Genomic DNA, 56,701 nt, shown 5'->3' on the forward strand with positions numbered 1-56,701 from the left:
TGCCTGGAACAAAGGGGCCATAGTCTTCGCCTCGGCGTCCAACTACAACACGAGCGCCCCCTACTACCCGGCCGCCTGCACCAACGTCGTGTCGGTGTCGGCCACCGACGCCAACGACGCCAAGGCGAGCTTCTCCAACTACGGCTCCACCATCGACATCGCCGCTCCCGGGGTCTCCATCCTGACCACCACCAACGGCGGCGGCTACGGCAGCGTCAGCGGAACCTCCTTCTCCTCCCCCATCGCGGCAGGGCTCGGGGCGCTGATCCTCTCCGTCAACCCGACCCTGACCAATGCCCAGGTGGTCGACATCATCACCAGGAACGCCGACGACATCGGCACGCCGGGCTTCGACCAGTACTTCGGCTACGGCAGGATCAACGTCCTCAAGAGCCTCACGGCGGCAAAATATGCCGTGGCGCTGAGTGATACAACCGCACCGACAACCTCGATCACCTCACCCACGAGCGCCAGCACCGTGAAAGGCAAGGCGTCTGTGGCAGTCGCGGCTTCCGACAACGTCGGCGTAGCCAAGGTGGACCTCCGCATCAATGGCGCCCCCTTTGCCACAACGACCACCGCACCGTTCTCCTTCCTGTGGGACACCACCACCACACCGGACGGCACCTACACCCTCGAAGCAGTGGCATACGACGGCGCCGGGAACATGGGACAGTCAGGCAACGTGGCTGTAAAGGTCTCAAACGCTGCCGACACCATTGCCCCGACGATTGCCATCACCTCGCCGGTCACCGGAGCGAAGGTCGGGACCAGTGCAATCATCTCCATTGCTGCCAGCGACAATGTGGGAGTGAGCCGCATTGAGCTGTACATCGACGGCAAGCTGGTAACCAGCAAAACCGGCCTCACCAATCTGGCCTACTCCTGGAACACACGGAAAGTAACGACCGGAGCCCACACCATAACCGCCAAGGCCTTCGACGCAGCCGGCAATGCAGGAACCATCTCCATGACGGTTTACAAGTAAGCGACACTAGATTCTTCCATCAATCTGCACAAACGGGGCGGCCTCTAAGCCGCCCCGTTCCTTCTTTGAACTCACTCCTCGGCAGATCACCCACAAATAGAACGGACCATCGGTGCCCCTCCACAACACTAAAGGGGAGACAGCTTTCGCCGCCTCCCCTTCATAACCATCTCTTATTTATCTTTTGTCGCGTTACTTCATCCTTCTCCTGCCATAGAGGGCCAGACCGATCAGGCCAGTGCCGAGGAGCATAATCGTGCCTGGCTCCGGGACAACCTCCTGGGGGCCGCCGCCACCATTCTCAGGCTTCCAAGTTACGTCATGGGAGCCAGGGTTGTTTGCCCAGTTGGTTTCGATGCTGACGTTTTGTCCGCCACCTTGCTCCACCGTTTCAAGGGCCATGACATCAAAGTGCACCCAGTCATAGCCGGTAACTGCGATACCCGTAAAAGTCTTGATCTGGCCAGCAGCAGCGCCCGTCTCAAGATCGAAATCAGGGACGGCACCGGCAATCTTGGAGAAGTTACCTATGTCATAGAAGAGGAAATCGGCGATACCGGCCTGGACGGGAGCGTGATTATTCGGGAAGTAGCTGTCAGTTGCGGATGATGTGATAAATGTCGCGCCAGGAATCGCAAGCGTGCCGGTGTCGCCATCGGGTACGGAAGCAACCAGGATGGCGCCCTTCCCGTTGAAAACCGATGGGAGGCTGCCAAACGACGACCAGTCTTCGGTACCGGTGGTTTTTCCTCCGAGGCTCAGGACGTTGTTATTCTGGTAAACCCCCGCCACGTAGAGGGTACCACCCGACGTGATCGCCGTATCAGTTTCTGTCGGGATGGTCGTGCTGGCCTGATAATCCGCATAGGTGCCCTCGCCTGGACCGCCCGGTGCCCCCACCTGAAGGACGTTCACTGCTTGGGCAGATGCCGCCATTCCAAGAACAAGAATTGATGCCGCCACTAACTTTTTCATATAAACCTCCTTGTAAATACAGAAGTTAGTACCATGTTCGTCATCTTTATTAATCAATAGTTTAGCAACTTTCGTACCACTCGCAACATGCTGTAATTATTGACCCTCACTATGACGCTCGCAGCAGACCGTAAAGAATGTCGACAATCCATACAGGCACACATTGGATATCTTGAATAATTTCGGTGCATTAAACAATAACTGCCACTTGTATAACAAACCGACACATCGTCCAGTAACGGCAAGACATCCGACTCTTCCCCCCAACGAGCCAGCACCCGATTCCGTAGCCGCAAGGCGGCATTTTCCATCGACAGATGGTATCACAAGTACAGGGCCAACGCCTCCCGGGCGAGTCGAAGCGATATCTTCCGTTTGGTGGCGAGAGCAAAGCGGCTGATGGCGTCCAGCGCCTCGATGAGGGAGGGGACGTCGCGGCGAACGTGGAGGAGGAGGTAGTCGATGACGTCGGAGGGGAGGACGATCTGGCGGTCATCGGCGAGCTTTTTCATGATGAGACGGCGGGAGTCGTCGTCGGAGATGTCGACCCTTGCCACGAGCCCCCAGAGGAGGCGGGAAGTGAGATGGCCGTCCAGGTGCGGCAACTCCTTGGGGGGGAAGAGACCAGTGATGACGATTGGGCGGCCCGCCTGGTAGAAGTCGTTGAAGAGTTGCCAGAGCTCCACACGGACGCTCTGCTGGTCGGGGATCAGGTGGATGTCGTCGACCAGGAGCGCCGGGGCGTCGCGGAACCACTCGGCGAGCTTCGACAACGCTTCAGCCGGGTATTCTCCCCCGTACACCTCGTCCACATCCTTGAAGGAGATGCAGGGGACCGACGACAGACCGGCCCGCTCGCTGAACCGGGCGCCGATCGCCATGAGGAGATGGGTCTTCCCCGACCCCGACGGGCCATGGAGGTAGAGGAGGTTCTCCGCCCCCCCCTCATCCGTCAGTCGCCGGGCGAAGCGATAGGCGGTTTCGTTGCCGGAGCAAACGACGAAGTTGTCAAGGGAGTACTTTGGGTTTACGGGGAAGTCGAAGACGAGTTGCATGGGATGAACACTAGAACAGGGTCCCCTGGGCCGACGGCGGCGCAACGCGGCCGAAGTGCTCAAAGGCCGCCCTTGTCGCCACGCGCCCACGGGGGGTGCGGTTGATGAAGCCGTGCTGGATGAGGAACGGCTCGTAGACGTCCTCGATGGTATCCCGCTCCTCGCCGATGGCTGCAGCGATGGTGTCGAGTCCCACGGGGCCGCCGCCGAACTTGTCGATGATGGTGAGCATGATGGTCCGGTCCATCTGATCGAACCCCTTTTCGTCGATCTCCAGAAGGGCCAGGGCATCGTCCACTACCTGGGCGGTGATTACCCCGTCGGCACGCACCTGGGCGAAATCCCGGACCCGGCGCAGCAGGCGGTTGGCGATGCGGGGGGTGCCGCGGCTTCTGCGGGCCAGCTGCCGCGCCCCCTCCTGCTCGATGCCGATGTTCAGTATGCGGGCGGAGCGGGTGACGATGGTGGTAAGTTCGTCATCGGTATAGAATTCGAGCCGGGAGATGACCCCGAAGCGGTCCCGCAGGGGCGAGGAGAGGAGGCCGGCCCGGGTGGTGGCCCCCACGAGGGTGAATTTCGGCAGATCAAGCTTGATGGTCCGGGCGCTGGGCCCCTGGCCGATGATGATGTCGAGTTGGTAGTCCTCCATGGCCGGATAGAGGATCTCCTCCACCACGTGGGAGAGGCGGTGGATCTCGTCGATGAAGAGGACATCGTGGGGCTCGAGGTTGGTGAGGATTGCCGCCAGATCACCGGGGCGCTCGATGACCGGCCCGGAGGTGGACTTGATGTTCACCCCCATCTCGCAGGCGATTATGTTGGCCAGGGTTGTTTTCCCCAGACCCGGCGGACCGTAGAGGAGGACATGGTCCAGCGCCTCGCCCCGCTTTCGCGCTGCGTCAATGAAGACCCGCAGATTCCCCTTTGCCTTTTCCTGGCCGATGTAGTCGTCCAGGGCCCGGGGACGCAGAGACGACTCGATCAGATCATCTTCGATTATGTCGGGTGTAACGAGTCGGGTCATGGCTTATTTCATCAATATCTTCAGGGCCTGCCGGAGGACCGCCTCGGTGGAGGCGCCCGGCTCGATGGTCATTTCCGCCAGCACCTTCCGCACCACCGCTTCCTTGTAGCCCAGGTTCACGAGGGCGGAGGCCACGTCATCGGCCACCTCGGGAGGGGCCTCGCTGGGGGCCGTTTCCCTGGCCGGCGGCGCCACGTCCATCTTGCGAACCTTCTCCTTCAGTTCCAGCACGAGCCGCTCGGCGGTCTTCTTGCCGATGCCGGGGATGGCAGACAACCTGACCAGGTTCCCCTGGACGATGGCGGCGGCCAGCTCCTCGGGCTGGATATTGGAGAGGATGTCCCGGGCCATCTTGGGGCCGATGCCGGAAACGGAGATGAGGAGCTGGAAGAACTGCTTCTCGACCACGGTCCGGAACCCGAAGAGGCTGATGGCGTCTTCCTTCACGTGGGTGTAGATGGAGAGGGAAACGGTCTTCCCCTCCTCGGGAAGCTCGTAGTAGGTGGAGAAGGGGATCTGTACCCGGTAGCCGACCCCGTTCACGTCGAGGATGATGGCGTCGGGGGATTTGTGGGCGAGCCTTCCGGTGAGAAGCGCGATCATCTGATGCTCCGAAGGATAGTGTTCATGCCGGCCGAGTTGGCGTGGCAGACCGCCACGGCAAGGGCATCGGAGGCGTCGGCCTGGGCAATCTCGGGGAGATTCAGGAGTGACTTGACCATCTGCTGCACCTGCTCTTTACGGGCGTGGCCGTACCCCACCACTGCCTGCTTCACCTGCATGGCCGTGTACTCACTGACCGGCAGACCCGCATTCACCCCGGCAACGATGGCAGCCCCCCGGGCCTGGCCCAGCTTAAGGGCGCTCTGGGCGTTGTTGGCGAGAAACACCTGTTCGATGGCCATGGCGTCGGGATGGTACTCTTCGATGACTTGGCAGAGCCCCTCGTATATCCTGTGGAGACGGAGCGCAAACTCCTTGTGGCTGTCGGTAAAGATGGCGCCGTTGTCCACATGGACGAGGCGGTTGCCGATCTTTTCGATGATGCCGTAGCCGGTGATGCGCGAACCGGGGTCGATGCCGAGAACTCTCATGGGTGCCTTGACCAAAACTCGTAGGGGCGGGTCTCAGACCCGCCCCCCACATTATCACAATACCGCCAACCTTCCCAACCTTACATCAGCTTTTCCATCTCCTCCGTGGAGATATCGAAGTTTGCGTACACATTCTGCACGTCGTCGTTGTCCTCGAGCCGGTCCATGAGCTTGAGCATGTTCTCGGCGTTCTTGCCGTCGAGCTTCACCATGGTCTGGGGGATCATGGTGACCTCGGCCGACTCATGGGCAAACCCGGCCTTCTCCAGGGCTTCACGTACCTCGATGAACGTGGTCGGGTCCGTCAGCACCTCGTACTGCTCCTCCTCGTCGGCCACGTCCTCGGCCCCCGCCTCCAACGCGACTTCAAAGAGCTTCTCGAAATCGACATCCTTGCTGACGACGATGAGCCCCTTTTTGTCGAACATCCAGGAGACGCAGCCGGTTTCACCCATGTTGCCGTTGCACTTGGTGAAGGTGCTGCGGACATCGCTGACGGTGCGGTTGCGGTTGTCGGTCATGCACTCCACGAGAACCGCAACGCCGCCAGGGCCGTACCCCTCGTAGACGATCTCCTCGTAACTGACCCCCTCCAACTCGCCGGTACCCTTCTTGATGGCCCGCTCGATGTTGTCCTTGGGCATGTTCTCGGACTTTGCCTTGTCCACGGCGGCGCGCAGGCGCGGGTTTCCGGCGGGATCGCCTCCACCCAGCTTCGCGGCAACGGTGATCTCCTTGATGATCTTCGTGAAGACCTTCCCCCGCTTGGCGTCGGCGGCCCCCTTCTTATGCTTGATTGTGCTCCATTTATTATGTCCCGACATTGCGACTGCTCCTTCTGCGAAAACGGTATGGGGCGGCGCCCGAAATCGGCAGATACTAGCATGGGAAAATCTTGGTTGTAAAGGTCGAAAGTTCATGTAAAATGAGCGAACAGGGCGTTTTACGGCCCCCTTAAACCACGATCCGCGAGGTAACACCATGGCCCGTCCCACCACCATCCCCGGAGCCACTACCACACGCACTGGAAGGCTCATTCGCCTCATGGCGGCCTCTGCCATCCTCACCGCAGCCTGTGCTACCCTGACCCCCACCAGCGCCCCTGACCCGAACACGCTCCCCCCCATTCTCTCCCAGGACGAGATCTTCCGACCCTATACCAAGCTCGGCACCGTCGAGGTTAGTCGCGAACGGTTGGGGCACATTGACGACCTGACCAACGAGGCCGACGAATGGGCCTTCGACGCACTGGGAGCCGAAGCCGCCAAGCTTGGCGCCGATGCAATCATCCTCCCCGAGGTCCGGGCGGAAAAGGGGACATACCTCTTCATCCCGTCAACCGCCATCAAGGCGAAGGGAATAGCGATAAAATTCAACTGACCGCTTCCCCGCCCTTTTTTCACCCACATCCGGCCTGCCCCCTCTCCGCCCTCATCTGCGCACCCATCTCCTTGCAACCCGGTCAAACCTCATTACACTTGATATGAAATACCAAGCACCGCCAAATCTGCGCCTACAGGCTCAGGCACCGTAATAAACCATGTTTTGCAGTGCAACTAAACGTTGATTCAGCGTCTATATATGACATGATTTATCATCAATATACCGAATTGACGTATTTTTTTTGCAAACAGCATTTTTTTAGTAAAATTGAACTTGACGTCAGTAAAACGCCGTGCTAAAAAATAATTACAAATATAACATCGTTTATAAAACATACCTGCGCACCCAACACTGGCGGAAGGTAACGATGACCAGGGAAAAAAGTTCATACGCGGTGCAGACCGTCGAAAAGGCCCTGGATATTCTCGAGACACTCACCGAGGAGACCCGACACGCCACCCTTCCCTATCTTGCGGAAAGACTCGATCTTTCCCGCAACAAGGCGTTCCGCCTTCTGGCCACTCTCGAGAGCAAGGGGCTCGTGGAGCGGGACGACGCCAGCGGCATCTACCGCCTGGGAATTTCATCGGTGGAACTGGCCCAGAGGCTTCTCAACAGCACGAGCCTCATCCGGCACGCCCACCCGGTCATGGAGAAGCTGGCGCGCAAGCACGACGAGGCGGTCTATATCGCGGTTCTCAAGGGAGAGGAAGTTCTCTTCCTCGACATGGTCGACTGCGATCAGGCCATCAAGACCACCTCTCTGGTCGGAAAGCGCTTCCCCTTCTTCACCAACGCTGCTGGCAAGGCCATCAAGTCACTGGAGTCGGCGGATCTCCTGGAGAAATTCTTCAAGAAGCGGAAAAACGGCGGCACCCTCGACCCGGCACTTCTTCAGACAGAACTGAAGACGATTCGGGAGCGGGGTTTCGCCGTCGACTTCGACGGCCTCGGCGAAGGAATTGTCACTGTCGCCGTGGCGGTGAGGGATTACGCTGGCAAGGTTATCGGCGCCCTCACCATGCTCGGCCCGTCGTTCCGGTTGATGACCTCGCGACTGGAAGATGAGATCGTTCCTTCCCTCCGCGAGGGGGCCGAGATGCTTTCCCTGAAGTTCGGCTACGCCAAGTTATAGCACCAGAGGAGTAACGGGACCAACCCATTCGACGAAAGGAGGGGAGACACGACGGATACGGAAGTTGATACGGAATCGGAGCGGGACGCCGCTCCATGGATGTGTGATTATATTGGAGAAAGGAGTAACAAACCATGGCTGAAAGACAGTACGACTGGGCGGCAATCGCCAAGAACCCCAAGTTCGTCGAACTCCACCGCAAGAAAACTACGTTTCTCGTCGGATGGTGGGTATTCTCCACCGTCTTCTACTTCCTCCTTCCCATCGGCGCTGCCTATGCCCCCGGCCTCTTCAAGATCAAGATCCTCGGCCGGATAAACTTCGGCTATATGTTCGCCCTCTCCCAGTTTTTCGTTTCCTGGGGGATCGCCATGTACTACGCCCATGTGGCCAACAAAGACTTCGACCGGCTCACCCGCGAGCTGGTGGATGAGCTCAAATAAGGAAGGAGGTCTGCGATGAAAAAACTGATTGCTGGCATCACCCTGGCCCTCTCCCTGGGCTCGTTCGCGTTCGCTGAGGAGCCTGCCAAGGCCCCGGCGGCTCCCGGCACTCCGGCCGCCGCAACGGCTCCGGCCACCACCACCCCGGCACCGGCAGCCACTGCCCCCGCAGCAGCCACCGACGCTGCCAAGGTGGCCGTACCGGCCCCGGCCGCTCCTGCTGAGAAGAAGACCCAAATCAAGGCCAACCCGATGGTCACCATCCCGATCTTCCTGATCATCATCGGCGTCACCATGGCCGTCGTTGTCTGGTCGGCCAAGCGGACCAAGTCGGCCTCGGACTTCTACACCGCCGGCGGCGGCATTACCGGCACCCAGAACGGCTGGGCCATCGCCGGCGACTACATGTCGGCCGCCTCGTTCCTGGGGATTTCCGGCATGATCTCCCTCTACGGGTATGACGGGTTCATGTACTCGGTGGGCTGGCTCGTGGCCTACATCACGGTGCTCCTGATCGTGGCCGAGCCCTGCCGCAACGCCGGCAAATACACCCTGGGGGACATCCTCTCCTTCCGCACCGAGCCCAAGAAGGTCCGGGCCGTCTGCGCCATCTCCGTCGTGGCCGTCTCCACCTTCTACCTGACCGCCCAGATGGTCGGTGCCGGCAAGCTCATGCAGCTCCTCCTCGGCATCCCCTACAAGTTCGCCATCATCGGCGTCGGCATCCTCATGGTCGGCTACGTCGTCTTCGGCGGCATGACCGCCACCACCTGGGTCCAGATCATCAAGGCAGGCCTCCTCATGACCGGCGCAGCCATCCTCTCCGTCCTCGTGGGTCTCAAGGCCGGCATGAACCCGTTCACGTTCTTCAACGACATCGCCACCAGCCCCAACATCATGGAGCACGTGCAGAAGGTGGTCCTGAAGGACCCCATCGCGGTGGCCGGTTTCGACTACGGGCAGCGCTTCCTTGAGCCGGGGCTCTTCCTCAAGAACCCCCTCGACCAGATCTCCCTCGGCATGGCGCTCGTGCTCGGTACCGCCGGCATGCCCCACATCCTGATGCGCTTCTTCACCGTCCCCACCGCCCAGGCAGCCCGCAAGTCGGTTATCGTAGCCATGTTCATCATCGGCTCCTTCTACATCCTGACGACGCTGCTCGGCTTCGGTGCCGCCATCCATGTCACCCCCCAGGGTATCCAGGCGGTTGACAAAGGTGGCAACATGGCCGCCATGATGCTCGCCCAGAAGCTGGGTGGCGACATCTCTCCCTTCCTCGGCGACCTGCTCCTGGCCTTCCTCTGCGCCGTTGCCTTCGCCACCATCCTCGCCGTCGTGTCGGGTCTCGTTCTGGCTGCCTCCGCCGCCATCGCCCATGACATCTACGTGAACGTCATCAAGGACGGCCACGCCGACCAGCACGAGCAGGTCATGGCCGCCCGGATCACCTCCCTCTGCGTCGGCGCCATGGGCATCGTCATCGGCATCGCCGCCGAGAAGCAGAACGTCGCCCACCTGGTGGCCCTGGCCTTCGCCGTTGCCTCCTCGGGGAACCTGCCGGTCGTCGTCATGTCCCTCTTCTGGCGGAAGTTCAACACCGCCGGCGTCATCTCGGGCCTCGTGGTCGGCACCGTCGCTTCCATCGCCCTGGTTATGATCTCCCCCAACATGACCTACCCGAAAACCGTGGCAGCCGACGCCATGAAGGTGGTCAAAAAGCTGGAAGAGAAGCAGGCCGGCGGCGCGGTCCTTTCCGAGAAGGAGATGAAGGACCTCGACAAAGCCAAGGTCGACTACGAGAAGAACAAGGACGGCAAGTCGATGCTGGGCCTCGACAAGCCGATCCTCACCCTCAAGAACCCGGGTATCATCTCCATCCCCCTCGGCTTCATCGCCGCCATCGTCGGCTGCCTCGCCTTCCCGAGCCGCCGCTCCGAGGAGATGTTCGACGAGATCTACGTCCGCCAGAACACCGGCATCGGCATGGCCAAGGCCATCGACCACTAACAAACGCTACGCACAGATCAGAGTCTGGTATCGGGGGAAGGGAAACCTTCCCCCTCTTTTTTTACTCATATCCTACCGGTCCTTCCCTCCAGAGGAACCCCGCCACCAACAGACCTAGCTATACCTCCGTTTTGAATTGCCACCCATTTTTTTATAAAATAAATTGGACATCAGGCCATTCATGCAGGAACTGTCTATTCACTTCAAAACGTCCGTCACTCCGTTCCCACCCCTCAATTCACCGTGCTAGGTTCTGCAAAATAAACGGTACGTGCATTTATAAAACAGATTTTACCTATACATTAAAGATAGTTGCATGCATTTCACTACGCTTAAAAAAATGTCTTGCAAACAAATAGACACCCGTTATATTTTATCCGGCGCACACAAAGTAGAATATTGTTATGTGGACATGTTTACGCATGATTGTTGCTGCAAGACATAACCTCGTGAAACCCTGCTAATTGCACGCTTCCGTGTAACCCCCCAGAGGTCATGGTCGGTCGGCCGCGCCCCGCATAGCCAGACATTTCCAACTGAAACGGCGCTCACCAGACCGCTTAGTACCAGCCAACCCAATCCCCCATTGCAGTGGGACCATTTTGTTTTTTTCAGACCATGCACCCGTGAGGTGTGCTTTGCCATCTCACGCGGACGGCACACCGGCGCCTCTGCGTGGGTAGGGTAGCCGCCTCTTGATGCCCGGCGCACCATGCCGGACACAATACCGAACACACGACGAAAGGAGGGAAAACAGGGACCTTTTTCATTCAGGCTTTCGGGGAGGTGGGACGCCGCCTCACCATGAGCTTCACTGAGCAGTGCATTATCGAAAGGAGTAACGAGACATGGCAGAAAGACAGTATGACTGGAGCGCCATCGCGAAGAACCCCAAGTTCATCGAGCTCCACCACAAGAAGACCACCTTCCTGGTAGGATGGTGGGTATTCTCCACCGTTTTCTACTTCCTCCTCCCCATCGGCGCGGCGTACGCCCCCGGCCTCTTCAAGATCAAGATCCTCGGCCGGGTCAACATCGGCTACCTGTTCGCCCTCTCCCAGTTCTTCGTTTCCTGGGGGATCGCCATGTACTACGCCCATGTGGCCAACAAAGACTTCGACCGGCTCACCCGCGAGCTGGTGGATGAGCTGAAGTAAGGAGGAAGCCAGATAATGAAAAAACTGATTGCTGCATTCACGCTCGCCCTCTCCCTGGGCACGTTCGCCTATGCCGCCGAGCCGGTCAAGGCACCCGCCGCAACCGAAGCGCAGGCCGTTGCCGCTCCCATTCAGGCAGCAGCGCCCGCTCCGGCCGCCCCCGTGACCGAAAAAGCCGCCGTTCCGGCAGCTCCGGCTGACCAGAAGCAACAGCTCAAGGCCAACCCGATGGTCACCATCCCGATCTTCCTGATCATCATCGGCGCCACCATGGCCGTCGTTGTCTGGTCGGCAAAGCAGACCAAGTCGGCGGCCGACTTCTACACCGCCGGGGGCGGCATTACCGGCACCCAGAACGGCTGGGCCATCGCCGGCGACTACATGTCGGCCGCCTCGTTCCTGGGGATTTCCGGCATTATCTCCCTCTACGGGTATGACGGGTTCATGTACTCGGTGGGGTGGCTCGTGGCCTACATCACGGTGCTCCTCATCGTGGCCGAGCCCTGCCGCAACGCCGGCAAGTTCACTCTGGGAGACATCCTTTCCTTCCGCACCGAGCCCAAGTCGGTCCGGGCCATTGCGGCCATTTCCACCGTTGCCGTCTCCACCTTCTACCTGACCGCCCAGATGGTCGGTGCCGGCAAGCTCATGCAACTCCTCATCGGAATCCCCTACAAGACCGCCGTCATCGGCGTCGGCATCCTCATGGTCGGCTACGTGGTCTTCGGCGGCATGACCGCCACCACCTGGGTCCAGATCATCAAGGCCGGCCTCCTCATGACCGGCGCAGCGCTCCTCTCCGTCCTGGTCGGCCTCAAGTCCGGGATGAACCCGTTCCAGTTCTTCAACGACATCGCCACCAGCCCCAACGTCATCGAGCACGTCCAGAAGGTGGTCCTGAAAGATCCCGTTGCCGTGGCCGGCTTCGACTACGGGCAGCGGTTCCTGGAGCCGGGGCTCTTCCTCAAGAACCCCCTCGACCAGATCTCCCTCGGCATGGCTCTGGTGCTCGGCACCGCCGGCATGCCCCACATCCTGATGCGCTTCTTCACCGTGCCCACGGCGCAGGCAGCCCGCAAGTCCGTTATCGTGGCCATGTTCATCATCGGCCTCTTCTACATCCTGACCACGCTGCTGGGCTTCGGCGCCGCCATCCACGTGACCCCGCAGGCCATCATGGGTGTGGACAAGGGTGGCAACATGGCCGCCATGATGCTCGCCCAGAAGCTGGGTGGCGACATCCATCCGTTCGTTGGCGACCTGCTCCTGGCCTTCCTCTGCGCCGTTGCCTTCGCCACCATCCTCGCCGTCGTCTCCGGCCTCGTCCTGGCTGCTTCCGCCGCCATCGCCCACGACATCTACGTCAACGTCATCAAGGGTGGCCACGCCGACCAGCACGAGCAGGTGAAGGCTGCCCGGATCACCTCCTTCGTGGTCGGCGCCTGCGGCATCGTCATCGGTATCGCCGCCGAGAAGCAGAACGTCGCCCACCTGGTGGCCCTGGCCTTCGCCGTTGCCGCCTCGGGGAACCTGCCGGTCGTCGTCCTCTCCCTGTTCTGGAAGAAGTTCAACACCGCCGGCGTCGTGGCGGGCCTGGTGACCGGCACCATCGTCTCCATCGCCCTGGTCATGGTTTCCCCCAACATGACCTACCCGAAGAAGGTGGCTGCCGACGCCCAGAAGGTGGTCGTGGTCCTCGAGAAGAAGCAGGCTGAGGGATCTGTCCTCACCGCGAAGGAACTGAAGGATCTCGACAAGGCCAAGGTCGACTACGAGAAGAACAAGGACGGCAAGTCGATGCTCGGCCTCGACGCTCCGCTCTTCACCCTGAAGAACCCGGGCGTGGTATCCATTCCGCTCGGCTTCATCGTGGCAATCGTGGCAGCCCTGGCCTTCCCGAGCCGCCGCTCGGAAGAGATGTTCGACGAGCTGTACGTGCGCCAGAACACCGGCATCGGCATTGCCAAGGCGGTCGACCACTAAGAACGTGATGCTTAAATCGGTATAATTTGTGCTACAATCGGGGGAAAGCGCTGCTTTCCCCCTTTTTTCATTACACGAGGGCTTTTGCTGAGCGAGGAACCGCATGCATAACGACACTATCCAGACCGCCGTGGATGAAACCATGGCCCGAATCCATGACTTTGTCCGCGTTCTGGAACGGGACGACATCCCTCTGATCCTGTCAATGCTGAAGGACGAGATCGACCACGAGATCGCCCTCACGGGTCAGGTGGCCGGACGGCGTCGCGAGCTCATGGACCGGGTGAGAGGCGAAACCGACTATGGAGCACTACGGGCAATCCACGACGAACTGAACGGGCTGGAACTGGAACGGTTCCTCAAGATCCAGTCAGTGGCAGCCCTGCACTCCTCCTGCACGGAGTACCGCGACATCCTGGCGGAACGGGCCCTGGAACTGGTGGAGCAGGAGATGACATCCGGCGGGAAGGGCAATCCGCCGGTCCCCTATGCCCTCTGCAGCATGGGGAGCGACGGCCGGGAGGAGCAGACCCTCATCACCGACCAAGACTATCTGATCGTCTACGGCGACGACGGTGGCGAGGCTGCCGACCAGTGGTTCAAGGAATTCTCGGAGACACTGGTGGAGCGCATGGCGGAGATGGGGTTCAAGAAGTGCACCGGCGACATCATGCCGTCGAACCCCACCTGGCGAGGCTCCTACAGCCAATGGAAGAGAAAACTCCTGGCCATTGTCCGCTACGAGTATGAAGATTACGCCAAAAACCTCATGGATCTGATCGTCCTCTCCGACGCGCGCCACGTGGCAGGGGACCGGCAGCTTGCCGACGACCTGGTGAAACTGATTCGCGGCCTGGAGCAGGACTACTTCCAGGCGCTCTGGGGAATGGCCAAGGCGGCCACAGAAATGAAACTGGCCCTCGGTTTCCTCAAACGGCTCTGGACCGAAGGATCAGGGGAGCACAAGGGGGAATTCAACCTGAAGCTGCTGGCCTGGGCGCCCCTGGTCATGAACGTCCGCATCCTCGCCATCAACCAGGGGGTACCGGCCACGAACACCGTGCGGCGCATCGAACTCCTCCAGGGGGAGGGAAGCTTCTCGGCGGCCTTCGCCCAGGGACTCAAGGACGCCTACACCATCCTGACCCGGCACCGCATCCTCCTCCAGATCAAGGTGATCAAGGGGATCGTGAACAATTCCTACTATCTTAACCCCTACGCCCTCCCAGCTGACGAACGGGAAGAGATCCGCCAGGCGCTCCTCAAGATCGAGGATCTTCAGCGGACGATCCATACGAATTTCTCCATCATGTAGACGCCGCACCGGCTCGACCGGAATCCGCAGCGGATCGCTGTCCCTGTGCGGGAAAAGGCGGGAAGAACCATGGGGGCTATGCAAAGTTTGCATAGCCTTATTTTTTAGTGGCAGCTCATGACCAGTATCAGGTATCTTCGATGCACTCTGCGCGGTAACGCCTGCCCCCCGTGCCGTTTCAGGTTGACCGGCACAGAACTTGCTGAAAAAACATGAATACGACAGAGACTTACTTCCCCCGGCACAAGGGTATCATTGTGAGCTTTTCCACTCTACCTATCCACAGAGCTGATGAGACGACGGGTACCCCCCTGAAAAACCAGCACGGGTTCACCCTTGTGGAGATGCTGGTGGCCATCCTCCTGATGACGGTCGGAATATTTGCGCTCGTCGGGATGCAGACCGTTTCCATGAACGCGAATTCGATCTCCATGAAGCTGTCGGTTGCCACTTCCCTCGCCCAGGAAGTTCTGGAGGATATCGTGTCGTGGAGGCCCAACGACAGCCGTCTCACCACGGCGGGCCCGCAGACCTACGACCTCGACCCCAAACCGACAGCCACGTCCATAACGATTCAGGGAGCCGGCACGTATAGCGCAACGTACATTACGACCGCCGGGCCGACGGACGGAACCGTCAGAGTAACCGTCACGGTGACCGGAGGGGACAGATCGGTCACCATCACCGGTCTGAAAAGAACAGTATGATGGGGGGCTCGGCAAAGGACAAGAGCGGCTTCACCCTCGTGGAACTTCTCGTTGTCATGGGGATCTTCGGGGTTATCATGGGGGCAGTCTACTCGGTCTACCTGACCCACCTGAGAAATGCCTACTCCCAAGAGGAACTGGTCGATGTCCAACAGAACCTCAGAACCGCAATGGACGTGATTACGCGGGATCTGAGGATGGCGGGGACACTGGTCCCCTTCGGCATCAATCCCCTGGCCCAAGGGACGCTCAACAACTATTCAACGAGCGTGCAGATCAACACCGCATCAGCCACGGGGCGTTTTGCACGTATAACCAAGACCAGAGACATTAGCGGATTTAGCAATTTCAGTACAGCAGTGGACACTGTTGAATCCGCTGACGGACTAGAGGGAACCGGCGCCAATACCGTCAGGCTCATACGCCCAATCGGCATGGGAAATCCTGTGGCCGATGCAAGCCTCAAGTTAGCCAACAAAGACGACTCCTGCCTCACTGTGGTGAAATACAAACCTCTCACCTTCAAACGGCCTGAAGGCAGCAGCTTCGCCACCGGCACCACCATTACTGCGGGGGACATGATCGCAGCGGTCGGACCACCCACCCCTTCAACCCCTGATCCCCGATATGACACGATCATCTATTCGCTTGGCCCCTGTGATTCGTCCTCCGCTCTGAGATGCCTTCAGAGAAGAGTCAACCTGGGGACAGCGGAGACGATCGCCGGCCCCTTCTCGTCCCTGTGCTTCAGCTACCTGAACAGTGACGGGACCACCGAGAACAATACGCCGGACGATACGAGTAATTTTCCCGAAGGCGTGGCCGCCATCCGGGGGGTGCGGATCACCCTCACCGGCGCCACCACCACAACCGTCCCCCTTTCGGGGGGGGCGAAAACCCGGCAGATCACCTCCGTGGTCACCATCAGGAACAGGCGCTAGCTCTCCCATGACACCGACCGCCCCCACACAGAGCGCCGACCCCCGGACCCCGCTCCGCAACGAGCGGGGAGCAGCGCTGCTCATCGTCCTCGTGATGCTGCTCCTGCTGACCATCCTTGGGGCGACCCTCTTCACCTCGTCCACCACGGAGATCAAGATTGCCGGCAACTTCCGCAACACCCTCGAAACGTTTTTTGCAGCCGACGCGGCCGTGGAGTACGCCATGACCGATGCCGCCATCTACACTTCGATCATTCCGGACTCCTCGACAACATCAAGAACGATAGAGGATTACACCATTCCGGGAACTACCAACAAGGCGGACATCCAGGTGAATCTCATCTCGGCCCGCAACAATCCCCCGCCGGGACATGGCTACCAGGAAGACGCGGGGGTGGGCGCCGGGGCGGAACCGAGCTTCAGGGTCAATGTTTTTGCCATTTCCGTTGAGGCCGAAGGACCGAACGAGGCGAAGGCGGACATCGAGGCGGGGATGGCCAGGGTGGTGCCCCACTGAGGAGCAATCCGGCGCACCCCTCCCATTGGGACAAAGGAGAAAAACCATGACCATCAGCCGAACCATCATCGCGGCGGGGATGTTAGCCCTCGTTTTAGCAGGGATTTACACCCCGGCCGGCGCCGCCGGCGCCCGGGAACCCTACGTCCCCGCCACCATCTACCCGGGACCGTACGAACCGGAGCAGCTTTTCTACAGAAGCCCCAACGGAGTGATCTGGCTACGGTGGTCTGCAAAGGATTTCACCAAGTCGGTCACCTGCCGCGGGACACTGAAGAGCCTGAAGCTGACCGGCGTCTGGCAGGGGCACCTGAAGCCCAACGGGGCCTGCGGCTCCACCGCGGAGCCATCGGACTGGGCACTGGGGAACTGGATCAACTATGACCTGATCAGCAATCCGAGCGGCGAGGAATGAATGGGACACGCACCGCGCCGAATCGTGGGAATAAGCCTTAAATGCCTGCCGATCATGGGGAGGATGTCATGAAAAGAGCGTCCACAGCCGTTCTTGCCTTCGTTGTTGCCGCGCTCGTTCCGGCAATGGCCCCGGCCGCGCCAGACCAGTACCTGGGAGATGCCTCCATCTACAACTCCACGGGGGTACAGCCCAATGTCCTCCTCATTATCGACAACTCGGGAAGCATGGAGGACAAGGTTCCCGGGGAGCCCTACGATCCGACCAGAATCTATGACGAGACCCAGTCATGCGAATCAAACCGCGTAAAGTGCAAGCCCACAGCCGTCTACACAACCACCAGCAAGAAAACAACGAACAAATTATACATCAACGACGTGACCACCGTTACCAACTCGTGCGGGGGGCGCAAGCCCCAGGATCTGTTGAACAGAATGGGACTGTATCGCGGCAAGAGCCTTTACGCCGACGGCACTTGCAGCGGCAAAGGGATCAACACCTACTATACCGGCAATTACCTCAACTACCTGAAAACCAAAAGCAGCGCCATGAGGCGCAAGATCGACATCGCCAAGGATGTGGTGAAGGATATTATTGCCAGCACAAGCGGCATCAAGTTCGGCCTCATGGTGTACAACTACCCGGTAAACACCGGACAGGGGGGGAGGTTCCTCGAAGCCTCGGTCCCCGAAACGACCCCAATGTATGTCAGCACTGTCAAGGACATGGATGCCATCTTCACCGGCTCCATCACCAACCGGGACGGCCTCATCGCCGCCGTGAATACCCTTACCCCCGATGGAAACACCCCCATGGGAGAGGCCCTCTTCGAGGCGATGCGATACTTCGGCGGCGGGTCCAGCGCCTTCGGCAACACCATCGGCACCACGGGAGACAAGTACACCTCCCCCGTTGATTATTCCTGCCAGAAAAACATCATCATCTTCGTTTCCGACGGCATGTCCAACGCCGACGGCGAGGCTGTCCTGAAGACCCTAAGCGTTCCCGATAAGGATACGGGCAAGGATCTTTGCCAGAAAAAGGATGGGGACTGCGATGGCGACGGAGTTGAGCCCGGCAACCTGAACCACATCCTGGACGATGTGGCCTTGGCCCTTTGGATGAGCCCCCAGAAGGTGACATCCTACTTCATCGGCTTCGACGTCGCCGGCTCCAACCCCGCCGCCGTGGCCCTCCTCGATGAGGCCGCCCGCGACGGACAGGGGAAAAAACCGGATGATCCGGATTATGATACGGTAGTGAGCATCAAAGCAGGCTCCCAGGCGGAATTGAGCGCGGCTTTCAACGATATCCTGAGCAATCTTACTTCCGATGACACCTCAATCGCGGCCCCCGTGGTGCCGGTGAGCCCCGAAAACAGGACCTACGGCAGCGGCAGGGTCTTCATGGGATTTTTCAAGCCCGCCAACGACGCGTTCTGGAGGGGAAACCTGAAGAAATACGGTGTCTCATCGGGGAACAACCCCGCCATCATCGACGTAATGGGCGACAACGCCACCTACGTGGACGAAGACAGCAACGGAACGGACGACAACACCGGATTGGACCTTCCCAAGGAGGCCTTCAACGGCTCCTTGCGGGATGATGCGAGGTCCTACTGGAGCACGACCGACGACGGAAGCCTCACGGACAAAGGAGGAGCCGGCCAGCTGCTGCTGGGAAAGACGGCCTCTTCCCGGCCCATCCACACCGTGACACCCACCGGCACAACCCTGGTGGACTTCGCCAGCACGAACATCACACCCGCCATGCTCGGCGTTACCGACAACGCCACCCGGGACGAACTGGTCGCCTTTGTTCGTGGCCAGGATATCTATGATGAGGATAATGACGGCAACACCAGCGAGAACAGAGCATGGACCATGGGGGATGTGCTTCACTCGAAGCCCCTGGTCGTGAACTACAAGTCCTTCGCCCTATCGAACGAGGGCAAATGCGAGGAGAACAAGTCGATCATCTTCGTCGGCGCCAACGACGGCATGCTCCACGCGTTCAGGGACTGCAACGGCGAAGAGTTGTGGGGTTTCATCCCGCCGACACTGTTGCCGAATCTCCAGTATCTGGCGGACCAGGTCCATGCCTATTTCGTGGATTCGACGCCGGCGGCCTATGTCCATGACGTGAACAAGGACGGTACCATCGACCCCATAAAGGACAAGGTCATTCTCCTCTTCGGCACCCGGCGGGGAGGTGGCGCCGCATCCACCACAGCCACCGGCTCCTATTTCGCCCTCGATGTCTCAACCCCCGATGCACCAAAGTTTCTGTGGCGCATCTCGAACACCTTCCCCACATCGGGTTCCCCCGCGACACCGGATTTCGCTGAACTGGCCGAGAGTTGGAGCGAACCGAAAATCGTCAGGATGAAGATCACCACCAGCGGCGTCACCAGCGACAAGATCGTCGCCGTCATAGGTGCCGGCTACGACAACGTGAACGAGGACGGCCGGTTCGGCGCCACGCAGAAGTTCACCGGCACCGCGACGGTATTGCTGGGCGAGTCGGGCGATGGGAACGCCACCAGCAGCGGGACATCGGGGCAGCGCAACCCCAAGGGAAGGGGTGTCTATCTCGTGGATCTGGAGACCGGGAGCAAGATTCACGGCTTCACTTACGACAGCGGCAAGGCTCCCTACTCCTCCATGAACTTCTCCTTCCCCTCGGAGATCGCCGCCATCGACGTGAACAACAACGGGTACACGTCCAGACTCTACGCCGCGGACACCGGCGGGAACATCTGGCGTTTCGACGTGGGGAACTCGGACAAGACGAACTGGACCGCCCAGTGGCTTTTCGCCTCCAACCCCCCATTAACGGCGGATGTGGGAAGGAAGATCTTCTCCAAGCCGACGGTGGTGTCGGAGATTGACCACAAGATGATCTTCTTCGGCACCGGCGACCGGGAACACCCCCTGAACACCGCCGTGGTCGACCGGATCTACGCCGTCAAGGACAAGGGACAGGTAGGACAGCCCGACGAGCCCCTGACGGAGAAGAATCTGATGGACGTGACGGCCGACCTGCTCCAGGAGGACACCACCGACTCCAACTCCATCAGCACCACCCTGAACAGTCTCAACGCCTCCTCGAACTACGGCTGGTACATCAGGCTCGAAGAGAACGACGGCAAAAAGGTTGGCGAAAAGGTCCTCGGCTCCCCCCTTGTGTTCAACAAGGTGGCCTATTTCACCACCCACACGCCGGACTCGCCGACCACCTCCACCGACCCTTGCGCTTCGCCGGACAATCTCGGCACCGCCCGAATCTACGCCCTGAACTACAAAACCGGCGAGGCGGTCCTGAACTACGACAAGAAAAACGACATCTCAATCGCCACCAACAAGCGGGCCAAGACCCCCCACGGCATCCTTCGGCGCAGCGACCGGGTTAAGAAGATCGGTTCCGGCCTCCCTTCCGGCGTCGGGATCATGCTGACCCCCGGCGGGGGGAGCAAGCTCCTGACCGGTGTCAACGGCGCCATAGGGACCGGAAATCCCCCGCCGGGCGGAGGGATCATTCCGCTGTACTGGAGACAGAAGTAACAGGGTTGCAGTCACAGGGAGTACAATGACGTGGCCATGAGGCGAGCGGGAAAACAGTGGGGTGGAGGTGAGGCGAGGGGCTTCACGATCATCGAGGTGATGATCGCGGTTGCCATCATGGCGATACTTGTTGCCGTGGCGCTGCCGCCGTTTGTGGACTGGCGCAATACCCTCGGCTACCGGCAGACGGCCCGGGGAATGACGGCGATGCTGCGGGAGGCACGCTCCCTTACCATCACCAGAAACCAGCAGCACATGGTGGTCTTCAAGCCCAACAGCAGCAGCTACACCCTGCTGCGGGGCAATCAGGCCTACAACACCCAGGAAACCGGATGGACGCAGGTGCAGACCCAGAAAAGCCCTGCGAACACCGCCATCCGCAGCGGGAGCGGCGGCACATCGATGGCCAATGTCTCCGTGCAGTTCAATCCCAACGGAACCGTGAGGCTTCTCGACCGCAAGGGGGCACCGAGCGACGGCACCGCCACCATTAACGAAGGTACGGCGATGCAGTACCAGATAACCGTGACACCATCAGGAATGATCACAACCAAGAAAAAGTAAGGGTGGTGCTGCTCCGCCTTTTTTGGCGCGTGAAACGTACGGAAACAAGGGCGCGGCAAGCAGAGCCCCTACATACGTGGACTATAGAGAGGCACTTGCTTCGCCCTTCTACCGCTTCTCCGGCGGAAACGCCCCACACTTCTTCTCCGCCCCCATAATGAAATCCATCATCTCCTGGGCCGAACCGGGGGACGACGCACGCACCATCACCCGCTCCATGCATTCCTCGTAACTAGGGTACCGTTCCGCGACAACAGGGGCCACCGCACGGTCGGTCACTCGGGATTCAATGGCCGGCTGTACCCGCTCACTCTGTTTTACCCCGTGCTGCACACCCGCCCTTCTGGCCCGGCGGGTGACCGTCTTTCCCGCCCCCCTTGCCTGTTCGGCGGGTTCGCCCCCCTTGCGGAGCGGGTTATCGGTGAAAAAGACGCTCCCATCGGCGGATTTCACCCGGTAGACCACCGTCGGCGGGGGCTCCTCCACCGGCTTCTGCTCCTCCTCAGCCTCCTCCCCGCTCTCCTTCCCATCGGCAGCGGGTGATTTGGCGGGAACTTTCGCCGGCCCCTTGACGGCCGTTTTGTCCGGCGTGCCTTCAGCGGTCGCCTCCCCCTTGGGAGCCTGATCGCTGGCCGGTTTCCCGCTCCCCTCCTTGCCCGGAATCACGAGCCGGTTTTTGTAAAACTCTATACCGAAATCGTTCAACTCCGGAATGCTCTTGGTATGGCACTCACTGCACTCCATCTTGTAAATGCGGGAATAGGCCGACATGGCACCCGCCGGGGAGCCGGCACCCAGAAATGCCACCATCGCCGCACCGATCAACCAAAGGGTCAGATACCTGTTCATTCATGCCTCACACGGGATCGGAAAGTCTCGCGCACAAGCCCCACGCGCGCAAGAACCTCCGATGCAATTATTCGTCCCTTTATAGCCCAATAACCCCATTATTTCCACCTCTTCCCGCCTTTACGCCCAAAAGAGCCGCTCCCCCCCACACCTCTTCACCAATCCCCATCTTGCCCATGACCAAGTCCTGTGCTAAAACGTTGCAAACACTCTACTTTCAGCGAGGTATCACCATGCCCATCGCCACCAAGATCGCCGGCCACATCTCCAAGTCGTCCTGGATCAGAAAGATGTTCGAGGAGGGGGAGCGCCTGCGCCAGATCCACGGGGCCGAAAACGTTTTTGACTTCACCCTCGGCAACCCCGACACGGAGCCCCCCCGGGAGTTCCAGGAGGAGTTCGCGCGGCTCGCCACCCACCCGATCCCCGGCATGCACCGGTACATGAACAACGCCGGCTACCCGGAGACCCGCGCCGCCGTGGCCGAGGTGCTCAGCGAGGCTTCCGGCCTTGCCGTGGGGGCCGGGCACGTGGTCATGACCTGCGGGGCGGGAGGGGCCCTGAACGTGGTCCTGAAGACGATCCTCAACCCGGGGGAGGAGGTGATCATCCTCACCCCCTATTTCGTGGAGTACAAGTTCTACATCGACAACCACGGCGGGGTGCCGAAAGAGGTCTGGACCAACCGGGAGACCTTCCAGCTGAACATCCCGGCCATCGAGGCGGCCATCACCAACAAGACCCGGGCTGTCATCATCTGCTCCCCCAACAACCCCACTGGCGTCATCTACCCGGAGGAGAGCCTGCGGGCCCTGGGGGAGATGATGGCGCGGGTGGAGCGGCGCTACGACCGGCAGATCTATGTCATCTCCGATGAGCCCTACGCCCGGATAAGCTTTGACGGCAAGCACGTACCGAACATCTTCCGGTACGTGGAGAGTTCGGTTATCGTCACCTCCCACAGCAAGGATCTGGCGCTTCCCGGCGAGCGGATCGGCTTCCTGGCCGCCAACCCCCGTTCCCGGTACGTGGAGCAGTTCATGGAGGGGGCCGTGTTCAGCAACCGGGTCCTGGGCTTCGTTAACGCGCCGGCCCTCATGCAGCGGCTCGTGGCAAAGCTCCAGCGGGCCTCCGTAGATATCGCGGAGTACCAGACCAAGCGCGACATTCTCTACGACAACCTCACCGCCATGGGATTCGAAATGGTGCGGCCCGACGGCGCCTTCTACCTCTTCCCCAAGTCACCCCTGGCTGACGACGTGGAATTCGTGAAGCTGGCCCAGAAGCACCTGATCCTCCTGGTGCCCGGGGCCGGGTTCGGCGCCCCCGGCTTCTTCCGGATCGCCTACTGCGTGGACCAAGGGATGATCGAGCGGAGCCTTCCGGCCTGGCAACAACTGGCCAGGGAGGCGGGGCTTCGGGGGTAGGATCATCGGATGTGGATCCCATGAAAAAGGGCGGTGCCGCTTCAGGCGCCGCCCTTTTTTGCTTTCTCGACAGCCGGCATCACGCCGGGGGGAGCGTGAAGGAGAAGGTGGCACCCCGGTTCGGTGCGGCATCGGCCCAGACCTCGCCGCCGTGGCGGTGGACGATCCGCCGCACCGTGGCGAGGCCGATGCCGGTCCCCTCGAACTCGTCGCTGCCGTGGAGCCGCCGGAAGGCGCTGAAGAGATTGTCGGCGTACGTCATGTCGAAACCCGCCCCATTGTCCCTCACAAAATAGACGCCGCGCCCGTCGCGCTCCCCCCTGCCGAACTCGATACCCCCCTGCTCGACCTTGCTCGTGAATTTCCAGGCATTGCCGAGAAGGTTCTCCAGCACGACCCGCAAGAGGCGTACGTCTCCCATGGCCCTGAGCCCCTGCTGGATGGTAACGTCCACGTTCCGCTCCGGATCGGATTTCGAAAATTCCGCCACGATCTCCCGGGCCATGTCGCTCAGGTCCACCGGCTCGAACGTCATATAGTCCCGGGTGTACCGCGAAAGTTTGAGGAGGGCGTCAACCAGTTCCTCCATCCGCCCCGCGGCACGGACGACCCGCTCAAGATACCCCCTCGCCGTCTCGTTGAGCTCCTCGGCATAATCTTCCATAAGGATGCTGGTGAACCCCTCTATGTGGCGCAGGGGGGCGCGCAGATCGTGGGAGACCGAATAGCTGAAGGATTCGAGCTCGCGGTTGGCCGCTTCGAGCTGGGCGGTCCGCTCCGCGACCCGTTGCTCAAGCTCGGCATGGAGCCGGCGGTTTTCCTCCTCTACCCGTTTGAGGGCCGTGATGTCGCGATTGCTGGCGCGGCGCCCCCGAAGCCTCCCCCCGCTGTCGAAGACAGCCTGACAGACATGGGATATCCAGCGGGTTTCGCCCGCTTTGGTGATAATGCGCAGCTCCATTGAGTGCTTATTGGTGGAATACGGCGCCTCCGCGTTGTGCCGCTCCATCAGTTCGCGATCGTCGGGGTGAACGATTGCCCCGTTCAGACCGGGATTGACGTAGAACTCCTCGGGGGTGTACCCGCTAATATCCCGGCATGCGGGCGATACGTAGGCCATGGTGCCGTCTGGCGCGAGCCAGAAGTCCCAGTCGGTGGAGTAGTCGGCCACGATCCGGTACCGCTCCTCGCTCTCCCGCAGGGCCTCCTCGGCCCGTTTGCGCGCGGTGATGTCGGTGGCGATATGGATGATCTTGTCCAGATTCCCCCCCTCGTCAAAGACAGGGGTGCACGACACGAGGTAAACGCCGCCAAAGGCCTCCATCTCCATCTCGACCGTCTCCACACCCTCCGAGAGGAGCAACTTCTCCATGGGACACCCACGGGGCGGCTCGGTGCTCCCGGGGTTGTGGAAGACCTCGTAGCACTTCCTGCCGGCAAGCTCCCCTTCGCTCATCCCCGAGGCCTTCACCACGGCCCTGTTGGCGGCGATGATCACGTGCCGGGGATCGAGGATCACCGTCGGATGGGCGAGCCCCTGAAAGATGCTCTCCCATGCGCGGCGGGTCTGGAGCAGTTCCTGATGCACTAAACCGCACTCAGCCTCCCGCACCTCAAAATCACGGATGCGCGCACGCAACGCTTCTATCTCCCGTTGCGGTTCAACGCCCACGCCCGACTTTTCGCCCATGGCTCCTCCATTCCAGAATCCGGTGCCGCTGCCGAAGCACACATGAGCCGATGCCCCAATCCAAGCAAAACACAGAAAACGTTTATCTCAAGGGAGGATACACAAAAACCTGGCAAAAAAGAAGGGGCATGCCCCAACGGACATGACCCTTCTCAAGAAAACATCCCGGCAGCGGCCCTACTCCGCGCCCAGGGCCTCCAGCATCGCCACTCCCATCTTCGTGGGGCTCGGAGCGACAACGACGCCGCACTCGGTCAGGGTGCGGATCTTGTCTTCCGCCTTCCCCTTGCCGCCGGTGATGATGGCGCCGGCATGGCCCATCCGCTTCCCCGGGGGGGCGGTGACGCCGGCGATGAAGGCGGCCACCGGCTTCTTCATGTTCTCCCGGATCCACTCGGCGGCGTCCTCCTCAGCGCTCCCGCCGATCTCGCCGATCATGAAGACCGCCTCGGTGTCCGGGTCTTCGTTGAAGAGCCTCAGGACGTCGATGAACTGCATGCCGATGATGGGGTCGCCACCGATGCCGACGCAGGTGGACTGGCCGAGCCCCGCCTCGGTGATCTGCTTCACCGCCTCGTAGGTGAGGGTGCCGCTGCGGGAGACGACGCCGATCTTACCGGGCTTGTGGATGTAGCCGGGCATGATCCCCACCTTGCACTCGCCGGGGGTGATGACGCCGGGGCAGTTGGGCCCCACGAGGCGGGTCTTGGTCTGCTGCACCACCCGCTTCACCGGCACCATGTCGCGCACCGGGATCCCCTCGGTGATGCAGACCGCCAGGTCGATCCCCGCGTCGGCCGCCTCCAGGATGGCGTCGGCGGCCCCCGGCGGCGGGACGAAGATCATGGAGACGTTTGCGCCGGTGTACTTCACTGCCTCCTCCACGGTGTTGAAGACCGGAATCCCCTCGATGTGGATCCCCCCCTTGCCGGGGGTGACGCCGGCCACGATCTTCGAGCCGTAGTCACGGCACTGCTGGGTATGGAAGAGGCCGCTGCGGCCCGTAATCCCCTGAACGACTATCTTTGAATCCTTGTTGATGAGAATGGACATTGATGATCTCCGTCAATTGATGTGTAGGGGCGCTGCTTGCCGCGCCCAGATCATTCCGCATATCCGGGCGCAGCAAGCGGCGCCCCTACGGAACCATTTACCCCAGCATCTTCACGATCCGCTCCGCCCCCTCGCCGAGGGAGTCGGCGGACTGGACGTTGAGCCCCGAGTCGACCAGAAGCTGCTTCCCCTCCTGAACCTTGCTGCCGTCCATCCGGACGACGATGGGGAGGGTGCAGTGGACCTCGGAGGCCGCCTCGATGATCCCCTGGGCGATGACGTCGCAGCGCATGATCCCGCCGAAGATGTTGACAAAGACCCCCTTCACGTCGCTGTCCTCCAGAATGATCCTGAAGGCCTCGGCCACCTTCTCGCGGGTGGCCCCCCCCCCAACGTCGAGGAAGTTGGCCGGTTCACCCCCGAACTCCTTGAGGACGTCCAGGGTGGCCATGGCAAGGCCGGCGCCGTTCACCATGCAGCCGATGTTGCCGGAGAGCTTGATATAGGAGAGGTCGTACTTGCCGGCGTTGATCTCCAGGGTGTCGAGCTGGGAGTAGTCCATCATATCGGGGTATTCCCGGTGTCGGAAGATGGCGTTGTCGTCGAAATTGATCTTGGCGTCCATGGCCATGAGCCAGCCGGCCCGGGTCACCACCAGGGGGTTGATCTCCACCAGGGAGCAGTCCTTGTCGAGAAGGACCTTGTAAAGGTTCTGCATCAGTTCAACGCAGTCCTCGCAGAGGGTTCCTGTGAGCCCAAGGGCCAGGGCGATCTTGCGGGCCTGGTAGGGGCGCAGCCCCGTATAAGGATCAATGGTGAGGACATGGATCTTCTCGGGGGATTTCTGGGCCACCTCCTCGATGTCCACTCCCCCTTCAGCCGAGGCGATGAGGCAGTAGCGGGAGGTTGCCCGGTCCAGGGTGATGGAGAGGTAGAACTCCCGGGCAATCTCCACCGCCTCCTCCACGAGGATGCGGCGCACCTTCAGCCCCTCGGGACCGGTCTGGGGGGTCACGAGCCGCTTGCCGAAGAGCTCCTTGCCGTAATCCTGCGCCTGCTCAGGGTGGTGGACCAGCTTCACCCCCCCTGCCTTGCCGCGGCCGCCGGCGTAGATCTGGGCCTTGATGACACAGCGTCCCCCCATCTCCTTGGCCGCTCGCTCCACCTGGTCCGACGTAAGCGCCACCCGCCCCCGGGGAACCGGGATGCTGTAGGAACTCAGGATCTCCTTTGCCTGGTACTCGTGGATGTTCATGCCCCCTCCTTTTTAGTATGGGTAAAAGTTTTTTACGTATACCACAAAACAAACCAGCGGTTACGATTTAATTTTCAAACTGCCGTCTGTACACCACCCCTCAAACCCTTATAATACTACCAGATACTTTGTCAGGAGGAAGCCGTGCCCGGCACAAACGTAGAGCAACTCATCGCCAGGGGAATCCGGGCCGCCAACAGCGGCAAGACATCCCTTGCTCTCGAATGCTTCGAAGAGGCGGTGAAACTCCGGAACACCCCCGCAAACTGGTCCTATCTTGCCTTCTGCCTCGCCAAGGAGCGCCGCCAGTTCGAGCATGGGGTCCAGCTCTGCCAGGAGGCGATCCGCAAAGACCCCCACAACTCGGACCACTACCTGAACCTGGGGAGGATACACCTCCTGGCGGGACGCACGAACGAGGCCATCCACGTGTTCCGCCAGGGGCTCCTGTACGAGGGAAACGTCCACATCGAAGCGCAACTGCGCACGATCGGCCTGCGCAAACCGCCGGTGGTCAGCTTCCTCAGGCGGGATCACCCCATTAATAAGTATCTCGGCAAATTTCTGAAAAAGTTGAGGCTCAGGTAACACATTGTCACCCGGGGGAGGGATGGGGCCATGGTCAGATACCTGGAAATCAGGAGCAAAGCGAAAGCGGAATTCGTCGACATCACCCCCCTCGTGCGGGAACAGGTGCGGAGCTCCGGCGTCACGAGCGGCGTCTGCCATCTCTTCGTCCTCCACACCACCGCGGGCCTGACCATCAACGAAGGGGCCGACCCGGCCGTCCAGCGGGACATGCTGACCTTCCTCGACCGCCTGGTCCCCCACGACCCCTACTTCACCCACAAGGAGGGGAACTCCGACGCCCACATCAAGTCGACCCTCACCGGCACTTCCCTGACGGTCTTTTTCAACGAGGGAAAGCTCCTGCTCGGCACCTGGCAATCCATCTACCTCTGCGAGTTCGACGGGCCGCGCCAGCGCAAGGTTGCCCTCAAAATCGTCTCCTGCTGACACCGCCATGGGCGACAGACTCACCTTCGCCTACGGGGCCGGCGTCGACATCAGCTACCGCATCGTCGGCAACGGCCCGGTGCCGGTGGTATTCATCCACGGCTTCGCGGCGGCTCTCACCACCTGGGACGACATCCTCTCCCTCTTCCCGACGGAGCGTTTCACCCTCTATCTCTTTGATCTGAAGGGGTTCGGTTTTTCCTCCAAACCCCGCGCCGGCTCCTATTCGATAGAAGAGCAGGCCGCCGTGACAGCCGCCTTTCTGGAGGCCAAGGGGCTTTCGCGAGTGGTCCTGGCGGGGCACTCCCTGGGGGGCGCCATCGCCCTTCTCGTCACCCTCCAGGCCCTGGACCGGGGAGAAACCGGCCTCGTCTCCCGCCTCGTCCTCATCGCCCCCTCGGCCTACCCCCAGAAGCTCCCCAGGCTCATGGGCATGCTCCGGATTCCTCTCCTGGCCTGCATCGGCATGGCCCTCATCCCGGTGCGCACCATTGTCCGCTACACCCTCGCCAGGGTCTTCCACGACAAAGGCGCCATCACCCCCGAGCGGATCAGGCGCTACGAAAGCTGCTTCGGCCGGCGCGGCATGGCAGGGGTCCTGATCCGGAGCGCCCGGGCCATCGACCCGGAAAGCTATGGGGCGATCACTTCCCGTTACGGGGAGATCAGTGTGCCAACCCTGATTATCTGGGGGAGCGAGGACCGGATCGTGCGGATCGGACAGGGAAAGCGGCTCGTGGGGGAGATGCCGGATGCCCGGCTCGCGGTGATCGACGGATGCGGCCACAACCCCCACGAGGAGCGGCCCCGCGAAACGTTTGCAGTGATCGTCGATTTTCTCGGGGCGGGGGGATAAAGAGAGGAAAGAGTGCTTGAAGAAGCGAAGCTGCCGTTATTTGCCGTGAAGTTCGTCGATGAAGTGCCGGTAGGCCTTCTCGCCGGCGATGAACTTTGTGATCATGACCCCCATGCCGCTCTTCTTCACGAGATGGATCATCTGGGGGGGAACCTTCTTGGTCCAGCGGACCATCCCCTCCAGAAAGACCGAGTCTTCGCCGGGCAGGGTCAACTCCACCTGGATGCGGGTTCCCGGCGGGCAGAGGTTGGTGGTCTTGATGAAGAGGCCATGGGCCGAAACATCCTCGGTGAAGGCGAGCCGCGTGGGAGTGTCGGTCCCGAACCGGAGTGAAAGCCGCTTCCTGTGCCTCGTGATGTCCCGTTTTTCCGCCATTCCCCAGTTCCTTTCCGGTGGTCTTCATTAACGGGCAAATCCTAGCACACCTTTCGCATCCTGATCCAAAGAAAAAGAGCCGATTCGGGCGACACATGCGTAGCCCCACGTGACATTTTTGGAGGAGCCCCATGCCCCCCCTGTTCCACCCAAGCCCCGTGAACGGCCCCTTCGACGACCCCGGCGTCTACGTCGACTTCCTCTTCGAGCGCCGGGCCATCCTCTTCGACCTGGGAGACACCGCCCCCCTCCCACCGCGGAAGGTTCTCCGCATCTCGGATATTTTCATCTCCCACACCCATGTGGACCATTTTATCGGCTTTGATCGGGTGGTGCGCCTCTGCCTGGGGCGGGAGAAGCGGCTCCGTCTCTACGGCCCCCCCGGTTTCGCGGACCAGGTGGCCCACCGGCTGGCCGGCTACACCTGGAACCTGGTGGAAAGCTACCCCACCGACTTCACGGTGGAGGCCACGGAACTGGCGCCGGGCTGCGGGGTCAGGACGGTGGAATTCCACTGCCGGCGGGAGTTTGTGCCTGAGAACGAGCGGTGGGGAACAATCGCCGGGGGCATTCTCATGGACGAGGAGACATTTCGGGTGCGGACCGCTTTCCTGGACCACGGCACCCCCTGCCTCGCCTTCGCCCTGGAGGAGAAGCTGCACGTGAACATCCGCAAGAACCGCCTGGCTGAGATGGGGCTCCCCACGGGAGAGTGGTTAAGGGCGCTGAAGAAGGCGATCCTGCGGGGAGAAGGTGACGACATTCCCTTCAGGGCCTGGTGGCGGGATGGCAGCGTGGTGCGGGAGCGGATATACCCCCTGGGGGAGCTGCGGGAGCGTCTGGTGGGAATCGCGCCGGGGCAGCGGGTCGTCTACGTGACCGACGCGGGCTTCACCCCGGAGAACAGGGCGCGGATCGTGGACCTGGCGCGGGGGGCCGATTACCTCTTCATCGAGGCGACCTTCCTCCACGCTGAGGATGAGCGGGCGCGGCAGCGGGGTCACCTGACCGCCCGCCAGGCAGGGGAGCTGGCCCGGGAGGCAGGGGCGGCGCGGGTGATCCCCTTTCACTTCTCACCCAAGTACCGGGGGATGGAGGAGCTTCTCAGGAAGGAACTGGAGGATGCTTTTGGGAGGAATGCAGGCCGGGTGACGCTCACCCCGACCGGAGCCGAAACTGCGGGATGACAGCAGGGTCCAGCTCCCCCATTCCCTCGGGTCCGAGGGCTTCGAGGGCCTCCCGGAGCCGTCCGGTGTCCTGGCGGAGCGCCGCCACGTCGATCCCCTGGCAGACGGGCTCCACGCAGGTCAACAGCTCTTCGGCAGAGCCGAGGAGGACCATGGCACCCCGGAAGTTTCCCTCCCGCCAGTGGTGGAGCGCCACCGCCAGCTGAAGAATCCCCTGGTAAAGGTGGCGTGCGTCGCCCTGTTCCCCGGCCCAGAGTTCCTCCAGCGTTTCGTGACAGGCAAACCATTCACCGGCATTGAACTGGTCGATCCCCTGGAGGAGCTCGGCGGGCGGGAGGTCACTGCAGAACCGGGGCATGGTTTCCCCGCCTACTTACCGCAGCACTTCTTGTACTTCTGGCCGCTGCCGCAGGTGCAGGGGTCGTTGCGCCCCACCTTGACGCTGGTGGCCGGGGCGGGCTTTACGCCGACGCCGTCGGTGAAGTACCAGACGCCGTCGAGCTTTCTGAAATCGGCCAGTTCGTGGTGGGTCCGCCGCACGTCCCGGTCCCGGTACCGGGCGATGAACTCCACCTTTCCCTCCGTATCATCGGGGCCGCCGCCGGCGGTGTTGACGATCTCCAACCCCTCCCACTGGGAGCTCTCGGCCCACTCGCGGGTCCCCTTCTCGTCGAAGTCCCCCCGGTGGTCCGGGTGGGTGGTTTGGAGGATGTAGCCGGTCTCCACCCTGGTGTAAGCGGAGTAGCGGGAGCGCATGAGCTCCTCGGCGGTGAGGGGGGGGCGTTTCCCCGTAATGAACGGCTCGCAGCAGTCGGCGTAGGGGCGGCCGGTGCCGCAGGGACAGAAGTCTGACATGGGATGCTCCTTGAAACGATGTGATCGGTGGTCCGGTTCGGACGGGGTTATTGATACCGTCCCCCGCCGGCCGTGTCAACCGTTAAGCCTTAAAAAGCATCTGAAACACGGAGCAACCGAGCAACGGAGAAATCAAAGCAGTAATTCAAGACAGTAACTGATCCGCTGGATGCAGTTCTTATCTTTCGAAGGATTATTCTGGTTTTCCTCCGTGTGCTCCGTTGCTCCGTGTTATTCCAAATACCGTCCCGTTTTCTACCGAAACGCCACCAGAAACAGGGCATCGAGAAAGGGGCGCGCCCGTTCCCGCTCGTCTGGAGTGAGGGAGGCCACGGGGACGGGACTGACGAAACGGCGCAGGAACCGTTTTTCGGCAAAACCGAGGCAGGGATTGGGCCGGCCGAGCCGCGGCTGGATCACAACCGGCGCCAGGCGGAGGGGTGCTACCGCCTTACGGAGCGCCGGGTTGAGCATGAGGCGGGCATCGGAGGAAAGGCCGCATCCCCCCCGGGGTTGGCGCCCCAGGTAGAGGATGAAGTTTGGTGTTTCCTCCCCGTCGCGCTCAAGGGTCCGCAGTCGCGCCACCTCCTCTGGCAACGGGAGGAGGGCGCCGGCGTGGGTAAACATGAGGGAGGTGAGCCCCGTCTCCCCCACCAGCGCCATGAAATCGTCGATGCGGTAGGTGCGGGCCCGGGGGTGGAGGAAGGCGTCGGCGATGCCGGCATCGAAGGCGGCCTCATCCGAGGCATCCACGTACTGCCGGAAACGGGACCCCGCCGGCGCCCGCCCCATGAGCCGCTTCACTCCGGCCACGTCACCGATCCCCAGAAGCCGCAGGGCCTTGCGGATCGACTCGGCCCCTCTCCGCGCCCCCCGGCTGTAGACCATGAGCCGCAGGATCCCCCCCGGCGCCAGCCGCCTCTCCAGGGCGCGCAGACCTTCCAGAGGGTCCGCCAGGTGATGGATGACCCCGAAGGAGTCGATGAAGCCGTACTCCCCCGAAGCTGACGCCGGGTTCAGGATGTCCCCCCGCTCGAAGGTAATGCCGGCCCGGCCGTGGAGAAGGCAATGGAGCCGCGCCCGCCGCAGGTTCGCGGCTGAAAGGTCCAGGGCGGTGATAGGGACGCCGGGGTTGGCCACGGAGGTCGGATACGGGGAAAAACTCCCGCACCCCGCCAGGAGGATGCGTCGGGCATGGCTGCTGGGGAGCGCACCGTTGAAACAGGCATGGAGGGCGTCCAGATTAAGGGCATAGGTGTCGAAGGGGCGGACCGAGGCAAGGAACGGATAACGGGGATAGGGATAGCGCTCGTAGTGGCGGCGGAGATCGTCGTTCACGCCGTTCACGCCCGGCGCGCCCGGAACTTTTTCACCAGTTCCACCGGGTGGTACGACAGCTTCGCCGCCCGCAGCCCCGGCTCCCCCAGGTCCTGTTCCCGGTTTGTGTAGGTGCAGTCGGCGAAGAGGAGCCGGTTGAACTCCCGGTCCACCAGTTGGGAAACCCCCTCCATGAAGGGATCGGCCTTCTCGAAGTGGCAGACCGCCGTGTCGCGGTTCAACCGCTCGCCAAGGGCAAAGGCCGCCACCCTCCCCTCCACGAGCACCACCACCCCTTCAAGGCCGAGGCGGTCCGTCAGCAGAAGGGCCTCCGCCGCCGCCTTCGTCTCCAGCTCCAGGGACGGGCTGTCGATGCCGCCGCGAACCCGGCGCCACTCGCCGAGAAGCGCCAGACATCCCTCCCGGTGGGTCGCACCGTAAACCGCCACGCTGAAGGAATGTCGCACAATAAAATAGTTGATCCGGTTCTTCTTCTTGTGAAACCGGTTGCCGGGGAGTTCCGCCAGCTCCTTCCTGAGGTGGAGGTAGTCGAAGGCGTCCCGGTCTTCCTCGACAACCACCCCTTCGCCCGCCAGATACCGGGCAGCAAAGGGCTCGTCGGCCCCGTAGAGGGTCATCCCCCTTTCCAGGAGCAGCCGGAGGACGCCGGCCACGTCGCCGCCCAGGGGGGGAAGGAAATACTCCTCGCCGCCGTACCCCTGCCCGAGCACCACGGTGGAGTCCTCCACCAGGGTGAGCCGGTAGGCGTGGGCCTCCCGGAAGAGGTAGAGGTTGGCAAAGGTGAGCTCCGAGACCCGGGGCTGAAGCACGGCAAAGAGGGGGTCGAGCAGGGGCTTGTGGGCGAGGGCCAAGGGGCGCGTCGCGGGGTAGCGGGGGATGTCAGTCGTGGTGTCCATGGGGAGAAAGTATAGCAGATGCGGAGGAAGGAACGGCGGACAAATTCCCGCAGACAGGAACGCCCCTCCGGCGGATACCGGAGGGGCGTTGATCATGAGGAGCGCTTGCGTTATCGCTGTACGCTGCTCCATGCCGCCATGAAGGCGTCAAAAGCAGTCTTGTTGAAATTCATTCCTTCCTCTATTTGAGGAACGTTGGCATATTCCACATGCCCCTGCTGGATGCCGCCATTATGGACGAAGAAAATCAGCTCTTCGTTCATGTCCATGTCTATGTACTGCTGCTTGTATCCGGCCGGCACCGTGACGGTCAGAATGGTCTGGCCATACACAAGGTTCCTCTTCCAGCTTCCGGTAAGAGGCAAGAGCGTCGGACCATTCAGGTCCTGTGGGGGTGCGAACGGATTAAGATAGAATTTCACCTCCCCCGCGTCCTGGGCGGTTTGGGCACCGAACTGGAAGCCGAAGTTTTCCCCCATCACGATTCTGTAGTTTCCTTCCGCCGTGTAGGCAGCCATAAAGTCATTAAGGTTCGTGAAGCTTGGGAATTGGGCACTGTCCTCCATGAAACTGTAAACATCCTGCAGCGGCGTGAAGACCATTTTGTAGAGGATGGACCCTGCAGGATAGTTCGTGCCGGAATCGATCATTCCATCATTACCCGGGAGCATGATCGGTTTATCCTTCATATCCATGGCGCTGACAACGATCTTCTCTTTAAGCTGGCTCTCGGTGCGGGTCCAGATGGCACTGCCGTCGGCGGCGAACGTAACGGTTCCGGCTTCAGCGGAATCGCTTTCCGCAATCCAGTTGCCCGAAACCAGGACGTACTCAGTGTCGGAGGACTCACCCGGGCCCCAGACTCCCCCGTTCAGGCGGAAAAACTGCTCGGAAAGGGGGAAATCCGACCCGCTCGCGGTCCCAAGCTTGACGATGCCATATTCATAGGTCGGACCGTACATGTCATCGTACATTTCGTCGAACCAGTAGAAACCGTCGCCGGCAAGGGCGTCCTTGAAGGAACTGGAAACGGCAGGGGCCTTCTGCTCCTGTTCGGCGATGACCGCCTCGAGCACACCCGGGTCGATGATGACCTGACCGGCCAGGTTCTGCAAAATCCCATCAACGTCAACGGGAACCTGATTAACCTCGGCCGCCGCGATCGCCTCGGTCACCTGCCCCACGATGAGAGGGAGATTTTCGGTAACCTGCGCAAGCGCCACCTTGAGGGCAGTGTTGGCTTCAGCCGAGGTGCCGACCACCTCCAGGTTGTCTTTGACGACCGCCGCCACCACCTTGGCGATCTCATGGGCCTTGGCGTAGTTGTCTCTGTCGTCAGAACTGGCTGCCTCCACCTTTTGGGCCACGTAATCCTTGAAGAGGTCAACATTGTTGCCGGTCATGCCGAGCTGGGACTTGACCGCCTCCACGGCGGCGCTCACGCCGAGGGCAGGGTTCTCCTCAAGCTGGTTATGAACGAGGGTGGTCAGGGGGCTCACGAACTCCGGCTCTCCCGGCGGGGCCGACATGAGGTATTCCTTGCCGACCGGTGCACCCGTATCCGCGTCAACAGCGTCAGCGGGAACCCGGACCACGATCGGATAGGCCGCGATGTCGGCGGCACTGACCCCTGCGAGGGTATACGCACCGCCGGTGCCCGTGGTGGCCTTGGGCTCATCGGCACCCCAGACCTTGTCGCCGTCCTTGTCCAGAAAAACCTCAGCCCCCACCAGATAGCCGTCGGCAACGACCCCGCTTACGCTCGTGGGAGTCACGGAACTCCCGCCACCGCCACCGCCGCCGCACCCGGCAGCCACCAGCAGTACCCCCGCCGCACATCCCATCGCAAATCGACTCAAAACCTTTTTCCCCATAACTCCCTTTCCTCCTTTCACGGAACTTCCCCACAAAGCGTTGCGCATCGGGCCAAATCACGCCGTATACAAGGGAGTTATCGGCAAAAGAACCGAATACTTGAGAGAAAAATTGTTCTTCACATAATAAAGCCGCTCCCGCATCAGCGGAAACGGCTCTGGAGGTACCAAGTAAAGGGACGAGGATGTCAGAGCAAAATCACCAGCACCACTCCGCCGGCGATGACCGACAGATTGCAGACGGCGGAGATGCCGTGGAGCTTGGAGAACTCCCGGCGCATGGGATGATCCTTGGGGGTGGTCTCGAAGGAGGGGATCTGCTGTTTGATGAGAGCAGCTTTCGGCTCAACGTGAAAGGCCTGGAACGCGGTGACGGCGAGCATCACGACCAGGAGGGCCGCAGCCGGAACCCAGTTCTTTCCCCGCACGATCAGGAGCGCGACGAGGGCGACGGCACCGCAGGCCAGCCCCCAGCGGAAATAGCCGGGAAAGAGGTAGCCGACGATGCGGCCGGCCACATCGCGGGTTTCGGTCTTGAAGATGGTGGGGGTGAGCACGAAGGTGAAGAGGGCGGCGCCCCCCACCCAGAGGGCAATGGCCAGACGACAGAGTGCGGAAACAAATGACACGGCAATCCTCCTTGATATGAATGGAATTATGGGTTTTCCCGGTCTCCAATCGCGAAGCGATCAATAATCCACCGGGCAATGCTGCGCCGAGGCGGGATCGACGCCGGCATGGCGACGGCGCTAAACCAGCGGGCATCCTCCAGTTCGGTGGGATCGACGCGGATCTCGCCCCCGGCGTACTCGGCCACAAAGCCGGCCATGAGCTGGCTCGGGAAGGGCCAGCACTGGCTCCCCACGTAGCGGATGCCGCTGATCTCCAAACCGGTTTCTTCCCGCACCTCGCGGCGGACGCACTCCTCCAGGGATTCGCCGAAGTCGAGGAACCCCGCCACGAGCCCGTAGCGCCCCGGCGCCCATTCGGGCTTGCGGGCCAGGAGAAACTCGTCCCCCCGCTTCACGAGGACGATTGCGCAGGGATGAATGTGGGGAAAATGCTCGGCGCCGCACCCGGCGCAACGCTTACCCCAACTGGCGGACAGCCGCTCCTGGGGGCTCCCGCAGCGGGAACAGAAGCGGCTGTCGCGCTCCCAGTGGAGAACCTGCTGGGCAATGCCGCCAAGGGTGAGGGTGGCGTCGTCGAGACGCTCCCCCGTTGCATTGAAGGGCTCGGCCACGAAGGGGGTAGGAAGCGGATCCTGAGTCGATATCCGGGCGGTCCGGAGGGGACGTCCGTGCCAGCGGCCTATGGCAAGTGTCTCCCGATCGGCGGGGAGCCATGGCGGCCGCTCACCCTCGGGAAGGGCAAAGGTACCGTCATGCTCCTGAACCACGAGGGCGTTTCCCCGGAGAACTGCCCATACTGCAGGGCCTTCGTCATCCGCTGCATCGGGTGGAGCAGGAACAAAGCCATGGGCAACGACCGTGGCATTGAAGGGGAGATTGGTCGTCTCGGGATAGGGCATGGGAAGACCTCCGGTAACCTCGTTCAAGCATACCCACCGTACCGCGTCGATGCAACAGCCATTCTTTGCTCGCCAGGGCAAGGGAAAATACCTGTTGCTCGCCGCAGAGGCATGCCGGTATACTTTACGGCACCTTTCGTACGCTCCAGCGTATCATCGACACCCCCTGAAACAACCACACGGGACCCACCCATGACCGATAAGACCACCATCTCCTGGCCCGTTGTAGCGGTAACGACGGGAATGCTCGCCGGTCTCTGGGTGACAAGCCGCCTCAATTTTCTCCTCTTCCACGCCCTGGTGGAAATGTTCTCGGTACTGGTGTCGGGGGGGATCTTCGTCATCGCCTGGAACTCCCGCCGCTTCCCCACCAGCCCCTACCTTCTCTTCATCGGCATTGCCCATCTCTGCGTAGGAGGTATCGACCTCCTCCACACCCTGGCCTACAAGGGGATGGGGGTCTTTCCCGGCAACGACGCCAACCTCCCGACCCAGCTCTGGATCGCCGCCCGGTACCTCCAGAGCATCTCGCTCCTGGTGGCGCCGCTCTGCATAGGACGCCGGCTCTGGCCCCGGGCCACGCTGGCGGCTTACCTGGCCGTAACGGCCGCCCTCGTTGCGTCCATCTTCGGGGGGATCTTTCCCCCCTGCTTCGTGGAGGGGGTAGGCCTTACCCCCTGCAAAATAGTGAGCGAGTACCTCATTTCGCTGACCCTCGTTGCCGCGCTTCTCCTCCTGAGAAAAAAGCGCGCGGCCTTCGACGGGCGCATCGTGAACCTCCTCTCCACCGCCATCGCGCTCATGGTCGTGGCCGAGCTGGCATTCACCTTCTACGTGGATGTCTACGGCCTCAGCAACCTGGTGGGACACCTCTTCAAGGTGGCGGCGGTCTTCCTGATCTACAAGGGAACGGTCGAAACGAGCCTGACGCGCCCCTACGAGCTCCTTTTCCGGGAACTGACGGAGAGCGAGAAAGCCCTGAGGGAATCGCACCAGCGCATCTCCTCCATCATGGAGAGCATCACCGATGCCTTCTTCGCCCTTGACCATGGCTGGAACTTCACCTACGTGAACGAGGAGGCGGAACGGCTTCTCAACAGGCGCCGTGACGAACTGATCGGCAGGAACGTCTGGACCATGTTTCCCGAAGCGGTGGGCTCGACCTTTCATGAGCAGTACCACCGGGCGGTTTCGGAGAAGAAGTCGGTCTCCTTCGAAGAGTATTACCCCCCCCTGGGGCGCTGGTTCGACGTCCGCGCTTACCCGGCCGGCGACGGGTTGTCGGTTTTTTTCCGGGACATCACCGGGAGAATGAAGATCGAAAACACCCTTCGGCAGTCGGAGGAGAAGTTCGCCAAGGCGTTCCAGACCGCGCCGACCATCATGATCATCACCACCCTGTCGGACGGGCGGTACCTGGAGGTGAACGAGGCCTTCGAGAAAACCGTGGGGTGGCGGCGCGAAGAGGTGCTCGGCCGCACCTCCCGTGAAATGGGCATTTGGGTCGACCAGGACCAGCGGAACGAGGTCGTGCGGACCACCGAGGCAGGCGAGAAGGTAATCAACTGGGAAATCATCCTCCGGGGGAAAAGTGGCGAAACCATCGAAGGGCTCTATTCCGCGGTGGGGATCGAGCTGAACGACGAGAAGTGCCTCCTGAGTATCGTGCGGGACGTCACCGCACGGAGGCGGGCCGAGCGGGAGGTGGAAATCCTCAACGCCGAGCTCACGGAGCGCGCCCGGGAGCTGGAAGAAATCAACTGTGAACTCGAAGCGACGGTGGAACAGCTGGAGTCGGTGAACCGGGAACTGGAAGCCGCGAACCGGGAACTGGAGTCCTTCAGCTACACGGTCTCCCACGACCTGCGGGGTCCCCTCACGAACATCAACAGCCTTGCCCAGGTCGTCCTCGAACTCTACGGGCCTGGATTTGAGCCCAAATGCCGGGAATTCATGGACGACATCCACCACGAAACCCTGCGCATGGACGAGCTCATCGGCACCCTGCTCGATTTCGCCCGCATCGCACGCAGCGATCTACGCCCCGAGACCGTGGACCTGAGCGCCATGGCCCGCGCAGTGGCCGCGGCATGCCGGCTCAAGGAACCGGAGCGCCTGGTGACCTTCGTCGTCGCCGACGGCATAACGGCCCACGGCGACTCCCGCCTGCTGCGCGTGGCGCTCGACAACCTCCTCGGCAACGCCTGGAAATACACCGGCACTCGGGAGGAGGCCCGGATCGAGTTCGGCGTGACCAAGCACGAGGGAAGACCCGCATACTTTGTGCGTGACAACGGGGTCGGCTTCGACATGGCCGACGTCGACAGGCTCTTCGCCCCCTTCGCGCGCCTCGACTCCGGGGCCCCCTTCAGGGGAGAAGGGATCGGCCTCGCGACCGTGGCACGAATCATCCAGCGCCACAACGGACGGATCTGGGCCGAAGGGGAAAAGGGAAAAGGGGCCACCTTCTTCTTCAGCCTGTGACCCCCGCGGGATCCGTTCCCCCAATAATCAGCGCTAACCAAAATACAGTGTCGACAACCGGCGGACAAAATCATCCGTTGTATTTTCAGACCATTTTTTATAGGATTTATTGTTTTTATCCTTGATTGCCCGGAAGGGAACTGCATGATCACACGTCTCCCCGCCGAATGGGAGGAGCAGGACGGTGTCCTCCTCGCCTGGCCCCACGCCGAGAGCGACTGGCTCCCCTGGCTTCCCATGGTGGAACTGGTTTTCGCCCAGATCGTCAAAGAGATTACACGCTTTGAAACAGCGCTGGTGGTGGCTGCCGATGGAGAACGGACCGCCGCCATCCTCTCCGCCGTGGGAGCACGGATGGAGCGGGTGCGGATCGAGGAAATCCCCGCCAACGACACCTGGGCCCGGGATTTCGGCCCCCTGACCGTGGAGCGGGACGGCAGCCCTGTGCTCCTCGACTTCGGCTTCAACGGCTGGGGGCTCAAGTTTGCCGCCGACCAGGACAACCTTATCACCGGCCGACTCCACCGGGCCGGGGCATTCGGCTCAATTCCAATGGAGACCGTGGGCCTCATCATGGAGGGGGGGAGCATCGAGAGCGACGGGAAGGGAACGATCCTCACCACCGCCGAGTGCCTCCTGAACCCGAACCGCAACCCCCATCTGTCGCGGGAAGAGATCGAGGCGGCTCTTGGAGAAAAACTGGGTGCCAACCGGGTCCTCTGGCTGGAAAACGGATACCTGGCCGGCGACGACACCGATTCCCACATCGACACCCTGGCCCGGCTCGCCCCCGACGACACTATCCTTTATGTCCGGTGCGACGACGCCTCTGACGAGCACTACACGTCCCTCTTCCTGATGGAAAAGGAGCTGCACGCCCTCAGGACCCGGGAGGGGAATCCCTACCGCCTGATTCCCCTTCCCTGGCCCCGGGCCTGCCACGATGATGAAGGAGAGCGACTCCCGGCCACCTACGCCAACTATCTGGTCATCAATGGCGCCGTCCTCGTCCCCACCTACGACGACCCCGGCGACGAAGGGGCTCTGTCGGCCATCGGCCAGGCGTTCCCGGGCCGGGAGATCATCGACATCGACTGCCGTCCCCTCATCCTTCAGCACGGGTCGCTGCACTGCGTGACCATGCAGATTCCCAAAGGAGTGCTTTCATGAAGAGTTTGACCGTCGGCCTCGTGCAGCAGAGCTGCACCGCCGACAAGGACCTGAACTTGGCCAAGAGCATCGAGAACATCCGCAAGGCAAGCGCCCTCGGGGCGAAGCTCGTGGTGCTCCAGGAGCTCCACTGCGGCCCCTATTTCTGCCAGAATGAGGACACCGGTCACTTCGATCTGGCCGAGGATATCCCCGGCCCCACCACCGAACTCCTGGGCGGCGTGGCGAAGGAATTCGGGGTGGTGCTCGTCTCGTCCCTCTTCGAGAAGCGGGCGCCGGGGCTCTACCACAATACCGCCGTAGTTTTCGAAAAGGACGGGACCATCGCCGGCACATACCGCAAGATGCACATCCCCGACGACCCCGGCTACTACGAGAAGTTCTACTTCACCCCCGGCGACCTGGGGTTCGAGCCGATCAGGACCTCGGTGGGGAAACTGGGTGTACTCGTCTGCTGGGACCAGTGGTATCCCGAGGCGGCCCGCCTCATGGCCCTTGCCGGGGCTGAGATCCTCATCTACCCCACCGCCATCGGCTGGGACCCCCGGGACGAAGACGAGGAGAAGGTCCGCCAGAAGGAGGCGTGGATCACCATCCAGCGGGCCCACGCCGTGGCCAACGGCATCCCGGTGGTGAGCGTGAACCGGGTCGGCCATGAGCCCGACCCGTCAGGAGTCCTGCCGGGGAGCCAGTTCTGGGGTTCCAGTTTCGTGGCCGGCCCCCAGGGGGAGATCATCGCCCAGGCCGGCAACAGCCACGAGGAACTCCTCATTGCCGAGGTTGATCTGGCCCGCAGCGAGGCGGTGCGCCGCATCTGGCCCTTCCTTCGGGACAGGCGCATCGAGGCATACGGGGATCTGCTGAAACGGTACCGGGACTGACCGCCACCGGCTCTTCGACCGGGTGAACAGCTATTACAGAGAGGAGTGACCGCTTGCAATCGGTCCCTTACCCGGTAAACTGTCTGCAGCATTGTTCAACCGTCGAAAGGAGAGACCCATGAAAAGCATTATCGCAGCAGCTGCCCTCACCCTGTTTTGCGCCGCCGGCGCCCTGGCCCACGACAAAGTGGTTGTCCTGGAGGCGAAGAACGGAAACGTAACCTTCGAGCATGCCAAGCACAAGGGTGTCAAGGGCGACTGCAAGGCCTGTCACGAGTCTGAGGCCGGCGGCAAAATCGCCGGAATGGGCAAGGACTGGGCCCACAAGACCTGTATCGGCTGTCACAAGGAGATGGCGAAGGGTCCGCAGAAATGCGGCGAGTGCCACAAGAAGTAGGCTGAAGGAAAAAATTTGAAGAGAAACAGGGGGGGAGGCGTCATTGCCTCCCCCTTTTTCATTGCTGCCCGTACTGCCGGGCGAACACCCCCTCACCCAGGCGCTTGCGGAGGGCCCGGCCGTAGAGCTCCTCGTACTTGTCCGCCGCGTCCTCCCAGGTGAAGCGCTTGGCCATGGCATTGGCAATGAGCTTTTCCATGGCGTCCTTGCGGTTATACCAGGTGTGGACCGCCCAGCCGACGGTGTCGCTGAACGCCCCGGCGTCATGGCTCCAGAACTTGAAACCGGTGCCGGTGAGGGTCTTCTCGTCGAAGTTTTCCACGCTGTCGTCAAGCCCCCCCGTGGCCCGGACGATGGGGAGGGTGCCGTAGCGAAGCGAATACATCTGGTTGAGGCCGCACGGCTCGAAGGCGCTCGGCATGAGGAAGAAGTCGGACCCCGCCTCGATCTGGTGGGAGAGTGGGTTGTTGTACCCCACGGAGAGGTTGAACTTTTCGGGGTAGGCGTTCCTGATGTCGCCGAAGTAGAAGTGGGTCCAGGGCTCGCCGGCCCCGAGCATGACGAACTGGACATCGAGGGCCAGGATGCGGTGAATCGCCTCGGCCAGAATGTCGACCCCTTTCTGCTTCACGAGGCGCGATACTAGGCCGAAGAGAGGGACATCGTCCCGTTCCGGGAGGCCGAAGGTCCGCTGAAGATCCCGCTTGCAGAGCTTTTTCCCCGAGAGGTCGGCAGCCGAGTAGCGGGCCGCGATGTGGGTGTCGATCTCCGGGTTCCAGTCGTCGTAGTCGACCCCGTTCAGGATGCCGTAGAGGTCGGCGGCCCGCCCCCGCACCACCCCGTCGAGCCCCCAGCCGTAGGCGGGGGTCTGCATCTCCCGGGCATACCCCTCGCTCACCGTGTTGAGGACCGTGGCGTGGTAGAGCCCCCCCTTGAGAAGGTTCACTTCCCCGTCCTTCTCCAGCCCCAGGAAGGTGAAGTGCTCCCACCCGATGCCGAGCACGTCCATGAGCCCCTCGTAGAAGTTACCCTGGTGCTGCATGTTGTGGACGGTGAGGACCGTGGCCTTTCTCCCCACGTAGGGGTCGGTGGCGTAAGTGGTGTTCACGAGTACGGGGATGGCCGCCGTATGCCAGTCGTGGGCGTGAATGAGGTCGGGCTCGAAGCCGATCATCTTCGGCAGTTCCAGGGCCGCCTTGGAGAGGAAGACGAAGCGGTTGTCGTTGTCGAGGAACCCCTCGTTGTTCACCTCGTAGAGGCCGTCGCGGCCGTAGTATCCCTCGTGCTCCAGGAAATAGACCGGCACGTCGCTTCCCGGAATCCGACCTTCCCAGACACCGCAGTACTGGTTGCCGATAATCCCCATGGGGACCACGAGCACGCCGGGTAGCTCCTTCAGTCCGTAGCGCTCCCGATCCACCCTCTTGTAGCGGGGCATCACCACCCGCACGTCGTGCCCCATGCGGGCCAGGTGCTTCGGCAGCACCCCCACCACGTCGGCAAGCCCCCCTTCCTTGGCGAAGGGGACGCATTCGGATGCGGCCATGAGGATCTTCAGTTTTTTCATCAATGGGAACTCCCTCGTTTAGTGGTAATCGATAATAAACTTTTGAATTGTACTCCGAACCATTTCCGCCAGCCAAGGCAAAAACATGGTGCCCCGCATTCTGCCGTTGGTGAGGGACGAGTTCTGTGGTATCACTCGGAAAAGAACCGAACAAGGAGAACCAATCATGACCGACATCCCCAAGTCATCGGGAGAACGCATCATCGAACGCATCATGGAGGAACTGGACCCCTCGTCGGAGCGCTTCCAGGTGCTGGAAACCGCCAAACGCTTCAAATCTTCGTGGGTGGAACTGGGGGACCGGCTCCTGTCGGTAAGCTCCCGCAGCCTCTACCGGGAGTGGGGGTACGGGAGCTTCGAGGACTACTGCTCGAAGGAGATCAGGATCAAGAAGGAAACGGCCCAGAAGCTGACTCTTGCCTACCGCTTCATGGAAAAGAACGAGCCGGAGCTCATGGCCCGACGGGAAGAGCCCCGCCCCTTCCCCGACTACCGCTCCGTCGATCTCCTGCGCCAGGCCCGGGAGGAGAAGGGATTCTCCGACGAGGAGTACGCCGGCCTGCGAAAGAGCATCGTGGAGCAGGAACGGAGCCACCCCACAGTGCTGAAGCAGTTCCGGGAGGTGGCGAAAACCCGGGAAGAGCCCGTGAGCGACCCGTCAGTTCCCCTGAAGGCGGCCCTCGGCGCGGCCCGGCGCCTTGACACGGCGCTGCGGGGTGTCGAGGAGCTTCCCGGCGACTACCGGGAGATGGTGGAACGGCTCATTACCACCCTTGAGGAAGAACTGGAAGGGATGCAGGTGGTCGTGGAGCACCGGTAGAAACACGCAGTGGGAAGCGCAGAAAAGCAAAGAGGCGACGGGATATCCCGCCGCCTCTTTGCTTTATGAATTCTGGTCCCCGGTCCCGGGTCCCCGATTTCAGTGCTTCTGCTCCACCGCCTTCTTTGCCGGGCCGTTCATCCGGATTGCCGCGGAGAATTCCATCCAGAAGATCAGGTAGATGGAGATCATGAGAGAGAGGCCGATGTTCTGGTTCTCCACGCCAAGGGCCTTGGCCAGAATCGGGGAGGCGAAGCCCGCGCCGAGAGTCCCCGTGAACCGCTCCAGGAAGTAGAAGGCAACAAGGGTCAGGGCGGTGCCGACGAACATGATGCCGAGGCCGCGGCCGCGCTTGATCCAATACTTGGGGGAAAAGCCGAACATCCGCATGAAGATAACCACCCAGATAATCCAGACCGAGTAGTCGACCGCCGCGTCGGAGAGGGCAAGCTTGTTCTTGACCAGGAAGAGTTCAAGCACGGTCACGGCGCCCAGGAGGATGAACATCCAGGAGAACTTCTCGTTGGCCTGGGTCTGCCACTGGCGGCTGTCGGGGGCTGACGTTTCCTGGGCGGAATGGGCATGGGTTCCCAGGGCCGAGAAGAGGATGGCGAACCAGATGCCGGCATTGTGGAACAGAAGCGATGCATGATTCCCCGCCACGTTGGCGATACGCGCCATGGGGTCGGTGGCGAAGTCGGCGGTGATCCGCATCAGGAAGAGGTTCACGATAATCGAACAGGTGGTGATGACGGCAAGGGTGAATATCTTGCGCGGCAACAGATACGGGTCGACCCGGTCGGGAAAGCCGAGTATGAAGGCGAACCATATCAGGTACATGATAAGGGGAATGCCGTAGCAGATCCCGTAGACCGAGTTGCCGGCGAAATCGCCTGCCTGGGCATAGATTTCGTAATTGTTGGCGGGGTCTGCGTCGGTGTTTGCGGCCTTGACCACATCCTTGGCCACCGTCTTCACATGGGGAAGAAGCCCCATGGCGTACCACCCGTGGTCTCCCTGAGTGGTGTCGACGATCCAGTACTGGTCGCCCATCATTTCGTCGAGTCCCTGGAACATCCTCATGCTGAAGGCGGCGCAGAGTGCTACCACGACGAGGAGCAGGATTGCGTTCTTGATTGACATTGGCATGGCTGTCCCCTCTCTAGTCCTTGTGCGTCGTCCAGAACATGGAGACGGCATTGGCGGCAAACAATCCATAGAGCCACATGGTGTTCCAGGCCGGGCCGGTCCAGTGGCTGCCGTGGCCGCCGCCCACAACACCCGAGGCGACGATGATCCCGATCATGGCGGTGCCGGCCACCATGGCGACCGCACGGAGGATGGAGCTGTTGCGCCAGGTGTGACGCTCCAGTTGCTCGATTCTAGCCAGCAGTTCAAGCTCTCTTTCGCTCATCTCTCTTCTCCTTTACCAAAGAAATAACCGTTAAGGCAGCTACGATCGTCAGGGCATACAGGATATACGGGCCTTCAAGGTGCAGACTCAGGTTGTACAGCATGACAGCCTCCTTTTATTGCTCAACACTTTACCGGTGTAAGTACCTCATGGGGAAACCGCTCCGCCAGCTCCTGGTACTTCATGCATTCGCGGTACCGGCAGCTGCAGAACTTGATGATCATATTGACGTCGTAGGGAGATATGTAGCCGCACCCCACGTCGCAGGTATCATCGCTTTTGCCGTAGAAGGGGCAGACAATTCCGTCCTTCATGGAAACCTCTATTGCTAAACCGTGTTGGTTATTGTTGCCGTGCATGGGAGGGGGGCCGGCTCATCTGGTCGTCACCATCCCCGGCTCCGACCCATGCTTTCGAAGGAGTAACTGATTATGGTAAGAGCAACCTGTATACCAACTCGGTGAAAATATTTTCAGAAATAAATTAATCCAGTGATTACAGATAATTACGAGCGAATACTCTTCAAAACGGGGAGGGTGGGTCGGGGAGATTTCGAACGCTGTTTTTGCAGGTGTGCAAGGAGGTGGGTTGTCCCGTTCCCGAGAACCGTAGTCATGGGAACCGAACCCGACAACTCAAAACTCAAACATTCTGGATACTTATCAGATTCAGAACTGCATCCTCGCAGGGGTGCGAGAGGGATGTGAGGGCATTTTGCAGAAATGCGAGGGCGCGGAAGTATCCTAGGGAGACTCCTCCCGCCTCAGGTTATACTTTTTCATCTTCCGGTAGATGGTGGCCATGTTCATCCCCGCCTCCCGGGCGGCGGCCTCCACGTTGCCGCGGTTCTTGCGCAACAGCCCACGGATGTAGTCCATTTCGAAGCGGGAAAGGGCCCGGGCGTAATCTCCCTCCTCTCCCTCAACATCGGCGGCCTGCTCGTCCTGGATCTCGGGAAGCTCGATGAACTGGGAGAGAACCGGGAGGGTGATGTAGTCGCCGTTTTCCATGGCGGTGCAGGCCTCGATCACGTTCCTGAGCTGGCGGATGTTGCCGGGCCAGGCATAGCCCACGGCCGCCTCCAGGGCATCGTGGGCGAGCCCCTTGATGGCGGTGACGAACTTCTTGTTCTGCAGGGCGATGAAGTGGGCAGCCAGAAGCGGGATGTCCCCCTTGCGTTCCCGCAGCGGCGGGAGATGGAGGTTCACCACGTTGAGGCGATAGTAGAGGTCTTCGCGGAAGGAGCCGCTCTTGACCCCCTCCTTGAGATCGGCATTGGTGGCCGAAATGATCCGCACATCCACCTTGGTGGGGTTCGTGTCGCCGATGCGGTGGAACTCCTGTTCCTGGAGAAAACGCAGGAGCGTCTTCTGCACGTTCATGGGGAGGTTCCCCACCTCGTCGAGAAACAGGGTCCCCCCGTCGGCCGCCTCCAGAAGCCCCTGGCGGTTCTCCTTGGCGCCGGTGAAGGCCCCCTTCCGGTAGCCGAAGAGTTCGCTCTCCAAAAGCGTCTCCGGCAGGGCCCCGCAGTTTATGGCCACGAACTTCTTCTCCTTGCGGACCGAGTTGTAGTGGATCGCCTGGGCAATGAGCTCCTTGCCGGTCCCCGACTCGCCGGTGATCAGCACCGAGGTGTCGCGGATGGCGATCTTCTCCACCTTCTCCAGAACCCCCTTGAGCCCGTCCGAGGCGCCGATGATGTTGTCGAAGCGGAACTTCCCCACCAGCTCCTCGCGCAGCTCACGGTTCTCCTCCAGGAGTTCGGTGTGCTTGAGGGCGTTTTTCACCCGGTAGAGAAGTTCCTCGGGCTCGAAGGGCTTGGTCAGCATGTCGTAGGCCCCGCGGCGCAGGGCCTGAATCGACATCTCCACCGTGGCGTAGGCGGTGATCATGATAACCGGAATCGTCGGCTCCTTGGCCTTGATCCGCTGGAGCACCTCCAGCCCGTCCATGCCCGGCATCTTGATGTCGGAGACCACCAGGTCCCAGTCGCCGGGCTTGAACTCCTCCACCGCCTCGAAGGAGCGGGTGTACCCCTTCACGGCGTAGCCGCTGTCCAGAAGCACCGCCTCCATCATCCGGCAGAGCCCTTCCTCGTTGTCGATTACCATGATGCGTTTTTTGTCGGACACGGCGAAACCCCTAGGGTAAAAATTCGTGGGATAAATCCATTACAGCTCGTCCCGGTCCACCGGAAGCTTCACGATAACGTCGGTCCCCTTCCCCACCTCGCTCAGGATGCTGATCTTGCCGTGGTGCATCTCGATGATCTGCTTCGTGATGGCAAGGCCGAGCCCCGTCCCCCTGTCCTTGGTGGTGAAGAAGGGCTCGAAGATCTTCTCCATGTCCTCGCGGGGGATCCCCGAGCCGTTATCGCTGAAGACGATGGTCATGTGCCCCTCGGCGTCGAGGAAGCTCTTGACCGTCAGGGTACCTTCCCCGGCCATGGCTGCGCCGGCGTTCAGGATCAGGTTGATGGCCACCTGACGGATCTGGTCGCCGTCGGCCATGACGCGCGGCAGCTCGGGGGAGAGATCCTTCACGATGGTCACGTGGTGCATGTCGGTGTGGTTGGCGGCGAAATCCACGATCTGCTCCAGGAGGTCGTTCACGTCGGTCCACTCCAGAACCGGCTTGGGAGTGCGGGCGTAGGAGAGGAGATCCTGGACGATCTTTTTGCACCGCTTGCTCTCCCGCTTGATCTCGTGGATGAACTTGTAGTTGGGGTCATCCTCGCTGGTCTTACCCTCGATGTAGGAGGCATAGCCGAGGATGACACCCAGGGGGTTGTTGATCTCGTGGGCCACCCCCGAGGAGAGGACGCCGAGGGACGCCATCTTCCCCTGCTGGGCGAGACTCGCCTCCATCTCTTTGTTCTGGCGGATCATGGAAGTCATCCGGTTGAAGGCGGCGGCCATCTCGCCGAGCTCGTCCCCCGTTTCCACATCCATCTGTTCGTCGAGCCGCCCCTTCTTCACCCGGCGGATCACCTCGATCATGTGGTTGATGGGATCGGTGAGAACCTTGGCGGCCAGGAAGACCAGGCCCGTGGCCGCGATGCACGACGCGATGGTCAGCAGCGTCATGGTGGCCGCGATCCGGCCCCGTATCTTGTTGGCCTCCCGGTAGAACTCGTCCTCGTAGGAGCCAACAGCCACGATCCATCCCCACGGTTTGAAGTAGTCGTAGCGGACGATCTTCATCCGCGTATGGCTCTCCCCCGGGTTGCGCCAGGGGTAGCGAATCCATCCCCGCTTTTTCTCCGCCATCTCCTTGATGAATTTATGGCCGCTGGAGTCCACCGCGTCGAGGAGATTCTTCCCCTCCTCCGTGGGGTGGATGGTGAAGTCCCCCTTTTCATCCATGCAGAAGATGTAACCGGTTTGCCCCACCCTCTTGCTCTTGATCTTGTCCTTCAGTTCCTGGAAGGAGCGGCGCTCGAAGGCGACGTCTTCGTAGGTCTCCTCCAGGTAGCCGCCGGAGGCGATGATCCAGTCCCACTCCCGGAAATAGCGGTAGGCCACCACCTTGTTGCGGGGATACTTGTCGCCGAGCATCTCGTTGCGCCACGGGTAGACGATGTAGAGGACCTCCCCCGGCTTGGACTTCAGGGCGTTCTCGCACATGATCCGGATGAAGGGGCGGCCGTTCTCGTCCTTTTCATCGTAGACGTTCTCCCCCTCCTGGGCGATGTGTACCTCCAGGTCCCCCTTGGTGGTCATGGCGTAGATGTAGCCGGTGGCCCCCACGTTGACCCTTTTGAGGGCCTTGCGGGCCTCGTCCTTGGCGGTGTGGAGGTCGATCTTGCCGCTCTTGTACTGGCGGTGTTCGGCCTCCACCAGGTTGTAGGCCAGACTGGTGAGGGTGGCCAGCTCCAGGTTGGTGCTTCGCTGTTTGTCCTGCTTGTAGACCTGAAACTGCTGGTGGTGGGAGTTGAGGAGGTCGATGGTGAAGCTGGCCATGTGCGCAAGGTCGTCCTTGCTGGTCTGGGTGACCCCACGGTAGGCCTGCTTGGTGGAGATGTAGCCGATAACCCCGCCGACCACGACGATGGGCACCGTGACGAGGGGGAGCACGAGCACCAGCATCTTCCAGCGCAGCTTCAGGTTATGCATGAAGGCGAAGAGGTAGCCGTGCACGAGAATCCCCTATCCTGTAAAGTCAGCGAAGTCAGGGGACATAGTATGTATACACTATGAAAAAATCCAGCATTATTTGCAAATTTGCAAAAGCGCCGACGAGTAACCAGAAACAAGGAAAAGGGACAATGGGGGAGAGGCGTTAACAACGGGGATTTCTCAACGGGCCCTCAGATGCTCCTCAAGGCCCTCCGGCGGCAAGGGGCGCGCAAAGTAGAACCCCTGCACCTCGTCGCACCCCCGCTCCCGGAGCAGTTCCAGCTCATCTTCGTGCTCGACCCCCTCGGCCAGCACCCGCAGCCCCAGGGTATGGGCCATGGCGATGATCGCCTCGACAATGGCCCGGTCGTCCAGGTCCTTGACGATGTCCCGGACAAAGGAACGGTCGATCTTGAGGCGGTCGATGGGGAAGTGCTTGAGGTAGCTGAGGGAGGAATAGCCGGTGCCGAAGTCGTCGATGGCGAGATGCATCCCCCGGACTTTCAGGTCGATGAGGGTCATGATGGTTTCCTGCTCCCCCGCCATGAGGGAGCTCTCGGTCAGTTCCAGCTCCAGGAGCTCCGGGGCGAGCCCCGTCTCCTCCAGGACCCGGTCGACCATGTCGATGAAACCCGGCTGGTTGAACTGGTGCCCCGACACGTTGACCGCCACCCGGACAGGGGGGAGCCCCGGCCGCTGCCACTGCCGGCATTGCAGACAAGCGGTCGCCATGACCCACTCGCCGAGCCGGCGGATGAGCCCCATCTCTTCGGCCACCGGGATGAAGCGATCGGGGGGAATGAGTTCCCCTTCGGGATCACGCCAGCGCAGAAGCGCCTCGAAGCTGAAGACCCGGCCGCTGCGAAGATCGATCTGGGGCTGGTACTCCAGGAAAAACTCCCCGTTGGCAAAGGCCCGACGGAGGCTCCCCTCAAGCCTGCGGCGCTCATGGGCCTCGCGGTTCAATTCCTCCGAGAAGAAACTGAAGGCGTTTCGCCCCTGCTCCTTGGCCGCGTAGAGGGCCATGTCGGCGTGCTTGAGAAGGGTGTCGCCGTCCTCGCCATCCTCGGGAGAAAGGGCAATACCGACGCTCGTGGAGATGAACAGCTCCTTGCCGTCGATCTCGAAGGGAGAGGCGAACTGCTCCAGGACGGCGTGGGCCAGACTCGCCACGCTCCGTTTGTCCCGGAGATCGGTAACCAGGAAGACGAACTCGTCGCCGCCAAGCCGGGCCAGGAAGTCGGACGGACGGAGGCTCCCCCTGAGTCGGTCGGCAACGGCCGTCAGGAGCTGGTCGCCGCAGGCGTGCCCCATGATGTCGTTGATATCCTTGAAACGGTCCAGATCAAGAAAGAGAAGGGCGATTGTCCCCCCGTCGCGCCGGCTCCGGCTAATAACCTGTGAAAGCCTCTCCTGGAAGAGGCTGCGGTTGGGAAGCCGGGTGAGCGGATCATAGAAGGCCAGCTGACGGATCTCCTCCTCGGACCGCTTGCGCTCGCTGATGTCGTGGGCGATACAGACGACCCCCACCATATCTCCCGCGGGATTCCTCATGACCGCCCCGGACACGGCAACCGGAATGCGGGCGCCATTCTTCGCCCGGTAGACGAGTTCCCGGTCGGGGACCTGGCCCCGCTCGGCCATGTCACGCAGGAGCTCTCTCTCCTCGGCGCCGGCGGTGACGATCAGACCGAAGGGGCTCCCCACAAGCTCCTCCTCATCGTACCCCAGGAGAAGACAGAGGGCCGGGTTTGCGCTGACAATGGTCCAATCGGTGGAGAGGACGACGAGGGCATCGGCCATGGACTGGATCACGTTGTCGAGGAAGTTCTTCGCCGTGACGATCTCGTCCTTGGTGGATTGAAGCTCCCCTGCCATCCGGTTGAAGGCAACGGCAAGGGTACCGATCTCGTTGTTGGCCGCCACGTCGATCCGCGTATCGAGAAGTCCTCGCCTCACCTGCTCGACCCCGTCGTGGAGGAGCGCAATGGGGTGGGAGATGGAAGCGGCGATGAGGGTGCCGCCGCCAATGGCGAGGATGAGGGCGACCAGCGAGGCAGCGGTTATGGTAAACTGCGCCATCTGAATGGCGTGGCGCACCTCGGCCTTGGCCGCGGCCAGCTCCTCGTTTTCGTGGGCAAAGGCCTGATTGACCGCCGCGGAGAAGGCCCGTTCCTCTGTCTCGAACTGATTCCTTATCCTGTAGAGTTCCGCCTCCGAAGCTCCCACAAGGGCAAGCCGCAGTTGCACCCTGCTCGTCTCGAGAAGCTTCGTCCCGGAGCGCTCCACGTCGGCCATCAGGCGCCGCCCAACGGGATCGAGCCCGGCACTCTGAGCATGCAGCCGGGCCAGGGAATCCTCGAGCCCCTCGACCCCTGCCGAGACCATCACGATCTCGTCCCCCCGCCTCTCGGCCTCTCCCTTTTGTTTCATGAGGAGGGTATGCTCGGCGGATGATGAAGCGATCCGCAGCCCGGCAAACCGGAGATCCTCCAGGGTCTTGAGGACCGGGAAAACCTCCTCCGCCACCAGGTCGAACTCTCCGCTGATTTTGGCGATGGCACGGCCGCCGAAGTATCCCACCAGAGCGGTGAGCATGGCGAAAATAAAGCAACCCGCCGTCAACGTGGTCCGTATCCGCATTCCGTCCGACTGTCCTTTCCCGTTTTGGAGCCGCTCGTCCACGGAGGAGCAAAGAGCCCCACTCTCACGTCCTCTATAGTATATCGGCAAAACATCGAAACTTTTTACCCTGAAGATCGAAAAGATTGCCACACAAGAAAATATCTCAGTCCGCCACAACGGGTGATTCCCCACGACAAACGCCCCGGAAATCTTCGGAGCGGGTCCGAAAATCTTCGGGGCGTCAGCAAAAGCAGGAGGTTACCGTCAGCCGTTGATAAGTCGATCCAACTCGGTGATGAGGTCGTCTGCGTCCTCAAGCCCCACGGAGAGGCGCACGAGGGTGTCGCCGATGCCGCGGGCGGCCCGCTCCTCCGGGGGCATGGCGGCGTGGGACATCTTCGCCGGGTAGGAGATGATGCTCTCCACCCCGCCGAGGCTCACGGCGAAGGCGGCCAGCTTCATCCCCTCCAGGAGCCGGCGGGTAATTTCCGGGGATTCGAGGGTGAAGGAGAGGACCGCGCCGGGTCCCGAGCACTGGCGGGCATGGACGTCATGGCCGGGGTGGGTGGTGAGCCCCGGGTAGAAGACCTGGGTCACCCGCTTTTCCCCCGCCAGCCACGAGGCGATCCGCGCGGCGCTCTGCTGGCTCTCCTCCATCCGCACCTTCAGGGTCTTGAGGCCCCGCAGCACAAGCCACGAATCCTGGGGCCCGAGGATGGCGCCGAAGGCATTCTGGATGAAGCGGATCCGTGTGCCGAGCTCCGGGTCCTTCGTCACGGCTAAGCCGCAGATCACGTCACTGTGGCCGTTCAGGAACTTGGTGCCGCTGTGGAGGACGATGTCGCATCCCAGTTCAAGGGGGCGCTGGAGGTAGGGGGTCATGAAGGTGTTGTCCACCAGGGTGATGGCCCCCCGCTCCCGGGCGATGCGGGCCGCGCCGGCCAGATCGGTGATCTTCAGGAGGGGATTCGACGGAGTCTCCAGAAAGAGTCCCCTGGTCTCCGGCCGGAAGGCGGCGGCGATGGCGTCGAGATCGGTGGCATCCACGAAGGTTGAGGTAATGCCAAGCCGGCTGAAGAGCTGGGTCAGCACCCGAAAAGTGCCGCCGTACACATCATCGCAGACCACCAGGTGATCCCCCGGCGAGAAGAGGAGCAGCGCCGAGGAGATGGCCGCCATCCCCGAGGCGTAGGCGAACCCGCGGGTTCCCCCCTCCAGCTGGGCGATGGTCTCCTCCAGGGCCTCCCGGGTCGGGTTGTCGGAGCGGGCGTAGTCGTACTTGCCGAAATGGTCCACCGACTCCTGCCGGTAGGTGGAAGTCTGGTAGATGGGAATCGAAACCGCGCCGGTAGTCGGGTCGATCGTGTGGCCGGTATGGATAATGCGGGTGCCGAATTTCATGAAATGTCTCCGTGGTAGGTTTTTGATTAATTACCAAAGGCCTGGGCCAGGTCGTCGATGAGGTCGTCCCCGTCCTCGATCCCCACGGAGAGGCGCAGGAGCACGTCGTTGATCCCGAGCCGCTGCCGGAGCTCCTGTGGGATGTCGGCATGGGTCTGGACCTGGGGGAAGGTGATGAGGGTCTCCACCCCGCCGAGGCTCTCGGCGAAGGATATCACCTTCGTCTTGAGAAGCAAACGCTCCACGAGCGCGTGCTCCTCCACCTCGAAGGCGACCATGGCACCGAAGCCCCGGGCCTGGCGAGCGAGCAGCTCGTGGCCCGGGTGGTCGGCGAGGCCGGGGTAGTAGACCTTCCGCACCCGCGGATGGGCCGCCAGCCAGTGGGCGATCCGCGCCGCGTTCTCCTGCTGCCGGTCGAGGCGCACCGAGAGGGTCTTCATCCCCCGGATGGTGAGCCAGGAATCCTGGGGCCCCAGGACCGCCCCCACCGAGTTCTGGAGGAAGTAGACCCGCTCGGCCAGTTGCGGGTCCTTAACCGCCACGAGCCCGGAGACCGTGTCGTTGTGCCCGGCCAGGTACTTGGTGGCGCTGTAGACGGTGATGTCGGCTCCAAAGTCGAAGGGGCGCAGGAGATAGGGGGTGAGGAAGGTGTTATCGACGATGTGGAGAATCCCCCGCTCCCGGCAGAGGGCCGAAAGGGCGGCGATGTCGGCCACCTTGAGGAGCGGGTTGGTGAGGGACTCCACGAAGAGGGCCTTTGTCTCGGGGCGGATGGCCCGGCGCACCGCCTCCACATCGCTCGTATCCACGTAGGTGAAGGAGAGCTCGTACTGGGTGAAGATCTGATCGAAGAGACGACAGGTGCCGCCGTAGAGATCCTCGGTCACCACCAGGTGGTCCCCCTTCTTGAACAGCAGAAGGAGGTTGGCTATGGCGGCCATCCCCGAGGCGTAGGCGAAGCCCCGGGCGCCCCCCTCAAGGCGGGCAATTCCCTCTTCCAGCGCCTGGCGGGTGGGGTTCCCGGAGCGGGTGTAGTCGTAGCCGGTGCTCTGGCCGAGCCCCGGGTGCCGGAACGTGGCCGTCTGGTAGATGGGGACCGTCACCGCGCCGGTGCGGGTGTCCCACTCGAGTCCGATCTGTGCCGCCTGAGTTGCGATGTTCATGATTGAATTGCCTCCTGAAAGAAAAAATCCCCTTCCGGGGTGCGGAAGAGGATTTTTCGCCGGCGGGGCGGCAACGCTCTTCCTTATCTCCCGGAACGTTGCCGTTCCGCAGGAATTGGCACCTTCCCCTTGCGGGGGGTTGCCGCGACGTCACAGGGCCAGTCCCTCAGTCGCTCATGATAAGAAATGAAACTATTCAGTTTTTACAAGCCTGGTTCTGCACTACTCAAATAAAGATAACCTGGGGATACTCTAGCAAACAAGTCATATACCGTCAACCGGTTTTCTCACCTAGCCTCGCAACCAAGGATCTCCAGCATTTCACGGTGAACGATGCCGTTGGAGGCAAGAATGCGATGGTCGTCGATGGAGAAGGGCTCGCCGGCGTGGTTCGTGACCCTCCCCCCCGCCTCGTTGACCAGGAGCTGGCCGGCGGCCACGTCCCAGGGTTTCAGCTTCAGCTCCCAGTAGCCGTCGAGCCGTCCGGCGGCCACGTAGGCCAGGTCCAGGGCCGCGGCCCCTGCCCGGCGCACGGCACGGGCCGCAAACTGGAAGTTGAAGAAGTTGGCGAAGTTGTTCTCGTTGTCGCGGGTCCGGTCGTAGGGAAAGCCGGTGGCCAGGAGGCACTGCTTGAGGGGATGGCGCCCCGACACACGGATCGGCCTGCCGTTCACGAAGGCCCCTTCACCCTTCACGGCGGTGAAGAGCTCGTCCATGACCGGGTGATAGATGACGCCGAGCCTCACTTCGCCGTCGATCTCCAGGGCGATGGAGACGCAGAACCAGGGGAAGCCGTGGGCGTAGTTGGTGGTGCCGTCCAAGGGGTCGACGATCCAGCGGTGGCGGGAGATGCCTGCATCCCGCGTCCCCTCCTCAGCCAGAATGCCATGGCCGGGATGGGCGCCGCGGATGGTGGCGACGATCAGATCCTCGCACGCCCGGTCCACTTCGGTGACGAGATCGATCTCCCCCTTGAAGCGGATGTCGTGCTCGCTCCAGAGCCGCTCCCGCTGGATGGCGCCGGCGCTGCGCGCGGCCCGGACCGCCGTCTCCAGAAATGCCTTCATCATGATTCCTCCGTGCCATTGTGTTTGCCCGTAAGAATAACACGGAGCAACGGAGCACACGGAGGAAAAACAACCCTGTTATTCGGCCACAGGGAAGGTCAGGGTGAAAGTGGTCCCCTCCCCCA

General features: G+C 61.6%; 54 protein-coding genes and 1 riboswitch (1 of these 55 cut by a window edge). Of the genes, 24 read left to right on the forward strand and 30 right to left on the reverse strand.

Annotated elements, in window-relative coordinates; genetic code table 11:
- Positions 1 to 988 (forward strand): Ig-like domain-containing protein (locus RCH91_RS02425; protein ID WP_306532939.1); only part of this gene is annotated, 988 nt, incomplete at its 5' end.
- A gap of 192 nt (positions 989 to 1,180) precedes the next feature.
- Here RCH91_RS02425 and RCH91_RS02430 read toward each other — a convergent pair.
- The 6 genes from RCH91_RS02430 to RCH91_RS02455 all read right to left on the reverse strand — a co-directional run bounded on the left by RCH91_RS02430 (position 1,181) and on the right by RCH91_RS02455 (position 5,960).
- Positions 1,181 to 1,963 (reverse strand): choice-of-anchor N protein, encoded by a 783-nt coding sequence (locus RCH91_RS02430; protein WP_306532940.1) that lies wholly within the window; start codon positions 1,961 to 1,963, stop codon positions 1,181 to 1,183.
- 323 nt (positions 1,964 to 2,286) lie between these two features.
- Entirely contained in the window at positions 2,287 to 3,018 is a 732-nt protein-coding gene (locus RCH91_RS02435; protein ID WP_306532941.1) for a DnaA ATPase domain-containing protein, read from the reverse strand.
- A 10-nt stretch (positions 3,019 to 3,028) separates the two neighbouring features.
- Positions 3,029 to 4,042, reverse strand: coding sequence for a Holliday junction branch migration DNA helicase RuvB (ruvB, locus tag RCH91_RS02440; protein WP_306532942.1), 1,014 nt, complete (start codon positions 4,040 to 4,042; stop codon positions 3,029 to 3,031).
- A 3-nt stretch (positions 4,043 to 4,045) separates the two neighbouring features.
- Complete coding sequence (ruvA, locus tag RCH91_RS02445) at positions 4,046 to 4,645, reverse strand: Holliday junction branch migration protein RuvA (protein WP_306532943.1); 600 nt, start codon at positions 4,643 to 4,645, stop codon at positions 4,046 to 4,048.
- Complete coding sequence (gene ruvC, locus RCH91_RS02450; RefSeq protein ID WP_306532944.1) at positions 4,642 to 5,136, reverse strand: crossover junction endodeoxyribonuclease RuvC; 495 nt, start codon at positions 5,134 to 5,136, stop codon at positions 4,642 to 4,644. The genes ruvA and ruvC overlap by 4 nt, the downstream gene beginning before the upstream one ends.
- Positions 5,137 to 5,216: 80 nt before the next feature.
- On the reverse strand, positions 5,217 to 5,960 hold the full coding sequence (locus RCH91_RS02455; RefSeq protein ID WP_306532945.1) for a YebC/PmpR family DNA-binding transcriptional regulator: 744 nt from the start codon (positions 5,958 to 5,960) through the stop codon (positions 5,217 to 5,219).
- 157 nt (positions 5,961 to 6,117) lie between these two features.
- Between RCH91_RS02455 and RCH91_RS02460 the strand changes: the two genes are divergently transcribed.
- The 13 genes from RCH91_RS02460 (at position 6,118) to RCH91_RS02520 (ending at position 21,266) form a co-directional block, all read left to right on the forward strand.
- Complete coding sequence (locus tag RCH91_RS02460; RefSeq protein ID WP_306532946.1) at positions 6,118 to 6,516, forward strand: hypothetical protein; 399 nt, start codon at positions 6,118 to 6,120, stop codon at positions 6,514 to 6,516.
- A gap of 370 nt (positions 6,517 to 6,886) precedes the next feature.
- Positions 6,887 to 7,654, forward strand: coding sequence for an IclR family transcriptional regulator (locus RCH91_RS02465; protein ID WP_306532947.1), 768 nt, complete (start codon positions 6,887 to 6,889; stop codon positions 7,652 to 7,654).
- A gap of 134 nt (positions 7,655 to 7,788) precedes the next feature.
- Complete coding sequence (locus RCH91_RS02470) at positions 7,789 to 8,097, forward strand: DUF485 domain-containing protein (RefSeq protein ID WP_306532948.1); 309 nt, start codon at positions 7,789 to 7,791, stop codon at positions 8,095 to 8,097.
- 15 nt (positions 8,098 to 8,112) lie between these two features.
- A complete protein-coding gene (locus RCH91_RS02475) occupies positions 8,113 to 10,104 on the forward strand; it encodes a cation acetate symporter (protein WP_306532949.1) in 1,992 nt (663 codons plus the stop codon).
- Between the two features lie 848 nt (positions 10,105 to 10,952).
- A complete protein-coding gene (locus tag RCH91_RS02480; RefSeq protein WP_306532950.1) occupies positions 10,953 to 11,261 on the forward strand; it encodes a DUF485 domain-containing protein in 309 nt (102 codons plus the stop codon).
- A gap of 15 nt (positions 11,262 to 11,276) precedes the next feature.
- On the forward strand, positions 11,277 to 13,244 hold the full coding sequence (locus tag RCH91_RS02485; RefSeq protein ID WP_306532951.1) for a cation acetate symporter: 1,968 nt from the start codon (positions 11,277 to 11,279) through the stop codon (positions 13,242 to 13,244).
- Between the two features lie 103 nt (positions 13,245 to 13,347).
- Complete coding sequence (locus RCH91_RS02490) at positions 13,348 to 14,559, forward strand: putative nucleotidyltransferase substrate binding domain-containing protein (protein WP_306532952.1); 1,212 nt, start codon at positions 13,348 to 13,350, stop codon at positions 14,557 to 14,559.
- A gap of 212 nt (positions 14,560 to 14,771) precedes the next feature.
- On the forward strand, positions 14,772 to 15,266 hold the full coding sequence (locus RCH91_RS02495) for a prepilin-type N-terminal cleavage/methylation domain-containing protein (protein ID WP_306532953.1): 495 nt from the start codon (positions 14,772 to 14,774) through the stop codon (positions 15,264 to 15,266).
- Entirely contained in the window at positions 15,263 to 16,207 is a 945-nt protein-coding gene (locus RCH91_RS02500) for a PilW family protein (protein WP_306532954.1), read from the forward strand. Before RCH91_RS02495 ends, RCH91_RS02500 begins: the two co-directional genes overlap by 4 nt.
- 7 nt (positions 16,208 to 16,214) lie before the next feature.
- Positions 16,215 to 16,724: a PilX N-terminal domain-containing pilus assembly protein gene (locus tag RCH91_RS02505; protein ID WP_306532955.1), complete on the forward strand. Its 510-nt coding sequence runs from the start codon at positions 16,215 to 16,217 to the stop codon at positions 16,722 to 16,724.
- 46 nt (positions 16,725 to 16,770) lie between these two features.
- Positions 16,771 to 17,139 (forward strand): hypothetical protein, encoded by a 369-nt coding sequence (locus RCH91_RS02510; RefSeq protein WP_306532956.1) that lies wholly within the window; start codon positions 16,771 to 16,773, stop codon positions 17,137 to 17,139.
- 68 nt (positions 17,140 to 17,207) lie between these two features.
- A complete protein-coding gene (locus RCH91_RS02515) occupies positions 17,208 to 20,702 on the forward strand; it encodes a pilus assembly protein (RefSeq protein WP_306532957.1) in 3,495 nt (1,164 codons plus the stop codon).
- Between the two features lie 36 nt (positions 20,703 to 20,738).
- A complete protein-coding gene (locus RCH91_RS02520; RefSeq protein WP_306533013.1) occupies positions 20,739 to 21,266 on the forward strand; it encodes a GspH/FimT family pseudopilin in 528 nt (175 codons plus the stop codon).
- 108 nt (positions 21,267 to 21,374) lie between these two features.
- Here RCH91_RS02520 and RCH91_RS02525 read toward each other — a convergent pair whose 3' ends face one another.
- Complete coding sequence (locus tag RCH91_RS02525) at positions 21,375 to 22,115, reverse strand: cytochrome C (protein WP_306532958.1); 741 nt, start codon at positions 22,113 to 22,115, stop codon at positions 21,375 to 21,377.
- 233 nt (positions 22,116 to 22,348) lie between these two features.
- Between RCH91_RS02525 and RCH91_RS02530 the strand changes: the two genes are divergently transcribed.
- Positions 22,349 to 23,542, forward strand: a complete 1,194-nt coding sequence (locus RCH91_RS02530) for a pyridoxal phosphate-dependent aminotransferase (RefSeq protein ID WP_306532959.1) — start codon at positions 22,349 to 22,351, stop codon at positions 23,540 to 23,542.
- Positions 23,543 to 23,621: 79 nt separating this feature from the next.
- Here RCH91_RS02530 and RCH91_RS02535 read toward each other — a convergent pair whose 3' ends face one another.
- The 3 genes from RCH91_RS02535 to sucC all read right to left on the reverse strand — a co-directional run bounded on the left by RCH91_RS02535 (position 23,622) and on the right by sucC (position 27,540).
- On the reverse strand, positions 23,622 to 25,232 hold the full coding sequence (locus tag RCH91_RS02535; RefSeq protein ID WP_306532960.1) for a PAS domain S-box protein: 1,611 nt from the start codon (positions 25,230 to 25,232) through the stop codon (positions 23,622 to 23,624).
- Positions 25,233 to 25,409: 177 nt separating this feature from the next.
- On the reverse strand, positions 25,410 to 26,285 hold the full coding sequence (gene sucD / locus RCH91_RS02540; protein WP_306532961.1) for a succinate--CoA ligase subunit alpha: 876 nt from the start codon (positions 26,283 to 26,285) through the stop codon (positions 25,410 to 25,412).
- Positions 26,286 to 26,382: 97 nt separating this feature from the next.
- On the reverse strand, positions 26,383 to 27,540 hold the full coding sequence (sucC, locus tag RCH91_RS02545) for an ADP-forming succinate--CoA ligase subunit beta (RefSeq protein WP_306532962.1): 1,158 nt from the start codon (positions 27,538 to 27,540) through the stop codon (positions 26,383 to 26,385).
- A gap of 144 nt (positions 27,541 to 27,684) precedes the next feature.
- Between sucC and RCH91_RS02550 the strand changes: the two genes are divergently transcribed.
- From RCH91_RS02550 to RCH91_RS02560, 3 genes are read left to right on the forward strand one after another with little or no spacing between them, the layout of a single operon-like run.
- Entirely contained in the window at positions 27,685 to 28,128 is a 444-nt protein-coding gene (locus RCH91_RS02550) for a M48 family metallopeptidase (protein ID WP_306532963.1), read from the forward strand.
- A 30-nt stretch (positions 28,129 to 28,158) separates the two neighbouring features.
- Entirely contained in the window at positions 28,159 to 28,557 is a 399-nt protein-coding gene (locus RCH91_RS02555) for a secondary thiamine-phosphate synthase enzyme YjbQ (RefSeq protein ID WP_306532964.1), read from the forward strand.
- Between the two features lie 7 nt (positions 28,558 to 28,564).
- Entirely contained in the window at positions 28,565 to 29,413 is an 849-nt protein-coding gene (locus RCH91_RS02560; RefSeq protein ID WP_306532965.1) for an alpha/beta fold hydrolase, read from the forward strand.
- A gap of 36 nt (positions 29,414 to 29,449) precedes the next feature.
- Here the strand turns inward: RCH91_RS02560 and RCH91_RS02565 are convergent, their stop codons facing one another.
- Positions 29,450 to 29,788, reverse strand: coding sequence for a PilZ domain-containing protein (locus RCH91_RS02565; protein ID WP_306532966.1), 339 nt, complete (start codon positions 29,786 to 29,788; stop codon positions 29,450 to 29,452).
- A gap of 131 nt (positions 29,789 to 29,919) precedes the next feature.
- Between RCH91_RS02565 and RCH91_RS02570 the strand changes: the two genes are divergently transcribed.
- Positions 29,920 to 30,975, forward strand: coding sequence for an MBL fold metallo-hydrolase (locus RCH91_RS02570; protein WP_306532967.1), 1,056 nt, complete (start codon positions 29,920 to 29,922; stop codon positions 30,973 to 30,975).
- Here the strand turns inward: RCH91_RS02570 and RCH91_RS02575 are convergent.
- The 7 genes from RCH91_RS02575 to nudC all read right to left on the reverse strand — a co-directional run bounded on the left by RCH91_RS02575 (position 30,944) and on the right by nudC (position 37,469).
- Positions 30,944 to 31,333, reverse strand: a complete 390-nt coding sequence (locus RCH91_RS02575; RefSeq protein ID WP_306532968.1) for a DUF309 domain-containing protein — start codon at positions 31,331 to 31,333, stop codon at positions 30,944 to 30,946. The two genes, RCH91_RS02570 and RCH91_RS02575, sit on opposite strands and share 32 nt — an antisense overlap.
- Before the next feature lie 11 nt (positions 31,334 to 31,344).
- Positions 31,345 to 31,830 (reverse strand): YchJ family protein, encoded by a 486-nt coding sequence (locus RCH91_RS02580; protein ID WP_306532969.1) that lies wholly within the window; start codon positions 31,828 to 31,830, stop codon positions 31,345 to 31,347.
- A gap of 255 nt (positions 31,831 to 32,085) precedes the next feature.
- Complete coding sequence (locus tag RCH91_RS02585) at positions 32,086 to 33,168, reverse strand: bifunctional 2-polyprenyl-6-hydroxyphenol methylase/3-demethylubiquinol 3-O-methyltransferase UbiG (RefSeq protein WP_306532970.1); 1,083 nt, start codon at positions 33,166 to 33,168, stop codon at positions 32,086 to 32,088.
- A 5-nt stretch (positions 33,169 to 33,173) separates the two neighbouring features.
- Positions 33,174 to 34,064: a DUF2156 domain-containing protein gene (locus RCH91_RS02590; RefSeq protein WP_306532971.1), complete on the reverse strand. Its 891-nt coding sequence runs from the start codon at positions 34,062 to 34,064 to the stop codon at positions 33,174 to 33,176.
- 110 nt (positions 34,065 to 34,174) lie between these two features.
- On the reverse strand, positions 34,175 to 35,938 hold the full coding sequence (locus RCH91_RS02595) for a hypothetical protein (protein WP_306532972.1): 1,764 nt from the start codon (positions 35,936 to 35,938) through the stop codon (positions 34,175 to 34,177).
- Between the two features lie 188 nt (positions 35,939 to 36,126).
- Entirely contained in the window at positions 36,127 to 36,567 is a 441-nt protein-coding gene (locus RCH91_RS02600; RefSeq protein WP_306532973.1) for a DUF4149 domain-containing protein, read from the reverse strand.
- A gap of 26 nt (positions 36,568 to 36,593) precedes the next feature.
- On the reverse strand, positions 36,594 to 37,469 hold the full coding sequence (gene nudC, locus RCH91_RS02605; protein WP_306532974.1) for an NAD(+) diphosphatase: 876 nt from the start codon (positions 37,467 to 37,469) through the stop codon (positions 36,594 to 36,596).
- A 192-nt stretch (positions 37,470 to 37,661) separates the two neighbouring features.
- On the opposite strand from nudC, the gene RCH91_RS02610 reads away from it, so the two are divergent.
- From RCH91_RS02610 to RCH91_RS02625, 4 genes are all read left to right on the forward strand, one after another.
- Complete coding sequence (locus RCH91_RS02610) at positions 37,662 to 39,953, forward strand: MASE3 domain-containing protein (RefSeq protein WP_306532975.1); 2,292 nt, start codon at positions 37,662 to 37,664, stop codon at positions 39,951 to 39,953.
- Between the two features lie 144 nt (positions 39,954 to 40,097).
- Positions 40,098 to 41,123, forward strand: a complete 1,026-nt coding sequence (locus RCH91_RS02615) for an agmatine/peptidylarginine deiminase (RefSeq protein ID WP_306532976.1) — start codon at positions 40,098 to 40,100, stop codon at positions 41,121 to 41,123.
- Complete coding sequence (locus tag RCH91_RS02620) at positions 41,120 to 42,004, forward strand: carbon-nitrogen hydrolase (protein ID WP_306532977.1); 885 nt, start codon at positions 41,120 to 41,122, stop codon at positions 42,002 to 42,004. Before RCH91_RS02615 ends, RCH91_RS02620 begins: the two co-directional genes overlap by 4 nt.
- 118 nt (positions 42,005 to 42,122) lie before the next feature.
- Positions 42,123 to 42,401, forward strand: coding sequence for a cytochrome c7 (locus RCH91_RS02625; protein WP_306532978.1), 279 nt, complete (start codon positions 42,123 to 42,125; stop codon positions 42,399 to 42,401).
- 58 nt (positions 42,402 to 42,459) lie between these two features.
- Here the strand turns inward: RCH91_RS02625 and RCH91_RS02630 are convergent, their stop codons facing one another.
- Positions 42,460 to 43,968, reverse strand: coding sequence for a glycogen synthase (locus RCH91_RS02630; RefSeq protein ID WP_306532979.1), 1,509 nt, complete (start codon positions 43,966 to 43,968; stop codon positions 42,460 to 42,462).
- A gap of 166 nt (positions 43,969 to 44,134) precedes the next feature.
- Between RCH91_RS02630 and RCH91_RS02635 the strand changes: the two genes are divergently transcribed.
- Positions 44,135 to 44,788 (forward strand): hypothetical protein, encoded by a 654-nt coding sequence (locus RCH91_RS02635; protein ID WP_306532980.1) that lies wholly within the window; start codon positions 44,135 to 44,137, stop codon positions 44,786 to 44,788.
- A 99-nt stretch (positions 44,789 to 44,887) separates the two neighbouring features.
- Here the strand turns inward: RCH91_RS02635 and RCH91_RS02640 are convergent, their stop codons facing one another.
- The 11 genes from RCH91_RS02640 to RCH91_RS02690 form a co-directional block, all read right to left on the reverse strand.
- A complete protein-coding gene (locus RCH91_RS02640; protein ID WP_306532981.1) occupies positions 44,888 to 45,937 on the reverse strand; it encodes a hypothetical protein in 1,050 nt (349 codons plus the stop codon).
- Between the two features lie 13 nt (positions 45,938 to 45,950).
- The gene (locus tag RCH91_RS02645; RefSeq protein WP_306532982.1) at positions 45,951 to 46,202 is read right to left on the reverse strand and encodes a hypothetical protein; all 252 of its coding nucleotides are present in this window, start codon (positions 46,200 to 46,202) and stop codon (positions 45,951 to 45,953) included.
- Positions 46,183 to 46,305 carry a hypothetical protein gene (locus RCH91_RS02650; RefSeq protein WP_306532983.1) on the reverse strand — a complete coding sequence of 41 codons (123 nt, stop codon included), beginning with the start codon at positions 46,303 to 46,305 and terminating at the stop codon, positions 46,183 to 46,185. Before RCH91_RS02650 ends, RCH91_RS02645 begins: the two co-directional genes overlap by 20 nt.
- Before the next feature lie 19 nt (positions 46,306 to 46,324).
- Positions 46,325 to 46,516, reverse strand: coding sequence for a hypothetical protein (locus tag RCH91_RS02655; RefSeq protein ID WP_306532984.1), 192 nt, complete (start codon positions 46,514 to 46,516; stop codon positions 46,325 to 46,327).
- Between the two features lie 429 nt (positions 46,517 to 46,945).
- Entirely contained in the window at positions 46,946 to 48,334 is a 1,389-nt protein-coding gene (locus RCH91_RS02660; protein ID WP_306532985.1) for a sigma-54 dependent transcriptional regulator, read from the reverse strand.
- A gap of 39 nt (positions 48,335 to 48,373) precedes the next feature.
- The gene (locus RCH91_RS02665) at positions 48,374 to 50,341 is read right to left on the reverse strand and encodes a cache domain-containing protein (protein WP_306532986.1); all 1,968 of its coding nucleotides are present in this window, start codon (positions 50,339 to 50,341) and stop codon (positions 48,374 to 48,376) included.
- A 159-nt stretch (positions 50,342 to 50,500) separates the two neighbouring features.
- Positions 50,501 to 52,963 carry a bifunctional diguanylate cyclase/phosphodiesterase gene (locus RCH91_RS02670; protein ID WP_306532987.1) on the reverse strand — a complete coding sequence of 821 codons (2,463 nt, stop codon included), beginning with the start codon at positions 52,961 to 52,963 and terminating at the stop codon, positions 50,501 to 50,503.
- A gap of 246 nt (positions 52,964 to 53,209) precedes the next feature.
- Complete coding sequence (locus RCH91_RS02675) at positions 53,210 to 54,346, reverse strand: PLP-dependent aspartate aminotransferase family protein (protein ID WP_306532988.1); 1,137 nt, start codon at positions 54,344 to 54,346, stop codon at positions 53,210 to 53,212.
- Positions 54,347 to 54,372: 26 nt separating this feature from the next.
- Positions 54,373 to 55,509, reverse strand: a complete 1,137-nt coding sequence (locus RCH91_RS02680; protein ID WP_306532990.1) for a PLP-dependent aspartate aminotransferase family protein — start codon at positions 55,507 to 55,509, stop codon at positions 54,373 to 54,375.
- An 80-nt stretch (positions 55,510 to 55,589) separates the two neighbouring features.
- A riboswitch (SAM riboswitch) is annotated at positions 55,590 to 55,695 on the reverse strand.
- 101 nt (positions 55,696 to 55,796) lie between these two features.
- Positions 55,797 to 56,576: an inositol monophosphatase family protein gene (locus tag RCH91_RS02685; protein ID WP_306533014.1), complete on the reverse strand. Its 780-nt coding sequence runs from the start codon at positions 56,574 to 56,576 to the stop codon at positions 55,797 to 55,799.
- Between the two features lie 78 nt (positions 56,577 to 56,654).
- Positions 56,655 to 56,701, reverse strand: partial view of a sensor histidine kinase gene (locus tag RCH91_RS02690; RefSeq protein ID WP_306532991.1) — the end only. The gene runs 700 nt beyond the window's last position; the window shows 47 of its 747 coding nt (coding positions 701-747); its start codon lies beyond the right edge, outside the window; it ends in the stop codon at positions 56,655 to 56,657.

The sequence above is a fragment of the Geobacter sp. genome (assembly GCF_030834625.1).
Taxonomy (GTDB): Bacteria; Desulfobacterota; Desulfuromonadia; order Geobacterales; family Geobacteraceae; genus Geobacter.

What these genes read in the sequence shown, in the direction of transcription:
- RCH91_RS02430 (WP_306532940.1), bottom strand. Translation starts at nt 1,963, where the DNA reads ATGAAAAAGTTAGTGGCGGCATCAATTCTTGTTCTTGGAATGGCGGCA.
- RCH91_RS02435 (WP_306532941.1), bottom strand. Translation starts at nt 3,018, where the DNA reads ATGCAACTCGTCTTCGACTTCCCCGTAAACCCAAAGTACTCCCTTGAC.
- ruvB (WP_306532942.1), bottom strand. Translation starts at nt 4,042, where the DNA reads ATGACCCGACTCGTTACACCCGACATAATCGAAGATGATCTGATCGAG.
- ruvA (WP_306532943.1), bottom strand. Translation starts at nt 4,645, where the DNA reads ATGATCGCGCTTCTCACCGGAAGGCTCGCCCACAAATCCCCCGACGCC.
- ruvC (WP_306532944.1), bottom strand. Translation starts at nt 5,136, where the DNA reads ATGAGAGTTCTCGGCATCGACCCCGGTTCGCGCATCACCGGCTACGGC.
- RCH91_RS02455 (WP_306532945.1), bottom strand. Translation starts at nt 5,960, where the DNA reads ATGTCGGGACATAATAAATGGAGCACAATCAAGCATAAGAAGGGGGCC.
- RCH91_RS02460 (WP_306532946.1), top strand. Translation starts at nt 6,118, where the DNA reads ATGGCCCGTCCCACCACCATCCCCGGAGCCACTACCACACGCACTGGA.
- RCH91_RS02465 (WP_306532947.1), top strand. Translation starts at nt 6,887, where the DNA reads ATGACCAGGGAAAAAAGTTCATACGCGGTGCAGACCGTCGAAAAGGCC.
- RCH91_RS02470 (WP_306532948.1), top strand. Translation starts at nt 7,789, where the DNA reads ATGGCTGAAAGACAGTACGACTGGGCGGCAATCGCCAAGAACCCCAAG.
- RCH91_RS02475 (WP_306532949.1), top strand. Translation starts at nt 8,113, where the DNA reads ATGAAAAAACTGATTGCTGGCATCACCCTGGCCCTCTCCCTGGGCTCG.
- RCH91_RS02480 (WP_306532950.1), top strand. Translation starts at nt 10,953, where the DNA reads ATGGCAGAAAGACAGTATGACTGGAGCGCCATCGCGAAGAACCCCAAG.
- RCH91_RS02485 (WP_306532951.1), top strand. Translation starts at nt 11,277, where the DNA reads ATGAAAAAACTGATTGCTGCATTCACGCTCGCCCTCTCCCTGGGCACG.
- RCH91_RS02490 (WP_306532952.1), top strand. Translation starts at nt 13,348, where the DNA reads ATGCATAACGACACTATCCAGACCGCCGTGGATGAAACCATGGCCCGA.
- RCH91_RS02495 (WP_306532953.1), top strand. Translation starts at nt 14,772, where the DNA reads ATGAATACGACAGAGACTTACTTCCCCCGGCACAAGGGTATCATTGTG.
- RCH91_RS02500 (WP_306532954.1), top strand. Translation starts at nt 15,263, where the DNA reads ATGATGGGGGGCTCGGCAAAGGACAAGAGCGGCTTCACCCTCGTGGAA.
- RCH91_RS02505 (WP_306532955.1), top strand. Translation starts at nt 16,215, where the DNA reads ATGACACCGACCGCCCCCACACAGAGCGCCGACCCCCGGACCCCGCTC.
- RCH91_RS02510 (WP_306532956.1), top strand. Translation starts at nt 16,771, where the DNA reads ATGACCATCAGCCGAACCATCATCGCGGCGGGGATGTTAGCCCTCGTT.
- RCH91_RS02515 (WP_306532957.1), top strand. Translation starts at nt 17,208, where the DNA reads ATGAAAAGAGCGTCCACAGCCGTTCTTGCCTTCGTTGTTGCCGCGCTC.
- RCH91_RS02520 (WP_306533013.1), top strand. Translation starts at nt 20,739, where the DNA reads ATGAGGCGAGCGGGAAAACAGTGGGGTGGAGGTGAGGCGAGGGGCTTC.
- RCH91_RS02525 (WP_306532958.1), bottom strand. Translation starts at nt 22,115, where the DNA reads ATGAACAGGTATCTGACCCTTTGGTTGATCGGTGCGGCGATGGTGGCA.
- RCH91_RS02530 (WP_306532959.1), top strand. Translation starts at nt 22,349, where the DNA reads ATGCCCATCGCCACCAAGATCGCCGGCCACATCTCCAAGTCGTCCTGG.
- RCH91_RS02535 (WP_306532960.1), bottom strand. Translation starts at nt 25,232, where the DNA reads ATGGGCGAAAAGTCGGGCGTGGGCGTTGAACCGCAACGGGAGATAGAA.
- sucD (WP_306532961.1), bottom strand. Translation starts at nt 26,285, where the DNA reads ATGTCCATTCTCATCAACAAGGATTCAAAGATAGTCGTTCAGGGGATT.
- sucC (WP_306532962.1), bottom strand. Translation starts at nt 27,540, where the DNA reads ATGAACATCCACGAGTACCAGGCAAAGGAGATCCTGAGTTCCTACAGC.
- RCH91_RS02555 (WP_306532964.1), top strand. Translation starts at nt 28,159, where the DNA reads ATGGTCAGATACCTGGAAATCAGGAGCAAAGCGAAAGCGGAATTCGTC.
- RCH91_RS02560 (WP_306532965.1), top strand. Translation starts at nt 28,565, where the DNA reads ATGGGCGACAGACTCACCTTCGCCTACGGGGCCGGCGTCGACATCAGC.
- RCH91_RS02565 (WP_306532966.1), bottom strand. Translation starts at nt 29,788, where the DNA reads ATGGCGGAAAAACGGGACATCACGAGGCACAGGAAGCGGCTTTCACTC.
- RCH91_RS02570 (WP_306532967.1), top strand. Translation starts at nt 29,920, where the DNA reads ATGCCCCCCCTGTTCCACCCAAGCCCCGTGAACGGCCCCTTCGACGAC.
- RCH91_RS02575 (WP_306532968.1), bottom strand. Translation starts at nt 31,333, where the DNA reads ATGCCCCGGTTCTGCAGTGACCTCCCGCCCGCCGAGCTCCTCCAGGGG.
- RCH91_RS02580 (WP_306532969.1), bottom strand. Translation starts at nt 31,830, where the DNA reads ATGTCAGACTTCTGTCCCTGCGGCACCGGCCGCCCCTACGCCGACTGC.
- RCH91_RS02590 (WP_306532971.1), bottom strand. Translation starts at nt 34,064, where the DNA reads ATGGACACCACGACTGACATCCCCCGCTACCCCGCGACGCGCCCCTTG.
- RCH91_RS02595 (WP_306532972.1), bottom strand. Translation starts at nt 35,938, where the DNA reads ATGGGGAAAAAGGTTTTGAGTCGATTTGCGATGGGATGTGCGGCGGGG.
- nudC (WP_306532974.1), bottom strand. Translation starts at nt 37,469, where the DNA reads ATGCCCTATCCCGAGACGACCAATCTCCCCTTCAATGCCACGGTCGTT.
- RCH91_RS02610 (WP_306532975.1), top strand. Translation starts at nt 37,662, where the DNA reads ATGACCGATAAGACCACCATCTCCTGGCCCGTTGTAGCGGTAACGACG.
- RCH91_RS02615 (WP_306532976.1), top strand. Translation starts at nt 40,098, where the DNA reads ATGATCACACGTCTCCCCGCCGAATGGGAGGAGCAGGACGGTGTCCTC.
- RCH91_RS02620 (WP_306532977.1), top strand. Translation starts at nt 41,120, where the DNA reads ATGAAGAGTTTGACCGTCGGCCTCGTGCAGCAGAGCTGCACCGCCGAC.
- RCH91_RS02625 (WP_306532978.1), top strand. Translation starts at nt 42,123, where the DNA reads ATGAAAAGCATTATCGCAGCAGCTGCCCTCACCCTGTTTTGCGCCGCC.
- RCH91_RS02630 (WP_306532979.1), bottom strand. Translation starts at nt 43,968, where the DNA reads ATGAAAAAACTGAAGATCCTCATGGCCGCATCCGAATGCGTCCCCTTC.
- RCH91_RS02635 (WP_306532980.1), top strand. Translation starts at nt 44,135, where the DNA reads ATGACCGACATCCCCAAGTCATCGGGAGAACGCATCATCGAACGCATC.
- RCH91_RS02640 (WP_306532981.1), bottom strand. Translation starts at nt 45,937, where the DNA reads ATGCCAATGTCAATCAAGAACGCAATCCTGCTCCTCGTCGTGGTAGCA.
- RCH91_RS02645 (WP_306532982.1), bottom strand. Translation starts at nt 46,202, where the DNA reads ATGAGCGAAAGAGAGCTTGAACTGCTGGCTAGAATCGAGCAACTGGAG.
- RCH91_RS02650 (WP_306532983.1), bottom strand. Translation starts at nt 46,305, where the DNA reads ATGCTGTACAACCTGAGTCTGCACCTTGAAGGCCCGTATATCCTGTAT.
- RCH91_RS02655 (WP_306532984.1), bottom strand. Translation starts at nt 46,516, where the DNA reads ATGAAGGACGGAATTGTCTGCCCCTTCTACGGCAAAAGCGATGATACC.
- RCH91_RS02670 (WP_306532987.1), bottom strand. Translation starts at nt 52,963, where the DNA reads ATGCGGATACGGACCACGTTGACGGCGGGTTGCTTTATTTTCGCCATG.
- RCH91_RS02675 (WP_306532988.1), bottom strand. Translation starts at nt 54,346, where the DNA reads ATGAAATTCGGCACCCGCATTATCCATACCGGCCACACGATCGACCCG.
- RCH91_RS02680 (WP_306532990.1), bottom strand. Translation starts at nt 55,509, where the DNA reads ATGAACATCGCAACTCAGGCGGCACAGATCGGACTCGAGTGGGACACC.
- RCH91_RS02685 (WP_306533014.1), bottom strand. Translation starts at nt 56,576, where the DNA reads ATGAAGGCATTTCTGGAGACGGCGGTCCGGGCCGCGCGCAGCGCCGGC.